The organism is Sporolactobacillus laevolacticus DSM 442 (assembly GCF_000497245.1).
Classification (GTDB): domain Bacteria; phylum Bacillota; class Bacilli; order Bacillales; family Sporolactobacillaceae; genus Sporolactobacillus; species Sporolactobacillus laevolacticus.
Genome location: NZ_AWTC01000013.1, coordinates 1 through 55,313, shown reverse-complemented (window position 1 = coordinate 55,313; position 55,313 = coordinate 1). Strand labels below are relative to the sequence as shown.

Below are 55,313 nucleotides of genomic sequence, written 5' to 3'. Positions count from 1 at the left end.
ATTGAATGAGAAGGCACTAATGGCCGGTATTGAAGCGATGGGCTTAGACTTGTTCGGTGATCCGGATTGCAAAATGCCAACGGTCACATGCGTCTCAGTTCCGGTTGGCGTGAATGCTGATGATGTACGTAATGTCCTATTGGATCAATTCGGTATCGAGATTGCCGGGTCTTTCGGCTCGTTGCAGGGGAAAATTTGGCGAATTGGCACGATGGGTTACGGCTGCCGGAAGGATAATGTGCTTGCTGTACTTGCTGGGCTAGAAGCCTCACTCATTCGTTGCGGTGTAACGGTTTGCCGCGGTGAAGCTTTGCAGGCGGCCATGGATGTCTATGATGAAGCTGCCGATTAATTAATGTAAAAATGTCGTGCTGATCTGCTTGTTATGTTCAAAAAAGGGGATGACGGCCATGACTTACGATTTGCTGATCAGAAACGGTAGCGTTGTATTGCCGGATGGCGTGAAAAAACTTGATCTTGGTATACAGAACGGAAAAATTTCTGCACTTGGTGAGTTGTTAAGTGAACAGGCAGAAAAAGTAATTGATGCTGACGACAGAATAATTTTTCCAGGCATGATTGATGTTCATGTGCATTTTGACGAACCGGGTCGTGAAAACTGGGAAGGCTTTGAAACAGGTTCGTCCATGCTTGCCGCAGGTGGGTGTACCGCTTTTTTCGATATGCCACTTAATGGGATTCCATCCACAGTAAACCGGCAGGCACTGGAAGAGAAAGTGAAATGCGGTGAGGCAAAATCACATATCGATTTCGGGCTCTGGGGAGGGCTTGTTCCTGAAAATCTAGATGATTTGGCTGGTTTGTCCGATGCGGGTGCCATTGGATTTAAGGCATTTCTTTCCCCATCCGGAAATCCATATTTTCATTCTGTAGACGATCTCACACTTCTTAAAGGAATGAGAAGAATAGCAAAGCTCGGTGCGGTTCTGGCACTGCATTCGGAAAGCGCGCCGATTGTCACATTCCTTCAAGCGGAAAAAGAAGCTAAAGGATTAACTGGGTTTGATGATTATGCTGAGTCGAGACCGGTACTGGCAGAGACGGAGGCGGTCTCACGCGCACTGATGTTTGCCGAACTGACCGGATGCCCGCTTCATTTTGTCCACATAAGCACTGTTGAAGCGGTTGATCTGATTCAAGCAGCCAAAAATAAAGGGCAAGATGTAACGCTTGAAACCTGCCCACATTATTTGCTCTATAGTCACGAAGATTTTCGCCGCCTTGGTGTAGTGGGGAAATGCGCGCCTCCGCTTCGTCCTGAATCTGAGCGTCATGCGCTCGTTGATCGGCTCATTCATCATCAGATTGATATGGTCTCCTCAGATCACTCTCCATGTGAGTGGGAAGACAAACAGAAAGATAATTTATTTGAAGCATGGGGCGGAATCAGTGGGGGACAGTTTTCACTGCTTAGCGCCATTGAGATTGCATTAGCACATAATATCCCGCTATCCCAAGTCGCTGATTGGACAGCGAAACGTCCTGCTGAGCGGTTCAGGATCGCTGCAGACAAAGGAGAAATCCGCGAGGGAGCGGATGCTGATCTTGCAATCGTCGCACTGAACATACCAGAGAAAGTGACCGTCGATCGATTGTATCAGAAGAATAAATTCAGCCTGTATGAAGGTCATGTTTTTCCATCAAGTATTCAGATGACGATCAATCGGGGTACGATTGTTTATTCGGCTGACAGACAAATAAACCATGAAGCCAAAGGAAGATGGATCCGTCCATCTATTTAACTGCCATATTGTTGCAAGAGCAGCAACGAACGATTTCCGTGCCGAAAGAGGTGCGGATTTTTTGCTATAAAGAAAGGTTATTCCATAGGCGGGGTCTGAAACGAATAACCGAGATGATGGATGGATACTAGATAATAGAAAATAGTGACCGGATGGAGATAGGACCAACTCACAAGTAGTCTATAAAAATCGATAAAAGATAGTACTGATTGTTAGAAAAAGTAACACATCGGAATAATGACTGTTCAGAATATTAGTTGATTTAGCACAAACATTTATCTCTTTTTGTCTATTTTGAATAATGACATACTTATAATCGCTCAGTAAAATTATAATTGTAATCATTTTTAACATAATGTGTTAAGAAACGAGCAAGTAGATAATTCAATTCATAGATGGAAGGGTGAGAATGGCCTCATAGATGAACAAGGGAACAGTTGGTGAGATCGTTGAATGGCACCTGTGAAGACCGTATACAAACAAATTTCTAATAATTCTGGATAATGGAAGGAGCAACACTATGGATTTAAATGAAGTGTTTAAGGGAACGATTAACGAGCCTAGCCATCGACTATATAATGAGGACTTGGCACCAGCTAAAGAAAGACGTTGGACGACGTACAGTTTACTTTCAATGTGGATGTCGGATGTTCACAGTATCGGGACTTATACATTTGCCGCAGGTTTATTTTTTCTTGGATTAACCGGCTGGGAAGTATTAGTGGCTGAAGTGATTGGTGCGATCGTTGTTATGTATCTGGCGAATCTAACGGGTTCTGCCGGAACGAAGCTGGGTGTGCCTTATCCGGTTCTTTCTCGTATTTCTTTCGGCGTATTCGGTGGAAACGTGCCTGCGCTGATTCGTGGATTTATCGCAATCTTCTGGTACGGAATCCAAACGTATCTTTCATCGGTTGCTGTTGTAGCAATTCTGCTTCTTATTTTTCCGGATATGAAGTCGATGATGGGCTACACGTTCCTCGGGCTTTCGCTTCCAGGATGGATTGGTTTCTTGTTTCTTTGGCTGCTTCAATTTATTGTCTTTAATTATGGAATGGAGTTTATCCGCAAATTTGATAACTTCTGCGGACCGGCTGTCTATATCATGATGCTTGTCCTAATTATTTGGATTGCTGTTAAGGCTGGCGGAAAAATAAATATTGGCGTTAGTCCGGTCAAGATTTCATCGGGACAGGCAATTGTTCAGTTCTTCAGCGCAATTTCACTTGTCATCGCTTATTTTTCAACCATCATTCTGAATGTCAGTGATTTCACTCGATTCTCGCCTTCGGTAAAGATCACGAAACGCGGCAACTTCTGGGGACTTCCCGTCAATTTTACGGCGTTCTCACTGGCATCTGTAGTCATTACGGCCGGAACAATTACTGTTTTTGGTAAAGCCATTACCGACCCGGTTCTGCTCATTCAACGTGTAAGTAACCCGTTCTTCTTGATTGTTGGCGCGATTGTCTTTATCATCGCAACAATGGGTGTCAATATTGTCGCAAATCTTGTATCACCTGCGTATGACTTTGCTAATGTCGCACCAAAACATATTAACTTCCGTCGCGGCGCGATGATTACATCAATTCTTTCAATTGTTGTGATGCCATGGCAAATCTATAGTAATCCGGTGGCCGTCAACTATTTTCTCGGTGGATTAGGTGCCTTCTTAGGACCAATCTTCGCAATCATCATCGTTGATTATTACTTGATTAAACGCGGAAAAATTGATGTACAAGCACTGTATCAAGAAAGCAAGAGCAAATACTGGTACCAGAAAGGCTATCACATGAAAGCTTTTATCGCCTTCATCATAGGCATTATCATCACGGTGCCGCTTGCGCTTGTCCCTGTATTTTCAGCAGTAGCAGCTTTCTCATGGCCGATCGGTGTAGCGATAACCGGTATTGTTTACGGAGTAATCGTACGTAGTGAAAGCTTAACTGCCGGAGTTGAAGTTTCCGGTGCGGAGTAAGAATCTAATTATCTAAGCTGTATATAAATAAGAAAAGATCACGAGAGAAGAACTGTTCTTTTGTGATCTTTTTTCTATTTCTACTTTTGAGAGCATTGAGAGAAGTAGTCCTTTAACTCTTTTTTCCTTTCCTCAGGCAATGTGTGCCAGCGAATACCTTGTACGGCGCCTTCCAAAGCACATAATTTAGAGAGACAGGCAGAAGGATCATTTCTTTTTATTTCTAAAAAAGCTTGTTTGCTGCCCATGTTTCGTAGTTGTTCAGCATTTCGAATGTTAATCTTATGCAATTCCTTAATCAGAATAGGCCCAATATTGGGCGAGCTTGATAACATGGTCATCAGGACCTTTCCTTCTTCCAAGCGGGCAATTTACTGAGCATGTATGCTGCTGATTCTTCAGCAACTTGGCGATCAAGTCCTTGAGTTTTGACAACGAATTCGGTCATAGACGTTAATTTTTCCTCATAGTTTTGCATGCTCCCGTCTGGTTTCGCGCAATATTTACAATAATTTTTGGTTGTGTCCCCTAGCGGATAATCTTCCGGACTTTTCATTGGCATGCCGCATGCAATGCATTTTTTCATTATTCATTAGCCTCCCGATCAAACAGATTAAGCGCCGGTTGCAGACACGAAGCGATCCCCTTAATTCCGGATACGGTTAATGTCATTAAAATGGCGTCTTTGACCTCATCACGTGTTGCACCCAGATTTTTTGCCATAACGGTATGAGCAGTCACAGCAGCTGTATCGCCTTGCGAAGCCTTCATTGAAATGTAAATAAGGTGCTTAACTTTTGCATCCAGTCCATTTGATGCAGCAACGGTTTGAATTAACCCGTTGAAAGCTTGTGCAGCTTCCGGTGCTTCTTTCATAAAAAAATCCATGGTATTCATGATTTGTCCACCTCCAGCAGTTTTAAGAAGTTTAAAATTAATTCGTCTTTATAAATGGCGAGGACCGATCCGTGCGGTGCAAACAGCCCGCAGTTTGTTAAATAATAATGAATGAGTCCGATCCATGTGTTGAAAATAAAAGAAATAGGCAGATCTTTCATTTGTTTTTCTTTTTTCAGCTGATTAAGTACCTGGTCAAAATGATGAGCAATGATCGACTGAATGCCGATCACCGTTTGCTGTGCTTCTTTCGGTAATTGAGGCATATCCATAATCAAATGTGAGTAGATCGATTCATGTATTTCAATTGCTGTCAGGTGCGTCCGAAGTACATCGGCCAAGGAATGGCTTTGTTTTGCTGATTCATGAATTCTCGTCGTAATATCAGTTCCCAAAACGTTAATGACGGCTAAGATTAATTTTTCTTGTGACTGAAAGTGGAGGAAGACAGTGCCGTGTGCAACACCTGCTTCTTTCGCAATCAATTGAGTCGACGACTGAACAAAGCCGTTGCTCGCGTAAATGTGCTCGGCGGCAGATAATATGGTTGCACGGGTTTGCTGTCTTTGCTGTTCACGTTTTTTCATTGAATGACTCCTAACTCACTGACTGTATAGTCATTATAAAATCTTTATTATCATTCTGCAATCTTTTTTATCGTTGATAAGTGTCATTGACAGCGCTTTATTAATATGGTTCAATCGCGATATGAAATGAAAAAACACGATCCGGTTGGTAGTCCGGATGTATCGTTAGTGATATCAGTAGCCTTCCCTCCTCGGGAAGGGCATTATTTTTACTATCTGTTGAATTTATCTTGGGAAAATGCTTTATTGCGGGGATTTATTGAACTTGCTTAGNCCCTCCTCGGGAAGGGCATTATTTTTACTATCTGTTGAATTTATCTTGGGAAAATGCTTTATTGCGGGGATTTATTGAACTTGCTTAGTAGTTATAAAAGAGTAATACTGACTGAAAAACTGACCGATTCATTTTTTGTCGTCATTTTCGTCCGTTTTTTCATCACTCTTGATGATGCTTTCGAATATTTCCGCTGGCAAGTCCTGATCTTTTTCTGTAACGTGTGCATAGATGTTTAATGTGGTTTTGATATCTTTGTGTCCAAGCCGTTTTTGGATCACTTTAATATTTACACCATTGCTTAAAAGATAGGTTGCCGACGTATGCCTTAGGTCATGGAAAGATATTTTCTTTATATTAGGATGACGATTTAAAAAGTCGTTCCACATTTTCGTAATTGTTTTTGGAAAGTAAGGACGTCCATCCGGATGACCAAACAGTAAAAAATACTTGTTTCCATTGTCATCATTGCATCCAACCCACTTATCACCAAATATACGGCGTTCTTCTTCACGCTGCACTGAATATTGCTTTAGTTCATCCATGAGAAGAGAAGGTAAGGTAACCACCCTGTTTGTCCACGTTTTAGTTGATTTAAGTCGTTTCCCTTTTTGATTGCTGTATTGCAAGGAATGGCGAATGCGTATTTCATTATTTTCGTAGTCAATATCATCGTCGATGTCTAAAGCTAAGATTTCACCACGACGGAGACCACCAATAAGTGCAAGTTTAATAATCAATTGATGATATACAGGTAATTCGTTAACTAATTCAAGAACCTGTGTAATTTCATTTTCATTGTAAACTTCTTTCTCACGCGGAACAATACGTGGCTTTTTAACAGCCATAGCTGGATTGTCACTAATGATTCCCCATTCTTTTGCTTTTCGGAATAGGCTTCGTATAATGCGGTGGCGCCGTTCTAGTGCGTATTGTCCTGGATCAAGCTTTCTTTCATGGTTGAAATATTCGACGATATGAATTGTTTTGATATCACCAATTCTTTTTTTATTGAAAAAAGGAATAATAGATGAATCAAGAATATAGAGATAAGTCTCATAAGTGCTTGGTTCAAGATCAGTCTGGCCATAGTTTTCTTTCCATTTTTCGGCATACTGAACAAATGGCATGCGTTCGTCATCAGAATATCTGCCATTGGTAAGTTCTGTTTCAAATGCCGAAAGCATTTTTTTAGCTACCGTTTTATTTTTTGCTTGGACAGTGCGAAACTTACGTATGCGGTTACCCATTGCATCATAACCTTGTTCTGCTCTAAGCTCGAATACACCTTTTCGTATTTCACGAACGCTACTCATATAGAGACCTCCTTAAACGAATGTATGTTCTTTTTTGATGTGAAAGAAAAGCCGCGTGAAGCGGCATCATTTATTTAACTTTTGCTGCATCATCTAATGCTCGCTGGTAAGAGTCATTACTAGAATCAATATATGGTTGCATCTTATCACTCAGGTCTTGACCATTTTCTAATGCTTTTTGCATAATTTTCGCTGCCTTAGCTCGGTTAAATGCAGCATCTGTTATATCCTCATAAAAAGCTTCTGTATTTTTATTAAGCTTGTAATCATTTGTTTCATCCATAAACGCGATAAAATTATAAGCATCAACTAGCTTAGATGCATCGGCGGACGAAATGTTGTTTCCTTGTTTTTTAGTGTTGTTAATGATCTCCTTGAATTGTGCAATAACAGCTTGAGAATCGCCTTTAAATTCTTCAATTAGTTTCTTTTTTTCGGTAGCACTCATCGTTTGTTTAGTTGCTTCTTTATGCTTTTTTATAGCGGAGTTGGTTTTTATAGCTGCTTGTTTAGTTTCGCTTGTTTTCACTTGATGCTTTGGTTTATCGTCTGACGTTGTATTTACGCCAACTATCATTAAGATAAGTCCAATGAAAAAAATACCTAATGTATATAGCGTCTTTTTATTAAATTGGCGTCTATCAATTTGCTTTCTTTTTATAAAATATATAACCAAACGTACAATAAGAGCGATGATCGCCCCAAACATTGCCAAAATGCCTAATAGTCCGATAAACATTCCCATTTATATCCTCCTCAAATAAATCTACTCATTTCCACCGGAATACCACACATCTTTAAATATTGGTCTTTAGTCATCCAATTTTCCATTTTATCGTAATAGGTTAATAGAAGTGTTGCGAATTTGTTTGCTTGGACTTCTATCCGACTGATTGATGTGAGAGTTGTCTTTCTCAAAAATGATGTGTTGCATTCCGGGTATTCAATAGCATGTCCTAATTCGTGTGCGCAGACAAAACGTTTTTCATGAAGGTTCATATCTGAGTTGAGGGTTATAAATTGGAATCTGCGTCTCATCATATAAAGGCCAAGAGTTTCACCTAGTGGCAACTCGGTAATAATAATTCCTTTTTGATTCGCGATACTGAATGGATCATTTGTTTTGTATATTTTAATTGTTTTATCAACATAACGAGACACAAAGTCCATGGCTGGTCACTCCTGATCACGATACTTCTTCGGAGTAAATTTTTTCTTTGCAAGTTGCTTTGCCATTCTCAAATTAGATTCTATGGCTTGTGCGACTAATCGTTTAGTCTCTTCATCCATAGGTTCGCCATCGAATGCTAAGGCACTATCACCATTTAACTCATTGACCAGATTTTCCATATCTTTAGCAATATCTTTTTCGTCTTTTTCGGTTAAATCATAATAGTGTTTTTTGTCGGTGCGACCAATTAAATAATCGACAGAAACATCATATAGATCGGCTAATTTCGATAAAGTGTCAGGATCAGGAACGCTTACCCCATTTTCATATCCACTTAGAGTTTTATTATTTATCCCTGTTCTCTCTTTTACCTGTGTTTGCTTTAGGTTACTGTAATCTCTTGCTTCTTTTAGTCGATCGGATAGAACGGACATTCGTTTCACCTCGTTTCTTAGATTATATCCCGATTCCTAAGATCAAAGAAAAAAATCTTAGAAACTTAGAATAATATATTGACATCTTAGAAAATAAGAATTATATTATGTACATGGAGTTCTTAATATCTAAGAATAAAGGTGGCGATAAAATGAAGATCAATAATCGGATTCGTCAGTATATCGAAAATAATGGCTTAAAGTTTGGGTTCGTTGCAGAACGATCATCTATTGATGATTCAAAGTTTTCAAGGATGATGACTGACCAACAAGCTATTAAAACTGATGAATATGAGAAAATATGCAAAGTTCTTGAAGTACCTACTTCATATTTTTTTGATGATCAGTTCTTAGAAACAAAGAATAAACAAGAACAGGAGGCTATATGATGCCAGACATGTTTTCAAATGGTACTCCGGAAGTAAATGAGTTCAGAAAAAAAATAGCCAGTTTCGGAAAGCAAATTGCTTCCGAACACGGAGACAAAGATTTTCCTGACTGGCTTAATTTCAAAGTTGGTATCTGTACGATTGAAGGAATTCCTTATGACTTAAACCGTGATTACTATCTTGGGCGGTTTTGTCCTAAATCCGGTTCAGTGGGTGGTTATGAATAAATATTTGCTGTCATCCATTTGGAATCTTCTTTATCAATGTTGAAAGCAGCCCAGTTAGAACCAACAGTAACAACGATCAAAGAGTCATCGGCATGTACAGTCTTTATTAAAAAATCTCTTACCTGCGATGATGACATGCTAGAGCTTTTGACTATCCAAACAGATTTTTGAATATGTCTATTTGGTCCAATAGATTCTATAGCTCTAAATAAGTCAGGATAATCAGCGTCATTTGAATCTAAATCATAGGTAACTAAATAACTAGCCAAAAAAATCGCCTCCCTTCTTGTGAATTTTGTCTCCCCAGACATTTCCATTCTAGCAGAGGTGAAAAGAAAAACTATTAAATTTTAAAGGAACGGAGTGGAAAAAATGAAAGAACTTGTGGTCCTCAAAAACAGTCAAGCAGTCACTACATCAACAATAGTCGCTGAGAGTTTTGAAAAACGGCATGACAATGTTCTGCGCGACATCCAAGATCTTAAAAAAGATGTCCTCAATTTTGAGGAGATCTTCCGTGAAGGTGTTGAACCTGATTCATACGGACGCTCACGCAAGGTGTTTTATATGAACCGTGATGGTTTCACACTCTTAGCCATGGGCTTCACCGGTCGTAAAGCTATTCAGTTCAAACTGAAATACATTTCTGCCTTTAACGAAATGGAAGCTAAGATTGCCGAGTTGAATCAGCCTTCTTACATGATCGATAACCCGATTACTCGCGCAGAAAAATGGATTACTGAGCGCAAGCAATATGAAGCACTTGAAACACAAGTAAAACAAAATGAACCATTTACTAAGTTTGGCAAGCAAGTGTCCAATTCGAACGGGGCCATTAATATTGGTGAATTTTGCAAGATTATTTACCAAAAGCACGGCATTTCGATGGGACGCAATAAAATGTTTGCTTGGCTGCGTGACAAAGGCTATTTAATCAAGTTCGGTCGTGAGAAAAACACACCGAAGCAAACTTATGTTGAGCAAGAGCTTTTCATTAGCGTTCCTACCATTGTTGCCCGTTCGGAAGGCGATGTTCAAAGAAGCACCACAATGATTACTGGAAAGGGACAGGTAAAAATAACACATCAACTCCTTTTAGAAAACAGCCAGATTGAAGGTGTATCCAATGCTTGATAAAGATCGGATGAACACAGTTGAATGTGCTGAATACATCGGTGTAAGTCGTACCACTATTTACACAATGGTAAGGCATAAAGAAATCCCATTTTGGCGAGCAAGAAATCAAATCATGTTCTCTAAAAAAGTAATTGATGATTGGAAATTAAAACAGCAACAAGACGTAATGACCGGTTCATAAAAAAGCCGGATCTACCAAATCCGGCAACAAAAAGGATAACCGATAACCTGTAGCCAAGTAATGCGATCTGACTACTATTCTATTAAACCATGAACCTATTGCATCAAAAAATAGGAATTTGATGAAAAAGAGGGTGATTAAATTGGCAGCTATTGAAAGTGAGGTTTGGCAACAAAAAGCCGAACGACAATTCATTGATTTCATTTACATGTTTTCTGATAAGACAGGCATGTCACTCAGAACGCTTGCAAAGTTGGTACATGTTGATCCTTCCTATTTTCCAAAGGTAAAAGCAGGAATCATTCATTATTCAAGCGATCTTGACTCCTCATTATCTCGTGTTCATTGGATGCTCAATCTAGCGATTTGGGAGCGAATATCCGGTGGTTTATTCATCAATCCGTTACGAATTGATCCTGATATGAGCCTTGAACCATCTTGCTTAAAAGAAAGTCTATCCGACAACTTGGAGGAGGCAACAAATGCATTGAAAAAACTACGTGCCTATCAGAAATATCCGGATCGTGATGCAGCATTGAAAACAATTTATGAATCTATGGATGTACTGATGGAAGGAAATGTGTTGATCGGTGTTCTTAGCGAAAAAATTGGTGTTAGCAGAAGTGAACTAATTGAAGGCTATAAAAAGCACAAAAGGGATGAGCATAGAAGATGAACACATTTACAGAGCAAGCGAAAGATCGTGTCGCAATGCTTGATTATGGAAAGTTAAAAACAGAACTTGATTGCATCGACATTCTTGATGCTCAAACTAGCTTAGATTTAGCACTCGGAAAGTTTGAAGATGCTATTGAACATGCGATCGAAAAGGTTGCTAGCCTACGTCGGATTAATCAATTAGCACTTAACAAAGATCTTTCAGATCGTGTGATGACAGCTAAACAATATTTATCAGTAATCAGCACGATCAATAAAGGTGATCATCCATGGAACTGACACTAACGAGGATTCTGATCACAGCAGCTTCAATAGTGGGACTAGCAGCATACGCGTTCATTGACGATTATCTTGCAAAAAGAAAATCCTCACGGCAATGAGGATCAGTCAAATCTCAAAAATTAGGATATGCCCTAATTGTAGCACACATGGGGTAGAGGGGGAAATAACATGGGAGAAATTTATTGTTACGTATCGAAAGACGATTCTGATTATGGCAAAGCAGTAATGAAACAGTTCGTACAAGATGCTAAATGGTCAAAAGTGATTGAATCATTATCGGTTCATATGAAAGACCATAGTATAGATCGTATCTATACCAAGACATATAACTTGGGTTTACCTGAATCAGTCATAAGCAAACTTAGCGAAGAAAATAAAAAGTTATTTAAGCAAGACGGATTTTTAAAGCAAAGAGGCCGTGTAGAAAAGGAATTACGAGATTTTTATTTTTCACTATTGGATAAGTGGAAGTTGAAAGATTATAAGACGCTCGGAGAAATAAGATTCTGCTTCAATATGTATCGGTTGCGAGGTCAACGTGCCGAAACATTCAGGGACTTTGAAGGACGCGTCTACTCGAGAACAGATTTTGATTATCCGGAAAGTGTTCGCAAAACGGAAGTTATACGCCTAAGCGAGATTGATTACGCAAAAACATACGCTCGTTTACTAGAAGAGCAGGAACAACGAAATAAGCAAACTATTTAAGCCGAAACACCGGTTCATCCGGTGTCCTAAAGGAGGAAAGAACATTGGATAAATACATGGGTGAAGGACTGTTAACAAGATACGGAAATCATGATGTGAAAGTTAAATTACAGTGGGGAAAGTACAAAGGTGAAGTAGTGACAAGTCTTGGAGGAAATTCAATAGGCGCTTCTGTTATTCAGACTATTGCTTCCATGCTTGAAGACGGCGACATGTCATTTAAGCGTACAGCAGTAAACGAAAAACATATCGAATTCGAGCAAGATGACGGTAAACAGTACGGATATCCTAAGCATTTCAATCTTTATGATGGCGACGATGTTTTAAAAATTGATGCACTAGATGGTGAATGCATTACTGGAATTGAAATTATTGACTTTCAAGAAGAAAAACATGTCTAATCCGAAACACCGGTTCATCCGGTGTCCTAAAGGAGGAAATAACATGGCAATTAAACTGAAAACCAAGGTTGATGGCGAGATACTTGCTGAACTAAATGAAGCAGAAAGTGATCCGGTTAAATTCAAAAATGTATTTCTCTTATACATCTCGATTAACAAATCCTATCCAGAACTCCATGTGGTGAAAGATTGGATTGGAGCTATTGAATCAGGTAATAAAATTAACAATCCATAAGCCGAAACACCGGTTTATCCGGTGTCTACCGTGAGTGGTGTCACGGTACCGATGATGGTAGCCACACGCCAATCCAATAGAAGGAGTGGATTAACCCCCTATATCTTCCTTGGTAGGCGTGTAAGCCAAATAAAAAATGAAAAGAGGTGAGCATTCTCCTTTCTTATCCTATTCAATTTACTTGTTGAGACAACTGTATATGATATGCGCGCGGTAGAGCTTACTCACTCATACCTAGCGCCGATGATGACAACTGGCGTATGCAGCGGTTGGTTTGCTGAAATAGTGAACTAACTGTTTCGTCCATGAAGTCTATGGGGTAGGTTGTCACATCAGCGGTGGGCATGAGGACACTAGGAAGGAGGATAGACAATGCCACTGCTAAGCCGATTTGCAGAGCCACAAGGTGCAAGCAAATACGATTTGACTGTCATGCTCGAAGAAAAACGGGCAGAGCGTGATTTGTTGCAGGACAAGCTGAACGAAATGGATGCAGTGATTGAGGAATGGCAAGACGAACTAGCACACATGTGAGAGGAGGGAAAGCAATGGAATCACAATTGTTACGCCGTTTGGCTTGTGAACTTAGAGATAAAGAAAACTGGATTAAGACGGCTCAGGAGAGCAAGGAAAAGGCAAAAAGCGATTATGAAAAAGCGTTGTGGGAAGGAACCATTATCGAAGCTGAATCGACGGTTCGATCGTACAAAAACATTTTGGATATTTATTCAGAAAATGAAAAGACCGCCGTGTGACGACGGCGGTCTTCAATCAGCAAGAAATTAATTTACAAGTCCATTTTACATGGACAAGGAGGTAATTTCAATGGCAATGAATGAACTTGAACAATCCTTTCAAATGAGCCAACAACCACAAGGTGCAGTTGCTCAGGCATCAAGTAGCCGTGAAATGGAAGAAGTCAAAGGACAAATATTCATGGCAAAGCAGTTTCCTAGAAACGTTTTCCAAGCACAAAACAGAATCATGGATGCATGCAAGCGGCCATCATTAGCGAAAACAGCAATATATCGTTATCCAAAAGGTGGGTCAATGGTTGAAGGACCGAGTATTAGAATGGCTGAAGTTATCGCGCAAAACTGGGGAAATATTGATTTTGGCGTTAAGGAATTAGATCAAGGACAGGAAGAATCAAAAGTTCTTGCCTATGCTTGGGACCTTGAAACAAATACACGGCAAACTAAATTGTTCACGATGTCCCATTCATATATGGCAAAAGGGAAGATTAAAAAGCTGACTGACGAGAGAGACATCTATGAGCATGTGGCAAATCTAGCTGCACGTCGGATGCGCGCCTGCATTCTCAGCATTATTCCCGGTGACATTGTGGAAGCGGCCATGAAGCAATGCTACGAGACATTGGCAGGGCAGTCAACAAAACCTCTTAAGGATCGCATTCAAGGGATGCTTAAAGCGTTCAAGGAAAACTATCAAGTCACACAGGACCAAATAGAAGAATACTTCGGTTATAACTGTGATGCGTTCACAGAAATTGATATCGCTAAAGCATTAAGCCTGTTCAACTCTATTAAAGACGGAATGATCAAGCCTTATGAAGTGTTTAGTCCTAAAGAAAAAGATGAAAAGAAAAATGATTCATCATCAGATGATCTAACAAAGGACTTTGAAGAAGCAGACAAGGAAGTGAAGAAGAATGCCAAGTCAAGCGGAAGCAAAGCAAAGAAAGATACTGAATCTGAACAGGGAGAATTACCATTCGATTGAAGCTGATCGTGACTATCTGTCAGTTTCTCAATTCAAACAGTTCATGACCTGTGAAGCGTCTGCAGTTGCCCACCTAAGCGGCGAATATGTCCGTCATGATACAAATGCCTTAACGGTTGGATCGTACGTTCACACGGCGTTTGAGGGCGCAGAAGCGCATCAGAAATTTATTGATGATAATAGTGAATCTATCTTCAAAAAACGTGGTAGTGGAAAGTATGCGGACTTTGAACAGGCTGACCAAATGATTGAAGCAATTAAACGTCAAAAGTTGGCAATGTTCGCCCTTGAAGGTGAATCTGAACAAATATTTTCAGTACATCTTTTCGGAGCTGATTGGAAGATTCGGACGGACGTTATCAATCATCAAACACACCGATTTGCGGATATCAAAACATGTGAGAACATTAATAAACGATTTTGGGATGACAAGTACGACGGATGGTGCTCCTTTGTCGAGCATTGGGGCTATGTGCTTCAAATGGCAGTATACAGACGCGCATTGAAAGAGATCACCGGTGATGAATATACGCCGTATATCGTCGCTGTTAGCAAGGAATCTCCGCCTAATGTGGCGGTCATCAACTTTGATCCGTCACGTTTTGAATTTGAATTGAAGTACGTTGAGAACCACATGGAACGAATTTTAAAACTCAAATCAGGTGAAGAAGAACCGATCGAGTGTGGAAAATGTGACTACTGCCGGCGTACAAAGACGATCACCAAAGTTATTGAAGTTGGGCAGCTGATCTACTGATGGAATATCACATTAGCATACCGGATAACTTTTGGAGTTTTCCAGATGAACGATTTAAAGAAGCTGTACGCAACTATATCGACCGAATGGAACCAGGCATGAAACCAATAAGAATACACCGTCCATATTGGATTGTGTGCGTGAGGGAGTGATCAATTTGTTATTTGAGATTGAAGAAGTTGTTCAAAGAACTTATAAAGCTACTGTTATTGCACCAAATGCTTTAGAAGCGCTTGAAAGATATAGAACTCGCTTTACTCCAAGGAATGACCAATATGTAAATGTTTCTAAGGTTGATGAAGATAGCAGCGTAAACATCAATCCACGCAAGGAGTGAAACCGATGGGGATACCGGTACCGAAGCCTAGTTTTAAGCGATATAAGCCAACACAGACACAGAGGTCAAATTTCAATAAAAAGACGCGAGAAAAAATATTCGAACGTGATGATCATTGCTGCGTGATCTGTGGTGAATGGTCAAACATCATCCACCATGTGAAGTTCCGTAGCCAAGGCGGACGCGGAGTAGTGACAAATGGGGCGACGCTATGCCAGACATGTCACTCAAGCGTACATCAACATCATAAATATGCTGTTAAGTTGCAACGGAAATTTGAAATGCGGTACGGACCGGATTATTTCCGGGATGAATGGGACGGCGATTGATATGAGTAGCGAAGATAAAGCCAAACTAAGCGGAAATATTGCTGACGAAGGTTACGGAATAATCTTCAAAAAGCCATTGAAGGATAAACGGCTATCAATCGAAGCTAAAGCCATTTATGCATTTATCTGTTCCTATACAGGAGCAGGCCTAACAGCATTCCCTGGTGTGCAATTAATGCTTGATTGCTTGGGTGTAAGTGAAAAACGGTTTTACAAGTATAGAAAACAGCTAATTGATCTTGGCTATATAACAGTTACTCACAGATATGACGGACAGAGAAATCAAAGCAATCTTTATACAGTAAATTTAAGCATTGACCATACGCAATTTGACACCAGTCATTCTGACACCAGTCAATTTGACAGTGGTCAACCTGACAGTGGTCAAAACGGGGGAACGAAAAGTAACAGTCTTTCATCATTAACATCTTTTAAAAGTAACACTGATACATCAAGTAGTAGTAGTAAACCCGACCCTTTCTATGATGATATTCAAAAGTACAAGCTAGTATCACAGTTTTATCAAGAGAATTACCATAACTTCCTGTCACCGATTAATGCACAGGCTCTTGATGAATTAGTGGATAAGTCCTCTAGTGATCTTGTGATTGCTGCTATGAAGGTGGCACTCAAAGAAGATAATAAACGGATTAGCTACGTGGAAGGAATTATCAACAAATGGTTAGATGCCGATGTAACAACGCTTGATGAAGCCCGAGAGTTTCAAAGAAAGTGGAAAGAAAAGAAAGGACTGAATGCCGGTGGCAAAGCGAGAACCAACATTTCAGACATTCGACGCTATTATGGCCGATCTCCAGAAAAAAGTAGCTATGAACAAATGCTCGCAGAATCAGCAGCAGCAAAAGCCGTCTGGAACTGAATATGATTGCCCAATTTGCAAAGATACTGGTGTTGTAAAGATCAAAGAAGGCGCAGAAATAAAGGGAAATAAAAAGCACAAAAATGGTGAATGGTGGTACACACCAATTTATGGCGATTGCCAATGTGTCACTCGCTCACGAATGGATAGGATTTTTAAAGAATCTATGATTCCAGACGAATTCAAAGAAGCGCAATTTACAAATTTTCGTCGGGAATTTCAATGGCAGCGTGATATGTACCAAAAGATCACTGATTATCTCAGATACTTTGAATCTATTAAAGACAGCAAGAATAACAGCTTCGGATTTATCGCAGTATTTGGTGAGCAGAATATCAGAAATTTGCAGACCATGGCTGATAAGGCGAAAGCAAAGGCAGAACATAACAACTTCGGAATTGGAAAAACACATCTACAGATTGCGGCAGCTAAATATTTGCTCAATAAAGGCAACAGTGTACTGGTTGTTTCTGACGCGGTATTGATGGATGAACTAACGCAAGCGAAGATGCTAAATGACAGCGGAGAACGGCTCAGACAGCTTCTAAATGGTGTAGAGCATGTAGATGTGCTTGTATGGGACGACATTGGTAAAGCGAAGCCATCGGAAGCCAAGGAAAGCCTTTATTACCAAATTGTTGATTATCGGTACCGGAGCCGAAAGCCAATCATTTTCTCTAGTAATGAGGATGAAGCAACACTTGCTGAACGGATCGGATTTGCAACAGCTGACCGATTAATCAAAGGCATGGCTCATCATCGATGCTACGCAATTGAGGGACCAAGTCAGAGGGGGAAAAGTAATTTTGATGTACCGGATTACCGGATGAAGAAAGGGTGAATGGGATGGAGAAAATACTTGACGCATGCTGTGGAAGTCGGATGTTTTGGTTCGACAAGCATAATCCAAAAGCCATTTACATGGACAACAGGAAATTGAAGGACAAGCTATGTGACGGCCGCACGTTAGAGGTTAATCCAGACGTGATTGGCGATTTTCGCAACATGCCTTTTGATGATGAATCTTTTTATCTAGTAGTCTTTGATCCACCACATTTAATTCATGCCGGTGAAGATTCGTGGTTGGCCAAAAAGTACGGAATCTTAAAAGATACTTGGCGTGAGGATATCAAACAAGGTTTTGATGAGTGTATGCGAGTGTTGAAGCCGAACGGAACCATGATTTTTAAGTGGAATGAGGAACAAATAAGGCTGACACAAATCATCAAGGCGATTGGCCATGAGCCATTATTCGGAAACAGACGAAGCAAAACACATTGGCTTGTGTTTATGAAAGATGTGATCCAATGAACCAAGCCCACTACCTAATGCCAGGAGTCATCCAAGTAACAGGTGGAGACGGACACATTGAGACGAAAGAAGAATTTGATCAGTGGTACAGATCGTTTATGAGGGAGATTGGAGTGAGCATAGATGGCCATGGCAGAACCATTCAACAATGCAACTGAATCGCGCCTTATTAAGCAGTGGATGCCGCGCAAGCGCGGAGAGACGTATATCGCGTGTGAATCAGTTGATTTCCAATGGAGCCATTCAGACGTCCGTACAGCGATTAAATTATGGGATGAAGGCAATTCACTATGGACGATGCAAAGATTGCTAGATCGTCCTCAGGATGACGTTTTAGCGCTGATATTTAGTCTTGCAAGGGAAGGGAAAATCAATCCAAGGAAACGAGGGATTTTCTATGGATAAAGGACTCACCATATTGGCATGGATGATCAGTATACCGGTTGTCGCATCGTCTCTGATGGTTTGTATTGGGTGGATAAAGGGATGTGCGAAGGAAGAATGGTTGAGAAGGGAGCAGAAGCGATGACTACTTTGGAGATCGATAAGAAATTGGCACGTTTTCTTCATCCTACATGGTATTTAACAACAGTCACCAACGGAAAAACTAAAAAAACATGGAAACAATTTGTTGATCCTAAAGAAAATGAATTAGTTGACTGGAACCCATCTGAAGATATGAGAAGCGCTTGGGAAGTTGCTGAACATATCGGACTTATACGGCTAGAAAGTTTTTTGGACGGAACTTGGCTTGCTACATGCGGGCCATATCGATCATGGGGTAAAACAGCCCCATTAGCAATTTGCCAAGCGGCAATAGAAGCCTTCGAAGGGAGCAAGAGCGATGAGTGAAGATATGTATGTGCTAAAACATAAAGTTACGCCTGTGCAACTTGTGCGTTTAAACGATCGTACAATGCAGGAATCACCGGAAGATTATCCAGATAGTTATTTGATTACTGTACTGAGCGAAGCGATCGAAAGTGATATTAAAATACCTTATGGCTTTGATCAAGTGCAAGATTGGATCGTCGCACTGAAAAGTGGCAAGAAGATCGTCAATCCGATGTCTCCGAGGGAAGAACTGGAACAATACTATGACCAATACTGCTCCGATACACCAGCAGGGCGAGAAGTGCGCGTAATCATTAAGGAAACTGTTGATATCATCGCAAAAGAGCATCCTGACGTTGCAGATTGGCTAGGTGATAATGATGCCTGATCGATTGGAAAAAATTAAGCAAATCATTCGTGAGCAGGGAGAATGTGCTGTTATTTCTTTACGCCGGGATGATGCGGTATGGCTTATCGGATTGATGGTTCAGTTGAGTGATGAAGTGGAACGACTGAGAGACGAAGTTGAAAAACATAAGAGCCACGAGAATGAGCTGATGGGTGTACTTGACCAAATTGACCAGAAAACATTTGATCTGGCACTTAAAAAATTCCATACCAAGGTTGGTGAAACACATGCCTGATCGCCTAGACTATATCAAACAAAAGCTAGAAGAACAAAAGAAAAGCCCTGCTGTGATTTTGAGACATTCAGATGGAGAGTGGGCAGTGAGTGAGATTGAACGGCTGAGAGCAGAGAATGATCGGCTTCATGAACTCATGTCCGAGATATGCAAAGCACAACTTAGATCATCATCTTCTTACGTTCTTGCGCGAGTCGAAGAAATAGCAAATGAATACAAAAGGGAGTTTAAACAATGAATCTAGCAAAACTATATGAAGCACAAGCCAAACTGGATGCGGACATTATCGAAAAGAAAGGTTTGCAGGGACGTAACCTGCTTCCGAACAAAATCCTTGCGCTGAATGTGGAATTGGGCGAACTTGCTCAAGAAGTACAAGGTGAGTGGAAGTATTGGAAAGAGCACACGACACGAGACGATAAGCGAGTGCTGGACGAATTTGTGGATTGCCTGCATTTCGCGCTGAGCATTGGATTGACTAATGAAAAAGTGAACATAGTAGAAAGCATTAGTATGACAGAGGTTGATGACGGAACAAATGATTCCTTCGTTGAAATTTTAAATGAAGTGTATTTTTCAGCAAACTTCTATGATAGTTCATTCACATATAGCCTACTCATGACTAATCTATTTGTTCTTGGCCATCGGATTGGATTCACCAATGACCAAATCGAAGCACAATATTTCAAAAAGAACGCTGTCAATTTCAAGCGTCAGGAGGCTGATTACTGATGCTTAAACCATTTTACGTGCGTGGACAACGAATTGACGGTGAACTCCTGATGCAGTGTGAGAAAAACGGATTAACGAAGAACAATATCGGAAACCGTGTGCTTGTGCAACACTGGACACTTGAAGAAGCAGTAAGTACACCAAAAGGCGTAAACAGACGACCGAAGAAGCGACCGTTTGAACGGAGTACGTTGTCGGTTAATGGTGAGGTGAAAAGTTATTTTCTGCCGTTAGAAACGGTATGGAAGCTGTATGGAAAACCAGGAGAAATAAAGTATCCTGAGCGCCTGTCTAAGGGGTGGGTGTGATGATTGAACTCACTATACCAGGAGACTATCACGGGCAAGGGCGACCACGAACGGTAACAAATAAGTTTACTCATAAAACATCTACCTATAACCCGAATGCCAAAGAGAAAAAAGACATGCAAAAACTGATTCGCTTTATGACGCACGAGAAGCCGTTTAGAGGGGCGATTAGCGTTAATCTTACAATCTATCGAAAGATGCAAAATAGCCTGAGCAAGAAGGAGAGAGAAGCCAAAGAGAAGGGAATTATCCGTCCAACGGTTAAACCAGATCTTGATAACAAAATAAAGCTGATTTTGGACGCGATGAATGGAATCGTTTGGGAAGATGACAATCAGATTGTGGAACTTAATGCCAAGGAATTTTATAGCGACGATCCACGAATAGAAGCCAAAATCTTTGAATTGGACGAGGTGATCCCATGAACGAAACGTGTAAGACATGTAAGTTTTGGCACTCTGATGATCAGTATTCGGGTATTTGTGAAAAAATAATGGATAAAGTTGAAGTTGAACTTGTAACTGGTTGGGACGGAGGATATGTAAAGCACTTCGAAACTGACAATGATTTTGGATGTGTCCTTTGGGAGAAAAAGCCATGAGCCGTAGAAAATGGACGCTCCTGTATCGAGTAGAGGACGGACAGAAGGTACATTTGTTTGAGCTGTTGCAGCGGCATGATCTCAATAGACGGTTACGCGATGGGTGGAAGGAAGTCAAGATGCACAGTTGACAGCTAATGCGAAGGAAGGGCAAAAAATGAGCTTACTGCAAGCGTTATTAGAAACGATTAATCAAGAGTGGTCTACTCAAGATACGGATTTATCCGGTGAAGTTTATAGTGTCCTATCAATAGTGTACATTCCTCCTGTTTTAGCAGAAGCAATTGAGAACGAGGGAAATAAAGTACCAACAGAATTTGATCCTAATACATTTAATTCTGTTGAAGATGGTAATTATTGCACCGTAGAAATAAGAATTTGCACTGGTCAAGAAACGTTGATTGATTTCTATTATGATTAATTCGCAGTTCGACACTACACCGAAGCAGGTGACACATGGACAACCTTAAAACAATGTCACGAGCAGAGTTATTTCAATGCACGGTGAATGCAATTAAACGGTCACAGGAAGCCGATACAGCGGATCAAGGTAAAAGGGAATGCAACGAGTGCCGCTATGAGTGGATAGCACGTGACGGGCATTTGAAAGGGTATTATGACGCGATGATGGAAGCGAGGAGGGATAAGGAGTGGAAATCAATAAACTTACGAAGATTGAATAATTCAAGGCATTGAAAAAAGGCGATGCTATTTTGGTTAAGTGGTGGGACAACTGGGTTACGCATCACCCAAGAACAAAGAAAATCATGTTCTATAACATCTACGAAAATAAAGCGCGCTGTGATGAAATAATATGCCGATTGCAAGGTAATCATTATTTCAATTACATGAGTTATCTCGAAGGAATAAGCGCAGCAGAAGAAGTTTATTTAGTAACAGAGTGATTAGCTTACAATGATGCATTAAAAAAAGTCGGTTATCCCGACTAGGCAATTCCATTCTACCATAATGGAGGGGATAACCGATATGCAAAGCCTACTCAAAGATATAGATACAGATAAAACGGTTGAAGCTGCAAAAGAAGCCCTAGAGAAATACCAATACTACCGATTGAGTGTCCCAAACGTCAGAGAGCCGAAGATAACGCCAGCATACTGCCTAGCGCCAGCGAGCAATACAAACGAATTCCACAGCGACACAGAGGATTGTGCAGTCTATAATGTTGATAGTCTGGTATATCGGGAGAAGTACATTGATCGTGTAAACACAGCGATTCAACGGTTGAAGGTAGAACATCAAAGGCTGATTCGTGAACGTTTCTTGTTAGAAGCTGATTCTAACTTGCAGGTAAGCATGAAGATGAACTACTCAGAGAGAAATTATTACCGTAAGCAGGAAAAAGCGCTAATTTGTCTAGCGTTCGCACTCCGAATAGAGGTATATGAAGAAGAATGGCAGACATTTGGCAGAAACATGGCATAAGGATGGCATAGATAGGAAAGATTATCCTGTTATGATGGTATTGTGAATAAGAACGGATGGACGCTTAGGCGTCCTTTTTATTTTTCGTAAAAGCAGGAACATTGTCCTATTTTGTGGAATAGATTGGTATTCTGCAGAATGGGGGATGTAAAAGATGAAAGTAAAAATATTCGGTGAAAGTACTTTACAAAAAATCGAGAAAAAAGCAAACGATTTTTTAGATGACAAAAAAGAGGAAAATATCATTAAAGTTCAATTCTTCTCTGACGCTGTTACAGAATCTATAGGAGGATTAGGGCAAAACGGAATGATTAGTCCTAGATATAATTTTTATGTGATGATTCAATATAGAGACTGAATTTTATGGTTAAGCACTCCTTCGGGGGTGTTTTTATTTTGCATAAAAGGGGTTGGGAATGATGTAAATGAGCTTAACAGAGAAACAGAAGCGATTTGCTGACAAATATATTGAGACCGGCAACGCAACTCAATCAGCGATTGATGCTGGTTATAGCAAACGAACAGCCCGCGCCATTGGCAGTGAGAACCTTACGAAACCTGACATCAAGGAATATATCGATGCAAGGTTAAAACTACTTGATGAACAGTCATTGGCGACTCAAAAAGAAGTCTTGCAAACATTGGCATCAATCTTGAGACGTGAGCAGCCAGATTATGCTTTAATTACAGTTAAAAAACCTGAGACAATCGAGGTCATGGGTGCCAAAGGTCCGTATGAAAAGATTGTGTATGCAGATCATGTTGAAAAAGTTCCAATCACTACAAAAGTATCTGATGTCACAAAGGCATCAGAATTGCTTCTGCGGATATTTAATGCTGGAAATACATCAGAGTTAACCAGTCAGCGTATCGAGCAAACAAAGGCAAATACGGAACTCACAAAGGCGCGTGCATCGCTCATAAAAGGCGTAAAAGCCGATACGTCGCTGCTTGATGCACTGGTTGACGCACTACATGGTGGTGGTACGAATGGGCAAGATTAAGTTTTCGGATAAACAGCTTAAAATTATCCGGGCCCCATTCGATCACACGCTAGAAGTTAACGAGGGTACACCAAGAAGCGGTAAAACAACTGCCGGGCACTTTCGATATGCTGAGTTCCTGACGATGACACCAGACGGTAATCACTTGGTCACTGCCTACAATCAAGAGCAAGCATTTCGCCTATTCATCGACGGTGACGGTACCGGACTGATGCACATTTTTAGCGGACTGTCAGAGATCCGGCATGATGAGCATGGTGATCATTTATTGGTGCATACACCAAATGGTGACAAACGTGTCTACTACAAAGGTGGAGCGAAGTCAAACAGCGTTGGGGCAATCACTGGTATGTCACTCGGGTCCGTGGTATTCTGCGAAATCAACCTGCTACACATGGACATGATTCAGGAGTGCTTTCGGCGTACATTCGCGGCAAAAATGCGCTATCATCTAGCAGACCTTAACCCACCGGCACCGAATGACCCAGTTATTTCTGATGTGTTTGATGTTCAGAACACACGCTGGACGCATTGGGATGTCAATGACAATCCGATTCTTACTGAAGAACGTAAACAGGAACTGCATGACACGCTGATTAAGAATCCGTATTTGTATCATCGAGACTGGTTAGGCGAGCGTGTGCTTCCTGAAGGTGTAATTTACGGTATGTTCGACATGCATGAGAATGTTAAGGAAACGCTCATTGGCGATCCAGTGGAAATGTTCTTTACTGGTGATGCTGGGCAAGGAGATGCGACAACCATCGCTTGCTGGATTGTGGCACAAGTACCGAATGAAAATGGCCGCGGCTTTATGACCTATTTGAACCGTGTGGCCAATTTTTACCACAGCGGAAATGAAACAGGCCAAGTCAAAGCCATGTCCACCTATGCGCGAGAAATTAAGGTGTTCGTAGACTGGTGCCATAAGACATTCAATCTATTTTATAACAACGTCTTTATCGATCCGGCGGCACGTTCGCTTCGTGAAGAACTGCGTTTAGTAGGCATCGAGACGTACAAAGCGGATAACAATGCACACGACATCAAGGGATCAGCAAAGGGCCTTGAGGTTGGCATTGAACGCATGCAGTCGCTCATTTCTGAGCGGCGTTTTTTATTGGTTAATCCACCAGATAGTAAGTACGACCACTACCATTTCATCAAAGAGATTGGTTTGTACGTCCGTGATGATAATGGCAAACCGGTGGACAAGAATAACCACGCAATGGACGAAGCACGCTATGCCTGCAACTATTTCTATCGACACTATGTCGGCATATAAGGAGGTGGTGCGATGTTCGCCAAGATTGGAGCGGCGATAAAGGGGGTGTTAGCACGCATGGGATTACTTGCAACAATCAACAACGTGACACAATTTGCAGCTGTTATTGAATCGCAATGGATGTACGATCGTATCCTTGATTGGCGATCGCTTTATCGTGGCTATCTCGGTAAATATGACGGCATACCGTATCATGAGACATCTTACATTGATGCAGTTGGTAAACGGCACCACAGAAAACGTGCGTCCCTTAAAATGCCGAAAAAGTCTGCTGAACGCATGGCATCACTCGTATTCAACGAGAAATGTCAGATAAATATTGGATCCATCAATGGTCAACCTGACGAAAATGGAGATATACATGCTACTCCGGAAATTAAACAGTTTTCGGCGAACGTAATGGATGTGTTGGATGACAACCATTTTCACAAGTTGTTCCAACGCTATTTGGAATACATGTTCGCAATGGGCGGAATGGTTGCCAAGCCATATGTTGACAATGGCAAGATTAAAATAAGTTGGGTGACAGCACAAAACTTCCTACCTGTAGGATCCAATAACGATGACATAACGGCTGGCGTATTCATGGATATGACGCGTAAAGGTGATAAGTACTACACACATCTAGAATGGCATACATGGGACGGCGACACCTACCACATACGCAATGAATTGTATCAGAGCATGAGTCCTGATGACTTGGGTGTTAAAGTGCCCTTGTCATTGCTCTATGAAAATATGGAAGATGACATTCCGATTCAAGGATTGACAAGGCCTTTATTTGTCTATTTCAAACCAAATATCGCCAACAACTTTGAAACATCATCACCACTAGGCATTAGCATTTTTGGCAATGCACTCGATACACTGAAAACTCTAGACATTGCATTTGATTCATATCAGCGTGAGTTCTCACTTGGTAAGCGTCGTATCATCGTTCCGGCATCAGCGATCAGAGCCATATATGATCCAAAAACAGGAGAGGTTCATCGCTATTTTGACACGGATGACGAGGTTTATCAGGCTGTTGCTACTGGCGACATGGAAGCTGATCAAATAAAGGACATGGCCGTTGCCTTACGAGTTGATGACCACGTCAAAGCAATTAACTCATTACTAGACTTACTGTCTATGCAGCAAGGATTTAGTCCAGGAACGTTTACTTTTGATGGTCAGCAAGTAAAAACAGCAACAGAAGTAGTTAGCGAAAATTCGGAGACATTTCGGACAAAGAACAGTCATGAAACGCTTATTGAACAAGGAATTAAGGATTTAATTGACTGTATTGCACAACTTGCTGACCTGTACGATATTTTCACCAATCCGGGTGATGATAACTATGAAGTGACGGTCGATTTTGATGACAGCATTGCCGAGGATCGAACACAGAACGCCAATTTTTATATCACACTTGTTGCCGCCGAGTTGATGCCGAAGGTTGAAGCGATTCAGCGTATCTTTGACATTACAGAAGATCAAGCAAACGAGTGGATGAGCAAGATAAAAGCAGAATCAGCACAGCAACAGCCACCGATTATGAGTGCAATCATGGGCAAGGCAGAATACGGAATAGAAAATGCAGATGCACAATCGAGGTGATCATATGAAAAATTTTCTTGATTATAAGGCTGAAAAAGAAGGCATTATTACACCAAAATCGGTCATAGAGAACCTTATCAAAGCCATAAATGAAGGCCTTGTTGAAAACGTCGTATTTTGTGTGAAAACGGAAGATGGTGAAATAAAATATGGATACTCAGAGCAAGATCAATTACAAGCGTTAGGGCTATTCGAAGCAGGAAAGACTCTATTGTTAAGTGATATGGACTGTTACTGATGCTCACGCCTTTCCAACTAAACCAACTGTCTCAACCGATCGTTAGCATCTATTCACAACTGGAAAATGATATTCTAAAAGCCATTGCTGAACGTCTGAAAACAGATAAGGATATCACAAAAGATAATATCCTTAAATGGCAGTTTGAGAAGTTGCAAGCGCTCGGCGATCTGAATAAGGATGTCATCAAGCTTATTTCCGCGATGTCTGGTGTGGCTGAACAGGAAATCAATGCATTAATCGAAAACAGCGGTACACAAAGCATTCAGGACATGGAAAAATATTTGAAGAAGCTATCTGATGATGGAAAGATCAAGCCAGCGCCACCAGTTAACGAAGATCCACGTATCTTTTCAACATTGCTGAACTTTCAGAGACAAGCGCGACAAAATATCAATCTTGTTAACTCGTCAATCTTGCAAAATAGTAAACAGGTATACAGAGACATCATTTCTAAGGCTGTTGCTAGTGTCATGACGGGCTTTAAAACCCATCAGCAAGCATTAGCTGATTCGTCTGCTGAATGGGCTGATAAGGGCATACCGGCGCTTGTAGATAAAGCCGGTCATCATTGGTCAATCGAAGGTTACATTCCGCTTGTGACACGCACAATAAGCAATAATGTAGCGAACCAAGCACAGTGGTCTCGGATGGACAGTTATGACTTGGATTTAATCGAGGTCAGCAGTCATCTTGGCGCACGTCCGTTGTGTGCGCCATATCAAGGGCATATTTATAGTCGAAACGGAAACAGTAGCAAGTATCCATCGCTTGCAAGTACAAGCTATGGTAAGGCTGCTGGGCTGTTTGGATGCAATTGCCGACATATCAGCTATCCCTATATACCTGGCGTTACCAAGATGACCTATCATCCTTATCCGGAAAAAGAAAATGCTGCAGTATATGCACAATCACAGCAGCAACGCTATTTAGAACGTCAGGTTCGTAAGTCAAAAACAAAGCTTGACATGATGAAGGCTCTGGATAATGAAAAAGGGATCGCTAAGGCAAATACGGATGTTAGAAACAATCAAGCACAACTACGCGAGTTTATTAAACAGACAGGGCGAACACGCAGATATGAGCGTGAGCAAATCATGCACAAGCCTGATGCTGAATTGCTGAAACAACATCAAAATGATGTGACAAAGAAGCAACAGCAGATACGTGACAAGATTAAGTCAGGTGCAATTTCGACACAGATTAATCCCGAAAAACAAGCACGGCACATGGTTGGTGATCCGGCTTATGAAGCATATAAGAAAAAGCTTTCTGCGAAGGGTACTTACGGACCAAGCTACTTAACGATTAACGATGAAGAAGTTCAGCAATTGATTAATAAACATGCCGGAACAGGCAAATTAATGGTTGATGATCATCTTAATTTTAAGAATCAAGAGATAATCGTACAAAATGGCAAGCAAATAGGCTATTATGTAGATAAGGACGGCAATGAGCACGCTACCGGCAATTTTGAAATTCGCTATTCTAAAACAGGCGTGCATGTTTTTCCAACGAAGGTGATCAAAGATGAATCTAAGTGAGATAAAACCTTATATTGATAAACGTGTGCGTCTAACAACCACTAGTGGTAGCGTATTGGTCGGAGATCTGGTCAATTACGTACCAGAGCTTGACGATGATGACAATCTCATTGAGAGCATTAACTTAATCCCTGACGATAGTGATAAGTTGAATTATGGATACAACTTTAATCTAAACGAAATTAAAAAGCTTGAATTAATCTAAGACCTTCGGGTCTTTTTATTTTGCCCTGAGCATGGCGTTAAACGGCTTATTTTTTATGCCCAAAGGAGGATTCACATGCCCAAACCGTATAAATTGAACCTTCAGTATTTCGCGGAAGGTGATCCAGCAGATCCACAGCCAGCACAGGGAGGAGGTGATCCACAACCATCTAATTCAAACAAAGGAGGTGCAGACCCAACACCACAGCCATCAGCTGATGATATTCGATCATCCATTCTTAAAGAATTGGGTGTTGAGAGCCTAGACTCGGCGAAGCAAAGCCTTGCAGATTTTAAAAAATTTCAAGACAGCCAGAAAACTGAATCACAACGCCTGCAAGATGAAACTGCTGAACTGAAAAAGCAACTTGAGGCATCAAAATCTGCGCAAACCATTTCTGATGCGAAGATTGCCGCACTTGGCAAAGGTGTACGTGCTGATGCTGTTGATGATGTCATCAAAATGGTTCAAGGAGCCGAGGATATCGGCGCAGCGATTGACAGTGTTCTTCAAAAGTATCCGATTTTTGGAGCACAACAGACGCCACCGGCTGAACCTGGACATCCAAGATTCGTCGGTCAGCAACAATATGACGGTGACAAAACGCCGGATTCATTGAAACAGCAATTTTTGAAAGCATTTGGTATTCAACAAAATTAACTTAAGGAAGTGGTCATGCAATGGCAGTATTAAATTATGCTGAAATATTCAATCAGCAACTTTTTCAGGCATTCTTTAAACCACAGATGTTCAGTGCACTGTGGAATAGCCCGGCAAACTCACAAATTAAATTTATCAATGCAAAAACCGTGCAGATTCCACACATCGACACGCAGGGTGCAACAGATGTCAACCGTGATACGATCACAGGGTTTGCACGTAATGTGGACAACAGTTTTGAAACAAAGTCGCTCACACACGATCGTGAATTTTCAACGCTTATTGATCCGATGGACGTTGATGAAACGAATCTCGCTGTCGCAATCGCCAACATTCAGCAGGTTTACAACACGGAACACAAGGTTCCAGAACTCGATGACTATATGATCTCGAAGCTATACGCGGAAAAAATCGCTAAAGACGGTTCCGGAAGCATTGACAATACGGCAATCACAACTTCAAACGCATTGAGCGTCTTTGATGCGATGATGCTGAAAATGGATGATTCAGAATATCCAGACGCAGGACGTCAGCTGTATGTAACGCCGCAGATGAATAAGACACTGAAAGAGTCACAAGAGTTGCAGAGGTATTTAAATGTGACGCAGAATCCAGGTAATGTTAACCGGGCAGTACATTCGCTTGATGATGTTGATATCATTGTTGTACCTTCGAACCGCATGAAGACACTGTACAATTTCACGAATGGTGCTGCTACTGATCCGACCGCTGGACAGATCAATATGCTACTCGTGCATCCAGCTTGCGTGCTTTCTCCAATGAAATATGAATTTGTGAACATGGAAGAACCGAGCGCACATACGAAAGGCAAATACCTGTACTACGAACGGTTCTACTGCGATGTATTCTTGTTTGATCGTCGTTCTGGCGCTGTTCAATTCAACGTCACACCGGCTGCATAAGGAGGGATTGACCAATGGCGACATTGATTTTCAAAAAAAATAACAGAGTGATTAATGCCCCGGATACTTCCGAGGTTTTTTATTTGAATGAAGGCTATGACGAGGTGAAGCTATCCGAAGATGGAAAAAGCTATGAACTTGTCAAAGCTGGAAAACGGAAAACAGTTCCCTATGCCGAATTTGCGAAGGTACAAGATGAACTGTCTAAGTTGAAAGCTGACATTTCAGCATCTGATGAAAAAAAGCAAGAGGAAAGTCCGGACGGCAAGCAAGATGACAAGTCAGCAAAGAAGTGATGAGTTATGCCAACACCGCAATGGATAACGGCTGATTTTTACAATGGCACATACGGCGGAACACCTATTCAAGATGACAAGTTCAATGCGATTGCTTGTGCTGCTGAGCGCACCGTGGATCAGATCACACAATTTAAGCTATCTCAAAAAGATTTTTCGACATGGCCAACATTCATACAGAATAAAATCTTGATGGCGATCAGTGCACAAATGGAGTACTTTTATGAAATTGGTGCACATTCCGAGGCTGGCATGCAGACCGTACAGTCAGCTTCAATCGGTGGTTTCCATTACCAGATGCCAACAAGTGACCAGTCCACGCGGACACAGTTACAATCTGATGTCGCACGGCAATACCTTGAACCAACCGGATTGATGTATGCCGGACTAGAAATTCGTGATCGCACATGGACCGGACGCTACGGTTATGGATGGAATTATGACTAAGGCGGTGATGTGATGCTAATTCAACCAATACCGCCTATATTGTTACCGAACATGGTTCAATATGTGGCTTACACTGGATCCGAACGCTATGACGACACTTGGGATGACACTAATCCGGTCACAATCGTGCATGTTCGGGTTGATGATTCGTCACAGATTAAATTCAGCAATAAAGCAGAGACAACAGACTTCACATCGATGCTCTATATCGACACTAAGACATCAAATGAAGTCATTTCCGGTGTCGAGCGAGACTTGTCGATTGTTCCAAAGCAGAAGGATCACATTGTATTTAACGACCTGACTTATCAAATTGATAAGGTCATAGTTTTGCAGACGGACCGTGGCGTACATCACTATGAATGCCAATTGAACAGGGTGTGATCAGATGGTAGTAAAAGTACATGTCAACCTTGGGGATATTGCCGGTAAGGTAAACAGAGCAAATAAGTTCGCTCAATATGCTCTAGATGAACAAGTCCTTGGTGATAGCAATAAGTATGTCCCTTATCGCGAAGGCGATCTTATGAAATCGTCAATTATTCAGTCAAGTCCTGGATATAGTCAAATTGTATGGGATACTGAGTATGCTCGTAGGATGTATTATCATCCAGAATATAATTTTGATCAGACTACTCATCCACAGGCAGGCGGACTTTGGTTTGAAAGAGCAAAAGCAGACCGTGGAGATAAATGGGTAAGTGTCGCACGGGATGGGGTGAATCAATATCTAAATGAGCACAGAACTTGATTTCCAAGACCGGATGATTGACGCATTGGAAGCAAACTGCGGATTGTTCGCACCTATTAGTGTGCCGATCATCCCGGTATCCGCTGATGGCACGCCGTCAAACGGCATAGCATTCATGCTGACGCCAATAGGACAAGCTGTATGCGGTATGGATGGTAAATGGGATAAAACATATGCCTTTCAAATTACCGTTCGTCACACAAGCCAATTGACTGCTATAAACACACTTCAATCTATCTGCAGATATGTAGACGGATTAAGTGATGATGATATTAAGAGCCAAAATGGCTCTTTTTATTTTATCAACGGTCAAGTAGCAAGCGTACCTAACTTCCTGTTGAAGGATGATCACGGATATGTCTATGTTGCAAGCTATCAAATTGAATTACTACTAAATGAATAAGGAGTGATAGAATGTTCCCTTTGAACTATAAAAACAAATTTGAAATTGACACGTTGGGCCACACAGACCCCACACAAGTCGCGGAAGCCAACTGGGCACGACTAGCGGCCGGTATCAACACATTTACACCAGCTGCCGGTGACACGACTGACAACACGCCGTATTTGGACGGAAACGGATTCTCAAATACGGATGTAACCGGAAAGAACTATTCAATCGCTTTCTCCGGTAACCGTTTGGAAGGTGACGCTGCGCAGGATTATGTCGCGAGCAAAGACTTTGCTGTTGGTGATGCGGTAAAAACATTGCTGCGTTGGACTCGACCAGATGGCACCGTCATTATTGGTTGCGTAACGCTGAATGCGATTGTCGTTTCCGGCGGTGCTGCAAACGCGAAGGAAACATTCAGCTTCACATCGAACTTCAATGGAGCTCCGACTGTTACTTCTGGATTAGCTGCGCCGACAGGTCTTGCAGGTACAGTAACGGGAACTAGCATTGCACTCACATGGAATGCTGTTTCAGGTGCTACATCTTACAAAGTTTACCGTAATGGTGTTTTGGCAGCATCACCTGTTACAAACGCTTATACAGACACCGGCCTTGCAGTATCAACGTCATACAGTTATCAGGTATCTGCTGTTGATGAAAATGGCGAAGAATCTGTACTTTCTGCACCTGTATCTAAGACAACTGCTGCATCATAATTTTTGGGGGCTTCGGCCCCCTTCATACATAACCCGAAAGGAGAGATTTTAATTGATTAATATTGACATAGAACAAAATAGGCAAATTGAAACGGTAAGATTTGGCGGTGAAGAATTCAAAATTGACTTTTCTGATGCAAAGCAAAAGCAGTACACTGCTGCTTATGAAAAAATGCGGAGAAAAATAACAGTTGGTCAAAAAGAATACACAGAACTTGAAGAAAAAGACGAGACAACAGGTGATGAACTTGCTCAAAAGGCTGTTCAAATGCTTGAAATCGTCAAGAATGGTAATATTGAATTCCTTGATTTGCTTTTTGGTAAAGGAGCTGGCCAACGTATCTATGCAAAATGTGGTCGTTCTACGGATTATCTATCAGACAAGGTTGAGGAACTGGCAACGGCACTATCAGCCAAACGCAACAGCGAGCATGAAAATAAGCTAAATGCCATCAAGCACAAATATGTGAAACACTGATGTCTCATGTTGAGCCTGAAGCAGAAGCTTGATGACACGATAACAATAGACGGGGTCGCCTACAATCTGGATTTAAGCTTTGACAACGTCTTGCGCTGGTATGATCTGATGAATGACAAATCAATAGACGATATAGGAAAAGTTGAAATAGCATTTGACATGTTTGTCGTCGATTGCGAAACGGACATTAAAATAAAGCTTTATACGGTCCAACGTATCATCGATGAATATGTTGTAGGCAAGCAGGAGCCCAATGACGGTTCAGCAAAACCCCCCGATCAGAAACAATATTATAGCTTTGACAAAGACGCAGAGTTTATCTTTGCGTCTTTTTTGCAAGAATATGGGATCGATCTTCTGGACCAACAGGGCATTATGCGATGGGAAAAGTTTGTTGCATTGCTTAATGGCATGCGTGATAAAACGAAATTTAGACAGATCATCGGTATCCGAGCGGCAGAATTGCCAACAGGAAATGATGAATACTCAGTAAAAGAGCGCGAAAGATTACAGGAACTCAAGCAAATCTATGCGCTTGATAAGAATCAATCTGTTGAGGAACAAGATGCAGCGATGGACGGCATGTTCAAATCGCTTGTAAATATGGCAAAGAAGGGAGGGTAACAAATGAGTGATGGTCAGGTCGTTATTGATGTCCAGCTAGGCGATAAGTCAAAAATCCAGTCGGATGCCAAGGTTATTAACGAAATACTGAAGGTACTTGGCATCAGTGCTGGTGATCAGATGGACAAAAACTTTACTAAGAACGCTAAGTCCGTTGATAATCAAGCAAAGCAGACATCAGATAAGGTGAAAAGTGCCTTTAAGGAACCTGTCGTTCAAAAAATAAGCACAAAAGATGAAGCGACAGGAACGGTTAAGCAAATAGCAGATAAAATGCTTACCATATCTAAGCAAACAGCCGATAAAATTTCAAATGATTTTAAGGGGGCGTTTGAAGACGGACCGGGTATTTGGCGTACTCAACAGGGAGAATTAATAAGTCTTTCTAATGCTGCGAAGCATTATGGTGTTAGCGTTTCCGATCTGAAAACAATATTTAAACAGTCATCTTCTTCGGCTGAGGACAATGCATCTAAAATGGGAAAATTAAGATCTGCATTAAGCCGAGTAAATGATACAACGGAAAAGACAAAACATGCATGGTTAAGCATGAAAGATGTTATTGCTGGTACTATGATTGGAATGGCTGCTGTCAAAGCCTTCGATGTGGTTAAGGATAAGGTCAAGGAACTAATCGGATTAGGCGCAGAATATAACAAAGAACAACAGGTCATGCTTGCGAGTTGGACGACACTGGCCGGATCTGCTACTAAAGGTCAACAAATGGTCGATATGATCAACAAGCTTACGGTTAAAACTGGACAAGCAACGAATACAACTGACGAACTGGCTCAAGCTTTTTACCACCTGCATTCTAACGCCAAAGAAGCCGAGTTAATGACGCATGCGATGGAAAACATGGGCGATACCGTTCACCTATCTGGTGCACAACTTACCAATGTCACGAATGACATGGTTCACGGACTAGCGACAGGTAAAATGACGCTTGAAATGCTGAACCAAGTCGAATCATATTTCCCGATGCTATCCGAAAAAATGGCGGAGCACTTCGCCGGGAATAAGAAACTAATTGCCGAACAGTTCAAAAGTATGCTCGACTCAGGCGAGATAACCAAAAAGAAATATAAAAATTTGATGCTCGAAATTAAGGGCGCAGGAAGTCCGACAGCAGATGCATCAAAAGCTATCTTTCGTCAGATGGTTGGTGCCGGAGGAATATCGGCACAAGAATTCATTCAGCAATTTGAAAAGCTAGGCAATAAGACATACGGCATGGCTGCCGACAACATGATGAAAACCATGTGGGGAATGGAACGTATAGTCAAAGCGCGTGTTCCTGCTTTGATGGGTGACTTTGAAAAACCGTTCATGAACACAAAGTCTGGATTATTTGGCGCAATTTCGAAGTGGATGAATAGCAAGGAATCAGACAAAGAGTTCAGGCGTATGGGTGAAGCTGCAGAAGAGGGAACCAATACAATCATCAAGGCATTTGGTAAAGTGTTTGGTTCAAAGAGCGTAGCTTCGAGTATGCGGACGTTTACAGATGATGCAACAAAAGGAATAAAGTCATTTAGTAATTATATCGCTAGTCATGCCAAAGATATTGCACATTTCTTTGGAGAGGTTAAAGAAACGGGAATTGCATCTTTTAAATTGCTAGGTGATGTTTTCAAGATTACAGCAACACTTTTAAAGCCACTTGTGAAATTAATTGCCAGCGATCCAAAGGATTTCGCGGCCTTTGCTTTAGGAATTATGACTGTAATTAAGGCTATGAAACTATGGGGAATAATCAGTGCAGCACTCAATTTAAGCCTTGAAGCGACACCGATTGGATGGATTATTACAGGGATAGGACTATTGGTGATTGCGGTATCAGAACTGGTTATCCATTGGAAATCCGTTAAAAAGTTTTTCGGGGGTTTAGGAGATTGGTTTAAAGACAAATGGGGCGAGGTTAGCAAAAACACATCCCAATTTGTAAGTGGAATGAAAAAACATTGGGACAGCATGGCGGATTCCATAGCAAATAAAAATTCGTGGCTCAACAAGCATACAAACGGTGTATTTTCAGACCTGTTCTCAGGCGTTAAAAAGACCATGAAAAGCGGCTATAACGTTCTACAGGACTATACGGACACATGGGGAGATATTATTCATGGCCGCTGGTCTAAAGTCGGTGGAGATATTAAAAAGTTGTCCGGCGATTCGATGAAAACAGCAAAGAATTATTTCAATACCGGATACAAGGTACTGAATGATTTAACCGGTGGATGGCTAAATAAAACTGTCAAATGGTTTGAACAATTACCAGGAAAAATTGGAAAGGCACTTCATAATGGTTGGAAAAATGTTGAAAAAGGAGCCGTTGACATTGGAAATGGAATGGTCAGCGGAATCGGTAAAGGCGTAAATGGCGTTATAAAAGGCATTGATTGGGTACTCGAAAAAGTAGATGCCCCAACAATCAAACCATGGAAAGTGCCGAAGTTTGCGACTGGTGGTAAAGCGTTCGGGTTGTCAATCGTTGGTGAAGCAGGCAAGAACGAATTAATTCGTCACTCTGATGGTCAGGTAGAAATGTCTCCAAACACGGCAACGCTCTATAATTTCACCGACCCTGTTGATATTTTAGGCGGCGATGCCACAGAAGCATTGCTTGGGTCTATGCCCAAAATGTTTGCAAAAGGGACATGGATCGGTAGTGCAATGGATTTCGTTAAGGGTGGATGGAACTCGATTGCTAAGGGTGCTGAAGGATTTTGGAACGAGGTTACACATCCAGCCAAATTGTTGAATACGGCCATTGCTAAATTTACTAATTTGTCTGGATTGTCACCGAATATTGCTAAGATGGCTGAAGGAACAGTAAAAACAGTTGCTTCGGATGCTGTTAATTGGGTTAAAAAGCAACTTATGGGTAGCGCTGATAATCCATCTGGATCAAAAATAGATCGATGGAAACCAGTTATAGAGCGCGCGGCTGGTATGTCAGGAATCAAGTTAGATGGATCCGGAATGTCAGCGATCATTAATAGAATCAAAAAGGAATCTGGCGGAGATCCAACCGTCTTGCAGAAGGTACAAGACGTGAATAGCCGTGCTGGTCATCCGGCAATTGGACTTCTGCAATACATTCCTTCTACATTCTCCCACTGGGAACGTAAAGGGCATACAAACATACGCAGTGGACTTGATCAACTGCTCGCTATGTTCAACGATTCCCACTGGTTGAGTGACATCAACATGCCAGGAGGATGGGGCCCAACCGGTGCGAAGCGATATGCAAAGGGAACCACATCATTAACAAACTTCTTCCCTAAATATGCGAATGGTACGGCCGCTATTCAGAAAGCACGGTTCAATTATTCAATGGGTCATATTGGCACGTCTACCTATATCAAGGAACTTGAAAGCATTGAAAAGAGATATAAGCTAACTGCTGCACAACATCGCTCAGTTCTGCTTAGTATTCATGCTGCTGAAAAGAAAATGTCTAGTGAAAGAGAATCAGCATCGAAAAAGGCGGAGTCATCAGCTAAAAAGCGTGAGAATGAAGCGAAACGTCGCCAACACGAACGAGAAACGGCTGCTAAAAAAAGAGAAACAGCAAGACAAAAATCTTATCGAAACCAGATTGAGAACATTGAAACGAAATATAAGACAGGTAAGATCAGCCGTTCGAAATATGTCGCTGACCTTAAAGAGATTGAAAAACATCATAAGCTCAACAGTGATCTTGTGCGAAAGATTAACACTGATATTTCAAACTCTCAAAAACAATTTACAACGGCACAAAATACGCTTAATAAGGACATTGCTAGTGCGGCAACAACTTATGCGAACAAAGTCAAGTCCATTAATATAGACCTGACCAACAAAATAAAGTCGATTAATTCAGACCTTCAGAACAATATCAAGACGCTGCAAGACCAGTACAATAGTGACTTGTCGAGCAAGCAGAGCGATATATACGGAGGTATTTTTGATAATAATTCTGGATCAGTGACTTATAAGCAAGACCTAACACATCAAATGCAAGAATCGCTTCATGATTTACAAGCATACCAGTCCGATATGGCTAGTTTAAGTGATAAGTTGCCATCGAGCATGATGGATGAACTTAAAGCAGCTGGCATAGGGGCAGAAAGTCAGATACATGCCATAACGACAATGTCAGATGCTGAGTTACGCACATACGTGGATATGTGGAATCAGCGTCATCAAATTTCGAACGATGAAGCAGCAAAAGAATTACAAATCGAAAAAGACTCCACGGATGCACAGATTGCAGCAGCACAAGCATCTGCTCAAGCTGAGATTGATGCAGCGAAGAAATCAGCAGATAAACAGCTTCAGGACGCTAAAAATACGTTTGTGGCTAAACTCAAATCGCTTAAGAGTGTAAAAAAAGCCGGAATGTCTCTTGGAAAAAATACGGTTACGGGCATTATTTCAGGTCTGAAAGGCCAAGAAGGGGCACTCAATGATGAACTGAATAAAATAGCCAAGTCGATGACGAATGTCATTAAGAAAACACTGAAAATCCATTCACCTTCTCAAGTTATGCGCGATGAAGTTGGTGCGAATGTTGGTGCCGGATTGGTGCAAGGCATTGATCAGTCCCACGACAGCGTGGCTGCGGCCGCACAGCGAATGGCTAAAGCAGCCGTACCGAGTGGCATTATGGATCGTATTAGCAACTTTGTTTCGTCGGCCGCGCAAATGATGCCGGCTATTAACATTCCTACTGTCTCAATGGCAGGAGGTCCGGCTATATATCAAGGGACGACTACAACACAAACAAATAATCGTCCAGTCCAATTAACTGTTGTTACGCAATATGATGGCAAAGAAGTTGCACGTACAACTCAGATGCCAATTGACATCATGAATCAGCAGCGTATCAATATGCGCCAATTTATGCAAGGGAGGAATAACTGATGCCACTTGTGACACGATTAGATGGTACACAGTATGACTTGAAACCTCTCGGCATATGGGCACAAGATTTCATTGTCTCAGCACCAAATTATCGACATGTGACGGCACAAGTAACCGGAGCTAACGGATTAGTTGTTCAAGAAACAACGTTTGGCGAGCGGACAATCACCATGCCAGTACGTATACGTCCTGCAAGTTTCGCGGCTTATACTAGCCTTCGCAATCAAGTGTTTTCAATTTTTCGCAGTGACGAAGAATTTTATATATCAGATATGAGGGATCCGAGCAAGCGATGGCTTGTCAAATGTACATCTTTTTCCGATCTTGCTCAGAAGGGCCCTTATGGTGATACGACAATTGTGTTTACTTGTTACCGGGGATTTGCAGAGGATGTTAATCCTGTTCTCATAATAGAGACAGGAAGTCCGTTCATCGTCACCAATAATGGCAATATACCCATTGATCCGACTGACTCAAGCCAGCCGGATTTTTTAATTACAGTAAAAGGACCGTCAAACAATCTAACAATCAACAATATTACAACCGGCGAATCTTTTCAGTACAATACGTCAATGAATTCAGATGATATTTTGACCATCAAAAACGTCCAACTGCTCAAAAATGGCGTCAGTGATTACGGAAACTGTAACGGTCAATCGATCAGTTTAGCAAAAGGACAAAATACTTTTTCTATTTCCGGTTATGGAAGCCCCTTTGAAATTGATTTTCAATTTACGCAATTATTTTTAGGAGGTAGTGTTTAATGCTAACACCTCTTTATATTCGATCACCGGTTGGTGCAAGGGAAAGATTAACTGATTATATAGTTGAGCGAGATGTACGAACAGACGGGACTAAACAGCTGACAGTAACGGTCTATCTCACACAAAAAAATCAACATGCGTTTAGTCTATTACAGAATCAATGTGTATTCGGTTATCTTGATGAAGAATACGTGATTAAGCAGGTCACAAAAAACCTTCCCAATCAGATACAATGCACGGCGATCAGTAAATTTTTCGAAGATCTGGACAGCAACTTCATATATACAACTACATCAGGTGATCTTTCCATACAGCAGATGCTCGATTATTGTCTAGCTGGAACAGGTTATTCTCATTCTGTTGACACGAACGGAATTGCAGCAACTTTTGCAGCAAATAGCTTCGGAAATAGTGATTCGCTTTCCTTGTTTCAGCAAGTAATGACCGACTTTGGAACTGAATTCGCGGTGAATGGAAATCAAATAATCATTGCACAGCAAATTGCCCGAAAAACAGACAATCAGTTTAGATACAAAATGAATCTTGTGAGTCCAACGAATACGATTGATACATCGTCTTTGCGGACGTATATCCGTGCTTTCGGTCATCAATACGAAGATGGAACGTACGCCGCTCAGATTGAGTATACAAGCCCACTAGCATCTGTATATGGGATCAAGGCTGCGAATCCAGTGACGGATGACAATTGTTTTGATAATGACACACTGATGAATCAAGCAAAAGCAGCCTTAAATGATTCCATTCCAATTAGCTTGTCATTTAACTACACACAAGTTAAGAAAATGGGCATCCAAGATATCCAGCTTGGCGATTATTGCTTCGTGAAAATCGATCCTTGGGGTATTAACGCATCTATTCGCGTAGTCGAGATCAAAGATTATGCTGATCCTAATACTCCCCCTGTTTATACACTTGGAAATGTATTAACACGTGGAACGGATTCAATTATCTTTGCGAATAAAACTGCCAATACCGCGGTCATTATTGCGAGATCAGCAAATTCTAAAGCTGATGCAGCCTACGCTTCTGCCGACGGTAAAAGTACAATTTATCGAGGACAAGATCAACCTATCGATCCGAAGGTTGGAGATAGTTGGTATGTTACGGATAACGATAACGATACAATCGCTATTAAGTCATGGAATGGTTTGTCGTGGGTTACAGACATTGATATAAATGGCGTGGATCAATCAGTTGCTCAAGCACAGCAAGATGCGACAAATGCCGTTAATCAGGCAAATGCGGCAATTAGCCAGGCTGGTAATGCGATTACACAGGCACAGCAAGCGATCAATACAGCGAACTCAGCACAGAGCGCAGCAGACGACGCGAATCAGAGCGTTGTTACACTGACTCAAACCGTTAATGGTTTGTCGACGCAAGTATCTAATAAAGTTGATACATCAACCTACAACAGTTACACGGCGCAGACAGCTAATACAATTGCAACTCTGTTGACAAAAACAGATGCCGCAAATACTTACGCGACACAGACGGCATTAACGGCGACGAGTAGCAGCTTAACAAGTAGCATAACTGCTGTACAAAATAATCTTAACAATTTGCAGATTGGTGGCCAGAACCTTGCGTCAAAGTCTACGGATTTTTCGACCGCAAATGGATGGGCATCTTTTTTATTCGGAGGATCCACGGGGAGTATCACAGCGACTAAAAACACTGATACGTTTAATGGTCAACCAACTTATCATATTACGGCATCTGGAACAGGAACTGACAAGGGAATATCTAAAAAATTCGTATTAGAAACGAGCCGTACGTACACGGTATCACTTTATTACCGTATAGCCTCAAGCCAACCAAGCTACGGAGCAGCAAACGGTATTCCGTTCTTGACTAATTACGCGGCAAATACTGGTCTTAGTGGCTTCTCGTCGTTCGTAAAAGATGGAAACTGGCATCGCGCAACTTTGACGGTTATAACAACAGATGGCGGGATAGGCATTCGCATAACAATGGGCGGATTTACTGACATTGACATAGCCCTCATTCAGATACAAGAAGGGAATAAAGCCACTGATTGGTTGCTAGCACCAGCTGACACAGCAACTCAATCGCAGATTACACAGCTTGCGAACGACATCAATCTGCGCGTCAGCAAAGACGACGTAATCAATCAGATCAATGTCAGTACTGAATCTATCCTGATCGCTGGCAATAAAGTTCATATCACCGGACAGACGACGATCGATAACGCAGTAATTACTGATGCCATGATTGAGAGTGTCAGCGCGACAAAATTAAACGTGGCACAGTTGTCTGCGATAGCAGCTGATTTAGGGAACGTGACAGCAGGTAATATAACTGGTGTAAATATAACTGGTACAACAATTACAGGGTCACAGATTAACGGCGAGAGTATTACAAGCGGAATAATTAGTTCAGACCGAATCGCAGCTAATAGTGTGACAGCGCAACAAATTATGGTCGGGGATTTTACGAATCTGTGTATTAACCCAAATTTTCAAGATGCTAGTGGTATGGAGAACGGCTATGGTTGGTGGGGAGGCTATGCATATACAAGTACTGGTGATGGAGGAAGTCCTACAAAATATTATGGTTGTTTTCAAGGAAGAGACAGCCATTGTGGTAGCTATTTCGCAGTAACCCCGGGAGAGAAGTTCTATTGCTCATTCTTTAGTTGGTGTAGCGGAGCAAAGAACGGCAACTTCAACCTTGGGTTGCATTGTGATGATGGCAACGGCGGAAATGTCCAATGGATAGTAGGAACTAATAATTGGGATGGTACGCATAGAAGTAACGAAGGTATATTGACAATCCCTAGTGGGTGTTATCGTGCTTGGGTATGGGTACAAATCGATCAATTCGATAATTTTCCTCAATGGTGGGCTACAAATGTTGTGGTTAGACGTGCAATGAGAGGTAATTTAATCGTTGACGGAACCATTCAAGGTGTTAACATTGTCGGTTCTAGCTTCTACCAGAACGCTAATGGTTACGAGACGTGGCTTGATGGCAATGGATTTCATCAGCATACGAACCAATGGGATGCTTGGATACACAGTGGCTATGTAGATTTAACCGATATTTATGGTAACTGGAGTCATTTACAACCGTTTGATGGCATTAGGATTCATGGCGAGGATGGAAACGAATCCCATATGAGTCCCACTGTAGTAGAAACAAGCGGAACTATGTATTCACAACATGGTTTCGTAAATACATCACGTGTAGAATTAAAAACCGATATAACTGCACTTGATGATAACATCGGTCTTTCCCTTATCAATTCACTTGATGTCTACAAATTCAAGTACAAAAGTCAAATAGAGTCTGGTCAAATTAAGGAAATATATGGTGCGATCATAGGCGAAGGCTATAATCTACCAGATGAATTTATTGATTATAACCGGCAAGGAGTTAATCTTTATTCTTCAATATTTATCGCAATCAAATCAATCCAGGAACTCACTAAATTACACCAACAAGACGTCTTGAAAATAGCAGAACTTGAATCACGAATCTCATTACTCGAAGGAGCTGCAGCATAATGGAAATAAAAATCGAAAATCAAAAACTAGCACTGGCTATTAATCTTTTATACTCACTATCTCTTAAAGGTCAACAGTCTCGGCATCGGACAAAGTTTATTAAATTGCTCCAGGAAAAGCTTGCTGATTTCTTAGATGGTGAAAAGGAGATGCGAAAGGAGGAATGCAACCTCGATGAAAAAGGAGATCCGAAAACTTATGAGAAAAATGGACAAGAGTTGCTTGATGTAAAAGACCTGGAACATTTTACGAAAGCGAAGAAAGAACTTTATGAGGAACTACGTGTAATTGATGGCGGCGACAATCAAGTTATGCTGCAGACAGTGAAAAAGGTGCTTGATGATTGTGATAAGGAGCTGTCGGGACAGGAAGCCGATATTTACGACTATCTGTGTGAAGTATTTGAAAAAGCAGAATCGAAGAAAGACAGCGCCAAATAAGGCGCTTTTTTAATACAAAATTTTAGGAGGAATCACTCATGAACTATCAATTCACAAGTCTCAATCCGGTTTACGATGCATCAAGAAATATCACAGGTTTTTTATTGGCTTTTAACGGACGCAATGACAGCACCGGGGAGTTTTTAAACGGTAGCGTAAAGATCACTATAGAACAGTTTACGGCAGCAGGTGGCAATGTGGATCAGATCAATGCACTAATTGCGCCTGCGGTTCAAACGTTAGTAGGAAGTGCACAAGCATAATAGGCGGTGATGACATGATAGATACGGTAGAGCGATTAGAAGATCATGAAAAAAGAATCCACCGATTGGAGGACGGTCAGGACGACATCCGTCAGCGTATGGATAAATTGTCGGATGAGGTAAAGCGCGGAAATATCAGCAATGACGAGTCAAACAAGTATTTACGTGAGCAAAACACAGAAGTAATCCGAATGCTCGGGGGAATTCAACAGAAAAAGCAGGAAGCTCACATTGTGACATGGCAATCCGCTGGTAAAATTGCAGTCACCGTTGGGGCGATTGTCAGTTTAGCAACGCTTATTATCAATCTAGCCCTTCATTAAGCGTCCAAATGGGCGCTTTTTTCATACATAGAAATGAAAGGAGGCGAAATATAATGGGGAAATATCATAGAAGGAAGCGAGCAACTTTGAAAAAAATAATAGATGGACTTATTGCAGAAGCACTGACAATCGCGTTGGTGCTCTCTTTTGTTGCGCCAGTACATGCCGCGCCAAAAGTAGACTTTATCGACGTATCTCATCACAATGCTCAGGGTGGTCTTCCGCTCAGTTTTTACCAGACGATTAAGGTATCCGGTGTAAACGGTGTTGTCGTTAAGGTTTCAGATGGGACAAGCTACATTGATCCTGCAGCAAGCGTCAACGTAGCCAATGCGAAAGCGTCAGGTATGGCTGTAAGCGCGTATCATTTCGCTCGTTTTACTTCTGTTTCAGAAGCGAAAACGGAAGCTGATTGGTTCGATAAACAGCTTAAATATGTCGGATTTGACAAGCTTAAAGACGGAATTGTTGTGGTCGACGTAGAATTGCCAACAGCGAGCAAAGCAACGCTTACAGACGCAACAAACGCATTTACAAGTGAAATGCATCAATTAGGATATCCGACTGTTGATCTTTATTCCGGATCCGGATTCTATAGCAGTCATTTAGATGCAGATAAACTATCAATCTCGCAACCTTGGCTAGCGCGTTACAACGGTGGAAAGACAGAACCAGTATGGCGCAACGGCAAAGGGGCATGGCAGTGGTCATCTGGCTATCACTTTAATGGCATTGGTGGAAGTTTTGATGTGTCTCAAGACTTTGCCGGTAAGTATGCAAGTCGGTATGTAGCGCCGAACGCTACAGCTCCAAAAAAGGTTAAGAAGATCGGCAGTGTAAGTCTAGTTAACTGGCTCAAACAGCACAAAAAGGCTTGGAGTTATTCAGAACGTTCAACATTAGCCAAGTCTTACGGCATTACTAACTATAGCGGAACGGCAGCGCAGAACATCGCTCTGTTGGTGAAACTAAAAAGTGGTGTTAAACCTGCCAAGAATCCAAAAGCAGTTAAGAAAGCGGTCAAAAAGGTAAAGGCGCACACCTACACCGTTAAGCGCGGTAACACGCTGTGGGGTATTACACGCGCACATAAAACGACTATTACACACGTCAAAATGCTGAATCATCTACGCTCTGACCTTATTCGTCCTGGACAAAAACTTAAATACTGAAAGGGTGTTTTGAATGGAAAAATTAATTGAAGATGTACTTATCAATCTATTGCAGTTACTTGGTGCTGGCGTACTATCGCTAGTTGGCTATTATGTCTATCATTCTGCAACGTACAAGCGGATTGAAAAGCTTGTTTTGGCTGTCGAAAAGAAATCTCCAGTATTGGACAAGTTGATTGAAGCGATTAAAAGCGACGCTGAAAAGTTGCTCGCTAGTCCGGAAGCTAAAGATGCAACAGCACAGGCTATTGTCAACGTATTAGAAAAACATGGGATCAAGGATATTACAATCGCTGATGTACAGAAAGAAATCAATACACTTGAATCAAATGGCCAAGAAGTAATTAAAGATGTTCAGAAATAACATAATGCTTTACCACCCGGCTTGTCCGGGTATACATAATTGGGAGCCCACAAATGTGCGGGCTCCCTTTTTTATTTATGCAGATATTCCTTTTTGTACATGATGAGCATTGTTTTAGAAGATATTGTGTTAAAAGTAGAAACTGACCAACTGACTGACTTATTAGTTGATAATAAAGATAAACAGTTTGTATTAATTAATCAAGACGGCTTAATTGTTAGCACTAATCGTAATTAATTTCTGATCGTCACAAATAGTCAATATTGTCAGCATTACCCTCCTCGGGANATCAAGACGGCTTAATTGTTAGCACTAATCGTAATTAATTTCTGATCGTCACAAATAGTCAATATTGTCAGCATTACCCTCCTCGGGATGTCCGTCATTTCATGCAACAGCAGAGGAGGAATTTTGATGAAGTTAACGGTTTATTTTGATGGACAGTATTGGATTGGTGTCATTGAATCTGAGAAAGAAAGGCAGCCGCTAATTGTGCGTTACCTGTTTGGTTCTGAGCCGAGCAATCAGGAAATACTGTCATTTGTGCAAAAGGACTTGATGCGATTACTTGAACGGACGTTGCCGTTAAATCGTCTCGAAAGACCTATCCGAATGAGAAAACGTATGAATGCCAAAAGATTGAGACGTATTGCTGAAAAAGAGTTGCGGAGCGCGGGGATCGGGACAAAGGCGCAAAGGGCTTTAAAAGAAGTAGTTGAACAACGAAAGGTAGCAGTTCATCAACAGAAAAAAGCTGATAAAGAGGCTTTGCAGGAACGCCGCTATCAGTTAAGAAGAGAGAAATCTCGGCAGAAGCATCGAGGAAAGGCTTGATCCGTATGCCGATTCTAAGCGCTGTCTATTTTTGCAAAAAAGAATGGTATAATAGTAGCGCATTCAAGGAGAACGGGGGAAGAGTTCAGTTATGGATACAACACCGCTTTTTTTAGAGCCTGCGCTTCATGATAAAATTTGGGGCGGCACACGATTGCGCGATCAATTTGGCTACAATATACCCAGCGAGACAACCGGAGAATGCTGGGGCATTTCAGCACATCCAAATGGTCCGGCAGTAATCAAAAACGGACCGTTCGCAGGAAAAACGTTGGCAGATGCCTGGGCATCACATCGGGAACTGTTCGATAACTATGCAGGGGACGATTTTCCCTTGCTCACGAAAATTCTCGATGCTCGGACTGATTTGTCTGTTCAGGTACATCCCGACGATACATACGCGCAAGCAAAAGAACATGTGCCGTTCGGAAAAACGGAATGCTGGTATATCATCGATTGCGATGAGGATTCGGAAATTGTTTACGGGCATACCGCACAATCTCAAGAAGATTTCCAAAAAGCGGTTGAAGAGAAAAAATGGGACAGCCTCCTGCGCCGCGTCAAAGTAAAGCCAGGCGACTTTTTCTATGTTCCAAGCGGCACCATCCATGCTATTTGCGGCGGTTGCCTGATCCTCGAAACGCAGCAGAGCTCGGACACGACCTACCGCGTCTATGATTACGACCGACCGGGTTCTGACGGGAAACCACGCGACCTCCATATCCAGCAATCCATCGAAGTCGCAAACTATCCGCATATTGATCCTGATCTTACGTATCATGTTCATCAGGAAGCGGAAGCCAAATTCACCGAATTGCTGCGGGAAAGCCTGTTTACCGTCTCACATTGGGAGGTTCGCGGGAAGACGGAGCCGATTCACAAGAATTGGCCATTTTTGCTGATGAGTGTTCTTGACGGAGAAGGAACGCTTCAGATTGGCGACGCAAGCTATGACCTGAAAAAAGGCGATCATCTTGTGGTGCCGGCTTCAGTCGAGACACTGCAAATCTTCGGAACTGCGGATCTGATTGTCTCCAATCCTGTCTAAATGAGTTCAAAACGCAGAAAACCTGCCATCATGGTGATTGGCGCTCCTTTTCATTGTGTGAATCAGAAAGAAACAGGATCAGGCACCAGAAAATCAAAAAGCAAATCGCGGCGCAGACAAAAGACAGGCCTCATCGCGAGCTGCGATCAAAATACCGCACGTGTACTATTTCTACATGGATACGGTGATGAAATCAGCAAAGAGGACATGCCAATCCTAGAAAAGGTGATTACACGATGCGGCGCTGTTTTGCTGCTGCAGAATGTGGTTGTCGGTGTCGTAGAGCAAACAGCAATCCTCGCGAGAAAGCATGGGGTAAAGGTAATGATTGATCCTGAGCCAATGCTTGAATTAACCGAGAAAATTAGACGTGTCGCAGAGTTGATCACGTCGAAATCACTTAATTCCCGGAAAAGGTATACCTCCAGCAAAAAATGGAGAAAAAGACGAAGCAGCTAAAAAATTGCCATAAAGAAACCGTAGTGAGTAGATGATCACTACGGTTTTTCATTTATTCATTTTCTGAACGATTATTTCTTTTTCAGAAAATCATAGATTGTTGCAAAATCATATTCCCCTTTGCCTTGTTGCTGACAGAGACCATAGAACGCTTTGACTAAGTTTGATAGAGGCAACGCGAATCCGTGTGCATAAGCCTCTTCAGACGCAAGCTCCATATCTTTATAGATACTGTTGATTTTGAAGTCCGCGTTTTCGAAGTCTTCGTTCATGATTTTCTTCTCTTTGAAGTGAAGGATCGGCGCCGCAGTAGGTCCGGCAAAGAGGGACTTAATGATGCCTTCCTTGTCCAGACCGAGGCTCTCCCCGAAGGCCACTGCTTCAGAAAAAGCAGCTACACTCTGACCGAGCATTAAATTGTTGACCAGTTTCATCGATGTTCCCGTACCGTTCGGGCCTTTGTGATGGATCTCTTTGCCCATGATGTCAAGTAAAGGTCGGGCTTCTTCCAGAGCATCAGCCTCACCTCCGACAAAGAAGATCAGCTCTCCCTTTTCAGCAGGTGCCGTGGAGCCGGCCACCGGCGCATCAAGGAAACGAACATTTTTTTCTTTCGCAGCATCAGCTAACTTTACTGATTGTGAAGGGCTGATCGTGCTGCTGTCCACCCATAGTGCGCCGGGTTTCAAGCCGTTCAAAAGCCCATTTTCCGCAAAAGCGACTGCGTCGATAGCTTGAGGATTAGCAAGCATTGTGAAAACGATGTCTGCCTGTTTTCCAACTTCTTGCGGTGAATCCGCCCACACTGCTCCTTTTTCAATCAGCGGCTCAGCTTTTGATTTTGTGCGGTTATAGACTACCAATTCGTGTCCCGCTTCAAGCAGTCTTCCCGCCATTCGGCTGCCCATAATGCCTATTCCGATAAATCCAATCATCTGTCGTCTCTCCTTAATCGAAGCTCATCCTTCGTCTACGGATTGGCTTCGCCAAGTTTTCTTTTCTGCTAGGATTATTTCCATTGTCAGCATAGCACAACGCTCTGAAAATACACATCAAATTGACTCATGCCCTTTTTGTTGCTACACCAGGGATCATGTTATAATGGAAGGCATGGAATGTTTGAATACGGAGGTTTTATTTTGATTGACATCATTGCAACTGCAGAATCGTACGCGCAGGCAGAGTCGCTCCTTAATGCAGGGGTGGACACGCTCTATGTTGGCGGTCATCCATTTGGGCTGCGCCTCCCGCAAGCACTCAGCCTAGAAGAAATTAATAGGATTATCTGCCTTGCCCATAGCTATGGGAAAAAGGTGACCGTTGCTTGCAACGCGCTGATGCATAATGAACAGATCGGACAATTGACCCCTTATCTGTCCCAACTGGCTGAGATTGGTGCTGATGCCGTCACAATCGGTGATCCGGGCGCTATTTTTGTGTTGAAGGAACTTGGCCTGCCATTGTCTTTTATTTATGATGCAGGAACACTTGTTACCTCTGCTGAACAGGTTGCCTTTTGGGTCGGACAGGGTGCATCGGGTGCAGTTGCCGCTCGTGAGCTGACATTAACAGAATTGATTGCCATGCAGCAATTACTGGATCAGCCGATTGAAGTACAGGTTTATGGACCGACCTGTATTCATCAATCCGGGCGACCGCTGCTGACTAATTATTACAACTATACCGGAAATCCTGGGCAAGTCGATAAACCGGACGGCCTATACCTTCGTGACCCGAAAAATCCGGACAGCCAGTATCCGATTTTTGAAGATCAAGACGGTACTCATATTTTTTCAACAGAAGATTTGTCGCTGGTGGGCCAGTTAAAAATAATGCATGATCAAGGTTTGAATACATGGAAACTAGATGGTGTGCTGCTTCGTGGGGAGCGTTTTGTTCAGATTGTCGCGCTTTTTGATGAAGCAAGACACGCGATTGAATCGGGAGCATTCGTCCCTGAGAGCTTCTGCAACCGGCTAGCTAAACTGCAGCCTGCGTCAAGGCCTCTCGGTACCGGATTCTATTTGAAAAATCCCGAAGATGTTCACTGAAAATTTGATTCGATTAGCCTTACGAAGGAGAACGCTGATGAAAAAGATAGAAAACAAGCCTGAGGTTCTTGCTCCGGCAGGTAATTTAGAAAAATTGAAAATGGCGATCCGATATGGTGCAGACGCTGTCTATATTGGCGGGCAGGCGTTCGGACTGCGTTCGCGCGCCGGCAATTTTTCTTATGAAGAGATGACGGAAGGCGTGGAATTTGCTCATGTTCGAGGAGCAAAGGTGTTTGTGGCAGCAAATATGGTCACACATGAAGGTGATGCTAAAGGGGCGGGGGAATTTTTCAAAACGCTGCAATCGATAGGTGTGGATGCGGTTATCATTTCCGATCCTGCTCTTATTGTTGTTTGTTTTAACGCTGCACCCGGACTGCCTATTCACTTGTCCACACAGGCATCGGCGACAAACTACAAAACGCTTGAATTCTGGAAAAGCATTGGTTTGGAACGGGTGGTTTTGGCCAGAGAAGTAGGTATTGAAGAAATACGTGAGATGCGCCGTCACACGGACATCGAAATCGAGGCGTTTGTTCATGGCGCGATGTGCATCGCTTATTCGGGACGTTGCACACTTTCCAATCATATGGTTAACCGTGATGCGAACCGTGGCGGGTGTGCGCAGTCCTGCCGCTGGAAATATGACCTGTTCGAGATGGACGGAGGAGCGCTGACAAGCCTGCTACGCGATGATGAACCATTTTCAATGAGCGCAGTTGATTTGTCAATGCTACATCATTTACCGGATATGATTGACGCCGGTGTGAACAGCCTGAAGATTGAAGGACGTATGAAATCAATTCATTATGTGTCGACCGTTGCCAATGTATATCGCAACGCTGTTGATGCGTATTGCAACGATCCGGAGCATTTTACCTTTGATCCGGCTTGGGATGAAGAAATCTGGAAGGTGGCCCAACGTGACCTTTCGACCGGTTTTTATTATGGCGTACCAACTGAAAAAGAACAGCTTTTCGGCAAACCGCGCAAGATTCCGAAATACACATTTGCCGCTCAAGTTCTAAGCTATGATTCGGAAACGCATATCGCCACACTTGAGCAGCGAAACAATTTTGGTGTAGGTGAAGAAGTGGAATTCTACGGACCGGGCTTTGCCCATTTCAAGCAGACGGTTCGCGATTTATGGAATGAAGACGGCGAACCAATTGATCGCGCACCGAATCCGATGATGACTGTGACCATGACCGTAGATGCGCCGGTTGAACCGTATTTCCTAATGAGAAAAAAATAAGAACGATAGGATCAGAGACCTCCTTCCGCAATGATGTGGAAAGAGGTCTTTTTTTTAATAAGCATAAAGTTTTGAATGGGCTCAGGGTTTATATCAGCAGTGTAGTAATGCTTTGAAAAAGTTTTGATTCAAACACGGTAGTGCGAGACTCCTGCGGGACTGGTATTGTTGATGCGAGCCAGGGGAGACCCCGCAGACAGTTGATTGACCGAGGAGGCTCCCGGATCACCCGCGGAAAGGGAGCAACTGGAGTGTGATCGAGCATGGATTCACGTTCAAAAGCTAGTTCTCGGGCTTTGGTTTCTGATGAGAAACCAGGTGCACGGATGTTCATTAATTTTACAGCGGAATTTTGTTTTTTATTATGATCTGGAAAGTGAAAGAATAAACCTTAAATTTCTTATTGACAAAAATGTTTCCCTGAAGCAAAATAATAATACAGACGAAACAAAAGGGGTTGGATGAAATGGAGGAATCAATAAACGTCAATCGGCGAATGCGCAGCAAACAGCATGTTGTGCATTATTCAAACGGGCCGAGTTTGGAAGAAATTAATAATACAGTTGCCTTGCCAAAGAAAGCAGGCTTTTGGAAAATGCTTGCCGCCTACAGCGGTCCGGGTGCTCTTGTTGCGGTAGGGTATATGGATCCGGGAAACTGGATTACTTCGATTCAGGGCGGCGCACAATATGCCTACACACTTTTGTCAGTGATTCTGATTTCAAATCTGATAGCGATGCTCCTGCAAAGCATGTCGGCAAAATTAGGGATTGTCACCGGCATGGATCTTGCGCAAGCCACGCGCGAAGCTACGAATAAGCCCGTGTCATTTGTTTTATGGATCCTCACCGAACTGGCGATTATGGCAACCGATATTGCGGAAGTCATCGGCGGCGCTGTGGCACTTGAACTTTTATTTAAGATTCCTCTTCTCGTCGGTGTATTGATTACAACTCTGGATGTACTGCTGCTGCTTACTTTGACAAAGGTCGGCTTCAGAAAGATTGAAGCGATTGTTGTGACACTCATTGCGACGATTCTTGTTGTTTTCCTTTATGAAGTGATTCTATCCAATCCGTCCGTCGGGCAGATTCTCGGGGGCTATGTGCCTAGCCCGGCGATTGCGACAGACAAAGGCGCACTTCTTATTGCTCTTGGTATTGTAGGAGCGACAGTTATGCCCCACAATCTGTATCTGCATTCTTCGATTGTTCAGGCACGCCGGTTTGAACGCAATGATAAAGGAAAGAAACAAGCCATCCGCTTCGCAACGATTGATTCGAACATCAGTTTATCGGTCGCCTTTGTCATTAACAGCTTGCTGCTTGTGCTCGGTGCTGCGATGTTCTATGGCCATGCGAGCAATCTGGGACGTTTCACCGATCTGTATAACGCACTCGGTAATTCACAAATTGTCGGCGCAATCGCAAGTCCTGTATTAAGCACATTGTTCGCCGTCGCACTGCTTGCCTCGGGGCAAAACTCGACAATCACTGGAACGCTGTCCGGACAGATTGTTATGGAAGGCTTTATCCACTTGAAGATGCCAATGTGGCTGCGCCGCATGATCACTCGGCTGATCGCGGTTATTCCGGTTGTAATCTGCGTCATTCTTTACGGCGGCAAAGAAGATGCTGTTGAACATCTGCTCCTGTACACCCAGGTATTCTTAAGTATTCAGCTCCCATTCGCCATTATTCCTTTGACCATATTTACCAGCAGCAAGAAGATGATGGGCAAATTTGCCAACCCTGTCTGGGTGAAATATCTTTCTTGGGTGATTGCCATTGTCCTGACTTGCCTGAACGTTTTCCTGATCTACGGCACATTTTTCGGGTGACAAACAAGACAATACCCAGCAATAGAAATAGAAGAAAAATAGAAACGCAGCTCATAAATTGGGCTGCGTTTTTTACGAATAGAAAAAATATAATAAAACACATGAAATTAGTGTGATTAATCATTGACTTCTGATTTTCGTCATCCTACGATTAATTTACAGATAGATTTGGTTACATCGAATCGAGTTATGGAGGGAGAAAAATAAATGGCGGATTACGCAGACAAAGATTTTTTGACACGCTGTATTCATGTGGGCAACGACATCGACAAGGAGACGGGTGCGATTCGTAGGCCGATCACAATGGCGAACAGTTACCGATTGCCGGATGACGCGTCGACACTCAATTGGAGTGATCCGAACAATTTGATCTACACACGTACAACCTCGGCGAATCAGATCTACCTTCAGGAGCGGCTCGCTTCACTTGAAGGCGGGGAAGATTGCGTTGTGCTGGCAACCGGTGTTGCCGCTCTTGCCGGTGTATTTTTCAGTTTTATTGATCAGAACGCGCATGTCATCTGCACGGATGTGTCCTACATAGCGGTTTACCGGCTGCTTCATGAATATTTTCCTGATAAATACGGTGTCGAGGTCTCACTCGTTGACACTTCTGATCCGGAAGAAGTGCGCAAAGCGATTCGTCCAAATACAAAACTGATTCATCTGGAAACACCGGGCAATCCGACGACAAGAGTCAGTGATATTGCCGAAATTTCGAAAATAGCGAAAAAGGCAGGAGCGTTGTTGACCGTTGACAGTACGTTTGCTTCGCCGTTTATCCAGCGACCGTTGGAACTCGGTGCCGATCTGGTTATTCACAGCTTGACCAAGTACATTAACGGTCACGGTGATGCGATGGGTGGGGCGGTCATTGGCCGTACGGAGTTGATCGATAAGATTAAGCGAGAAGCGATGGTCAATATCGGTGGTGCAATCAGTCCCTTCAATGCCTGGCTGATCACACGCGGCATCGTTACGCTGCCGCTGCGTATGAAACAGCATAGCGAGACCGCACAAAAAGTTGCGGAGTTTCTAGAATCCTATCCGGGGGTCACCTTTGTCGCTTATCCCGGACTCGAAAGCCACACGCAACACGCAATCGCCAAAAAGCAAATGCACGGCTTATACTCCGGTGTGCTTTCGTTTGGAATCGATGGCGATGTCGCGCGCCATAACGACTTCGTCAATTCGCTGGAACTGATCATCTCCGCCGTCTCCATCGGCCACGATGAAAGCCTGATCGTTTATACCGGGCCGGATGATGAACGCATCCATTACTATCCCGAAGAATTCCGCAAACACGGCTTTCTCAGATTCAGTGTCGGCCTCGAAAGCGCAAAAGACATAATTGAAGATTTGAAGCAGGCGTTTGAGAAAGTTGGGTTGTGAGGCGGGGGATACTTCGAAAATAGCCGATAGTTTTCCCGGCTCACCTATTGAATATTAGGTGGGTTATGAATGAGCAAATAATATCAACCCATAAAGAAAAAGATGTCAAAAACTCATTTTATGAATTTTAGAAAAGAAAAGACATTATAAAATTTTGAGGGGAAGTGCTTGTTCAAAAGCTTAAGCGGTCGAGACATCTGCGGATCATTCCAGTTGATTACAGGTCGAGGGAGACTTTGTGAGGCAAACGTATGTCTGAGGAGGCTTCTGATTGTCCGTGGACGCACTAGTTGATGCGAGTCCCCTAAGTGACATGAAGCTCGGATTAACAGTTAATACTCAAGCTTAAATTTAAAAATCTGGTGCCATTTTCCAGGTTTTTTTTATCGTGCAGAAACTACATTTGGATAATCATGCAACGGTGGTAAGTCATCAATGATTGATTTCGTGCTCCCGAAGATGGCAATTCTAGCAGGTTATTGTTTGTATGTAAAAGACATCAAAATACTTGTTTACGCTCATGATCCCATCAGAATAAAAACAGGTATGAAAACGTTTTATTTTAATGATAGTAAAAAAGTCCGGGTGGTTCTTGTCGAAAGTTGTCATCAAATCTTTGTCATGCGGGATTTTTCGGGGTTTTTCAGGAGGAAAGTCCGTGTTCGGGAGTCTACTGAATTTTATATAATACGTGAAAGAAAGAAACCACTCATAAAAATTTCATCTTAAGCACCTCAGAAGAAAGTCATATCCTTTTTCATCTCATTTACCTAAATTTCAGTTGAAAAACGTTGCAAAACTTAAATGAATAAAACCTAGAAGGTGATTCATTTGATGAATCAGTTTGAATTATACAGTGCGGATCATGGACGAATTGATGTAGCGGAAGAGGATTCTGTCCGAAA

76 protein-coding genes, 1 other RNA gene and 1 pseudogene (1 of these 78 running past the window's edge) are annotated in these 55,313 nt (G+C 42.1%); 68 read left to right on the top strand and 10 right to left on the bottom strand.

Going from position 1 to position 55,313, the window contains the following annotated elements:
• From P343_RS31310 to P343_RS31300, 3 genes are all read left to right on the top strand, one after another.
• A protein-coding gene (locus P343_RS31310) for a pyridoxal-phosphate-dependent aminotransferase family protein (RefSeq protein WP_023510824.1) crosses the window boundary here: on the top strand, positions 1-352 show its 3' end. It extends 893 nt beyond the left edge of the window; the window shows 352 of its 1,245 coding nt (coding positions 894-1,245); its start codon lies beyond the left edge, outside the window; it ends in the stop codon at positions 350-352.
• Positions 353-410: 58 nt separating this feature from the next.
• Positions 411-1,763: an allantoinase gene (locus P343_RS31305; protein WP_023510823.1), complete on the top strand. Its 1,353-nt coding sequence runs from the start codon at positions 411-413 to the stop codon at positions 1,761-1,763.
• A gap of 520 nt (positions 1,764-2,283) precedes the next feature.
• Complete coding sequence (locus P343_RS31300; protein ID WP_023510822.1) at positions 2,284-3,741, top strand: NCS1 family nucleobase:cation symporter-1; 1,458 nt, start codon at positions 2,284-2,286, stop codon at positions 3,739-3,741.
• An 80-nt stretch (positions 3,742-3,821) separates the two neighbouring features.
• Here the strand turns inward: P343_RS31300 and P343_RS31295 are convergent, their stop codons facing one another.
• From P343_RS31295 to P343_RS31260, 8 genes are all read right to left on the bottom strand, one after another.
• A complete protein-coding gene (locus tag P343_RS31295; RefSeq protein ID WP_023510821.1) occupies positions 3,822-4,082 on the bottom strand; it encodes a TfoX/Sxy family protein in 261 nt (86 codons plus the stop codon).
• Positions 4,082-4,327 carry a zinc ribbon domain-containing protein gene (locus P343_RS31290; RefSeq protein ID WP_023510820.1) on the bottom strand — a complete coding sequence of 82 codons (246 nt, stop codon included), beginning with the start codon at positions 4,325-4,327 and terminating at the stop codon, positions 4,082-4,084. Before P343_RS31290 ends, P343_RS31295 begins: the two co-directional genes overlap by 1 nt.
• Positions 4,327-4,638, bottom strand: coding sequence for a carboxymuconolactone decarboxylase family protein (locus P343_RS31285; RefSeq protein ID WP_023510819.1), 312 nt, complete (start codon positions 4,636-4,638; stop codon positions 4,327-4,329). The genes P343_RS31290 and P343_RS31285 overlap by 1 nt, the downstream gene beginning before the upstream one ends.
• Positions 4,635-5,225 (bottom strand): TetR/AcrR family transcriptional regulator, encoded by a 591-nt coding sequence (locus tag P343_RS31280; protein ID WP_023510818.1) that lies wholly within the window; start codon positions 5,223-5,225, stop codon positions 4,635-4,637. Before P343_RS31280 ends, P343_RS31285 begins: the two co-directional genes overlap by 4 nt.
• 402 nt (positions 5,226-5,627) lie before the next feature.
• A complete protein-coding gene (locus P343_RS31275; RefSeq protein WP_023510817.1) occupies positions 5,628-6,815 on the bottom strand; it encodes a tyrosine-type recombinase/integrase in 1,188 nt (395 codons plus the stop codon).
• A gap of 70 nt (positions 6,816-6,885) precedes the next feature.
• Positions 6,886-7,560, bottom strand: a complete 675-nt coding sequence (locus tag P343_RS31270) for a DUF4190 domain-containing protein (RefSeq protein ID WP_023510816.1) — start codon at positions 7,558-7,560, stop codon at positions 6,886-6,888.
• A gap of 11 nt (positions 7,561-7,571) precedes the next feature.
• The gene (locus tag P343_RS31265) at positions 7,572-7,985 is read right to left on the bottom strand and encodes an ImmA/IrrE family metallo-endopeptidase (protein ID WP_023510815.1); all 414 of its coding nucleotides are present in this window, start codon (positions 7,983-7,985) and stop codon (positions 7,572-7,574) included.
• Between the two features lie 6 nt (positions 7,986-7,991).
• Positions 7,992-8,420, bottom strand: coding sequence for a helix-turn-helix domain-containing protein (locus tag P343_RS31260; protein ID WP_023510814.1), 429 nt, complete (start codon positions 8,418-8,420; stop codon positions 7,992-7,994).
• 152 nt (positions 8,421-8,572) lie between these two features.
• On the opposite strand from P343_RS31260, the gene P343_RS31255 reads away from it, so the two are divergent.
• Together P343_RS31255 and P343_RS31250 are read left to right on the top strand one after the other, a co-directional pair.
• Positions 8,573-8,809, top strand: coding sequence for a helix-turn-helix domain-containing protein (locus P343_RS31255; RefSeq protein ID WP_023510813.1), 237 nt, complete (start codon positions 8,573-8,575; stop codon positions 8,807-8,809).
• Positions 8,809-9,036 (top strand): hypothetical protein, encoded by a 228-nt coding sequence (locus tag P343_RS31250; protein WP_023510812.1) that lies wholly within the window; start codon positions 8,809-8,811, stop codon positions 9,034-9,036. Before P343_RS31255 ends, P343_RS31250 begins: the two co-directional genes overlap by 1 nt.
• On the opposite strand, the gene P343_RS31245 is transcribed toward P343_RS31250, so the two are convergent.
• Complete coding sequence (locus P343_RS31245; RefSeq protein ID WP_023510811.1) at positions 9,027-9,305, bottom strand: SinR family protein; 279 nt, start codon at positions 9,303-9,305, stop codon at positions 9,027-9,029. The two genes, P343_RS31250 and P343_RS31245, sit on opposite strands and share 10 nt — an antisense overlap.
• Positions 9,306-9,408: 103 nt before the next feature.
• Here P343_RS31245 and P343_RS36795 point away from each other — a divergent pair, with 103 nt between their 5' ends.
• The 59 genes and pseudogenes from P343_RS36795 to P343_RS30995 all read left to right on the top strand — a co-directional run bounded on the left by P343_RS36795 (position 9,409) and on the right by P343_RS30995 (position 47,867).
• Positions 9,409-10,170 (top strand): phage regulatory protein/antirepressor Ant, encoded by a 762-nt coding sequence (locus P343_RS36795; RefSeq protein ID WP_023510810.1) that lies wholly within the window; start codon positions 9,409-9,411, stop codon positions 10,168-10,170.
• Positions 10,163-10,354 (top strand): helix-turn-helix domain-containing protein, encoded by a 192-nt coding sequence (locus P343_RS31235; protein WP_023510809.1) that lies wholly within the window; start codon positions 10,163-10,165, stop codon positions 10,352-10,354. The genes P343_RS36795 and P343_RS31235 overlap by 8 nt, the downstream gene beginning before the upstream one ends.
• A gap of 142 nt (positions 10,355-10,496) precedes the next feature.
• Positions 10,497-11,030 (top strand): hypothetical protein, encoded by a 534-nt coding sequence (locus P343_RS31230; RefSeq protein ID WP_023510808.1) that lies wholly within the window; start codon positions 10,497-10,499, stop codon positions 11,028-11,030.
• The gene (locus tag P343_RS31225; RefSeq protein ID WP_023510807.1) at positions 11,027-11,311 is read left to right on the top strand and encodes a hypothetical protein; all 285 of its coding nucleotides are present in this window, start codon (positions 11,027-11,029) and stop codon (positions 11,309-11,311) included. Before P343_RS31230 ends, P343_RS31225 begins: the two co-directional genes overlap by 4 nt.
• 171 nt (positions 11,312-11,482) lie before the next feature.
• Positions 11,483-12,022: a hypothetical protein gene (locus P343_RS31220; protein ID WP_023510805.1), complete on the top strand. Its 540-nt coding sequence runs from the start codon at positions 11,483-11,485 to the stop codon at positions 12,020-12,022.
• Between the two features lie 44 nt (positions 12,023-12,066).
• Positions 12,067-12,423 carry a DUF5406 family protein gene (locus tag P343_RS31215; RefSeq protein WP_023510804.1) on the top strand — a complete coding sequence of 119 codons (357 nt, stop codon included), beginning with the start codon at positions 12,067-12,069 and terminating at the stop codon, positions 12,421-12,423.
• A gap of 43 nt (positions 12,424-12,466) precedes the next feature.
• Positions 12,467-12,658, top strand: coding sequence for a hypothetical protein (locus P343_RS31210; protein ID WP_023510803.1), 192 nt, complete (start codon positions 12,467-12,469; stop codon positions 12,656-12,658).
• An RNA gene (locus P343_RS36790) (hammerhead ribozyme type II) lies at positions 12,658-12,725 on the top strand. Before P343_RS31210 ends, P343_RS36790 begins: the two co-directional genes overlap by 1 nt.
• A 305-nt stretch (positions 12,726-13,030) precedes the next feature.
• Positions 13,031-13,192 (top strand): hypothetical protein, encoded by a 162-nt coding sequence (locus P343_RS37215; RefSeq protein ID WP_023510802.1) that lies wholly within the window; start codon positions 13,031-13,033, stop codon positions 13,190-13,192.
• Between the two features lie 14 nt (positions 13,193-13,206).
• Positions 13,207-13,413, top strand: coding sequence for a hypothetical protein (locus P343_RS31205; RefSeq protein ID WP_023510801.1), 207 nt, complete (start codon positions 13,207-13,209; stop codon positions 13,411-13,413).
• A 70-nt stretch (positions 13,414-13,483) separates the two neighbouring features.
• Positions 13,484-14,401, top strand: coding sequence for a hypothetical protein (locus P343_RS31200; RefSeq protein ID WP_023510800.1), 918 nt, complete (start codon positions 13,484-13,486; stop codon positions 14,399-14,401).
• Positions 14,331-15,158, top strand: coding sequence for a PD-(D/E)XK nuclease-like domain-containing protein (locus tag P343_RS31195; RefSeq protein ID WP_023510799.1), 828 nt, complete (start codon positions 14,331-14,333; stop codon positions 15,156-15,158). Before P343_RS31200 ends, P343_RS31195 begins: the two co-directional genes overlap by 71 nt.
• A complete protein-coding gene (locus P343_RS37210; RefSeq protein WP_168371036.1) occupies positions 15,158-15,310 on the top strand; it encodes a hypothetical protein in 153 nt (50 codons plus the stop codon). The genes P343_RS31195 and P343_RS37210 overlap by 1 nt, the downstream gene beginning before the upstream one ends.
• A gap of 5 nt (positions 15,311-15,315) precedes the next feature.
• Positions 15,316-15,495, top strand: a complete 180-nt coding sequence (locus P343_RS31190; protein WP_023510798.1) for a hypothetical protein — start codon at positions 15,316-15,318, stop codon at positions 15,493-15,495.
• Positions 15,496-15,500: 5 nt separating this feature from the next.
• Positions 15,501-15,680: pseudogene (locus P343_RS37815) on the top strand (HNH endonuclease); the annotation flags it as partial.
• 13 nt (positions 15,681-15,693) lie between these two features.
• Positions 15,694-16,704 carry a DnaD domain protein gene (locus P343_RS36455; RefSeq protein WP_023510797.1) on the top strand — a complete coding sequence of 337 codons (1,011 nt, stop codon included), beginning with the start codon at positions 15,694-15,696 and terminating at the stop codon, positions 16,702-16,704.
• Positions 16,655-17,545, top strand: coding sequence for an ATP-binding protein (locus P343_RS31180; RefSeq protein ID WP_023510796.1), 891 nt, complete (start codon positions 16,655-16,657; stop codon positions 17,543-17,545). The genes P343_RS36455 and P343_RS31180 overlap by 50 nt, the downstream gene beginning before the upstream one ends.
• 5 nt (positions 17,546-17,550) lie before the next feature.
• Positions 17,551-18,015, top strand: coding sequence for a class I SAM-dependent methyltransferase (locus P343_RS31175; RefSeq protein ID WP_023510795.1), 465 nt, complete (start codon positions 17,551-17,553; stop codon positions 18,013-18,015).
• The gene (locus tag P343_RS37205; RefSeq protein WP_168371034.1) at positions 18,012-18,173 is read left to right on the top strand and encodes a hypothetical protein; all 162 of its coding nucleotides are present in this window, start codon (positions 18,012-18,014) and stop codon (positions 18,171-18,173) included. The genes P343_RS31175 and P343_RS37205 overlap by 4 nt, the downstream gene beginning before the upstream one ends.
• A complete protein-coding gene (locus P343_RS31170) occupies positions 18,139-18,420 on the top strand; it encodes a hypothetical protein (RefSeq protein ID WP_023510794.1) in 282 nt (93 codons plus the stop codon). Before P343_RS37205 ends, P343_RS31170 begins: the two co-directional genes overlap by 35 nt.
• An 81-nt stretch (positions 18,421-18,501) precedes the next feature.
• The gene (locus P343_RS31165) at positions 18,502-18,867 is read left to right on the top strand and encodes a BC1872 family protein (protein ID WP_152525299.1); all 366 of its coding nucleotides are present in this window, start codon (positions 18,502-18,504) and stop codon (positions 18,865-18,867) included.
• On the top strand, positions 18,860-19,237 hold the full coding sequence (locus P343_RS31160) for a hypothetical protein (RefSeq protein WP_023510791.1): 378 nt from the start codon (positions 18,860-18,862) through the stop codon (positions 19,235-19,237). The genes P343_RS31165 and P343_RS31160 overlap by 8 nt, the downstream gene beginning before the upstream one ends.
• Positions 19,230-19,493: a hypothetical protein gene (locus P343_RS31155; protein ID WP_023510790.1), complete on the top strand. Its 264-nt coding sequence runs from the start codon at positions 19,230-19,232 to the stop codon at positions 19,491-19,493. The genes P343_RS31160 and P343_RS31155 overlap by 8 nt, the downstream gene beginning before the upstream one ends.
• Entirely contained in the window at positions 19,486-19,731 is a 246-nt protein-coding gene (locus P343_RS31150; protein ID WP_023510789.1) for a hypothetical protein, read from the top strand. Before P343_RS31155 ends, P343_RS31150 begins: the two co-directional genes overlap by 8 nt.
• On the top strand, positions 19,728-20,225 hold the full coding sequence (locus P343_RS31145) for a dUTP diphosphatase (protein ID WP_023510788.1): 498 nt from the start codon (positions 19,728-19,730) through the stop codon (positions 20,223-20,225). Before P343_RS31150 ends, P343_RS31145 begins: the two co-directional genes overlap by 4 nt.
• Positions 20,225-20,533, top strand: a complete 309-nt coding sequence (locus P343_RS31140) for a hypothetical protein (RefSeq protein WP_023510787.1) — start codon at positions 20,225-20,227, stop codon at positions 20,531-20,533. Before P343_RS31145 ends, P343_RS31140 begins: the two co-directional genes overlap by 1 nt.
• On the top strand, positions 20,533-20,958 hold the full coding sequence (locus tag P343_RS31135) for a RusA family crossover junction endodeoxyribonuclease (protein WP_023510786.1): 426 nt from the start codon (positions 20,533-20,535) through the stop codon (positions 20,956-20,958). Before P343_RS31140 ends, P343_RS31135 begins: the two co-directional genes overlap by 1 nt.
• A 172-nt stretch (positions 20,959-21,130) precedes the next feature.
• Complete coding sequence (locus tag P343_RS37630) at positions 21,131-21,265, top strand: hypothetical protein (RefSeq protein WP_269077913.1); 135 nt, start codon at positions 21,131-21,133, stop codon at positions 21,263-21,265.
• A gap of 26 nt (positions 21,266-21,291) precedes the next feature.
• On the top strand, positions 21,292-21,555 hold the full coding sequence (locus P343_RS31125; RefSeq protein ID WP_031264080.1) for a hypothetical protein: 264 nt from the start codon (positions 21,292-21,294) through the stop codon (positions 21,553-21,555).
• Positions 21,556-21,590: 35 nt separating this feature from the next.
• Entirely contained in the window at positions 21,591-21,830 is a 240-nt protein-coding gene (locus P343_RS31120) for a hypothetical protein (protein ID WP_023510782.1), read from the top strand.
• Positions 21,831-22,121: 291 nt separating this feature from the next.
• On the top strand, positions 22,122-22,577 hold the full coding sequence (locus P343_RS31115; RefSeq protein ID WP_023510781.1) for an ArpU family phage packaging/lysis transcriptional regulator: 456 nt from the start codon (positions 22,122-22,124) through the stop codon (positions 22,575-22,577).
• Between the two features lie 154 nt (positions 22,578-22,731).
• Positions 22,732-22,935 carry a hypothetical protein gene (locus P343_RS31110; protein ID WP_023510780.1) on the top strand — a complete coding sequence of 68 codons (204 nt, stop codon included), beginning with the start codon at positions 22,732-22,734 and terminating at the stop codon, positions 22,933-22,935.
• A gap of 67 nt (positions 22,936-23,002) precedes the next feature.
• The gene (locus tag P343_RS0118985) at positions 23,003-23,581 is read left to right on the top strand and encodes a terminase small subunit (protein WP_031264079.1); all 579 of its coding nucleotides are present in this window, start codon (positions 23,003-23,005) and stop codon (positions 23,579-23,581) included.
• The gene (locus P343_RS31105; RefSeq protein WP_023510779.1) at positions 23,568-24,866 is read left to right on the top strand and encodes a PBSX family phage terminase large subunit; all 1,299 of its coding nucleotides are present in this window, start codon (positions 23,568-23,570) and stop codon (positions 24,864-24,866) included. The genes P343_RS0118985 and P343_RS31105 overlap by 14 nt, the downstream gene beginning before the upstream one ends.
• A gap of 12 nt (positions 24,867-24,878) precedes the next feature.
• Positions 24,879-26,465: a phage portal protein gene (locus P343_RS31100; protein WP_023510778.1), complete on the top strand. Its 1,587-nt coding sequence runs from the start codon at positions 24,879-24,881 to the stop codon at positions 26,463-26,465.
• Between the two features lie 4 nt (positions 26,466-26,469).
• A complete protein-coding gene (locus tag P343_RS31095) occupies positions 26,470-26,703 on the top strand; it encodes a hypothetical protein (RefSeq protein ID WP_023510777.1) in 234 nt (77 codons plus the stop codon).
• Complete coding sequence (locus P343_RS0118980) at positions 26,703-28,247, top strand: phage minor capsid protein (RefSeq protein WP_023510776.1); 1,545 nt, start codon at positions 26,703-26,705, stop codon at positions 28,245-28,247. Before P343_RS31095 ends, P343_RS0118980 begins: the two co-directional genes overlap by 1 nt.
• Entirely contained in the window at positions 28,234-28,452 is a 219-nt protein-coding gene (locus P343_RS31090) for a hypothetical protein (RefSeq protein ID WP_023510775.1), read from the top strand. Before P343_RS0118980 ends, P343_RS31090 begins: the two co-directional genes overlap by 14 nt.
• A 75-nt stretch (positions 28,453-28,527) precedes the next feature.
• Positions 28,528-29,112 (top strand): hypothetical protein, encoded by a 585-nt coding sequence (locus P343_RS31085; protein WP_023510774.1) that lies wholly within the window; start codon positions 28,528-28,530, stop codon positions 29,110-29,112.
• A 20-nt stretch (positions 29,113-29,132) separates the two neighbouring features.
• Positions 29,133-30,035 carry a hypothetical protein gene (locus tag P343_RS31080; protein WP_023510773.1) on the top strand — a complete coding sequence of 301 codons (903 nt, stop codon included), beginning with the start codon at positions 29,133-29,135 and terminating at the stop codon, positions 30,033-30,035.
• A 14-nt stretch (positions 30,036-30,049) separates the two neighbouring features.
• Positions 30,050-30,331: a hypothetical protein gene (locus P343_RS31075; RefSeq protein WP_023510772.1), complete on the top strand. Its 282-nt coding sequence runs from the start codon at positions 30,050-30,052 to the stop codon at positions 30,329-30,331.
• Positions 30,332-30,337: 6 nt separating this feature from the next.
• Positions 30,338-30,778 carry a head-tail connector protein gene (locus P343_RS31070; protein ID WP_023510771.1) on the top strand — a complete coding sequence of 147 codons (441 nt, stop codon included), beginning with the start codon at positions 30,338-30,340 and terminating at the stop codon, positions 30,776-30,778.
• A 12-nt stretch (positions 30,779-30,790) separates the two neighbouring features.
• Positions 30,791-31,162 (top strand): putative minor capsid protein, encoded by a 372-nt coding sequence (locus P343_RS31065; RefSeq protein WP_023510770.1) that lies wholly within the window; start codon positions 30,791-30,793, stop codon positions 31,160-31,162.
• Positions 31,163-31,166: 4 nt separating this feature from the next.
• Positions 31,167-31,529 (top strand): minor capsid protein, encoded by a 363-nt coding sequence (locus P343_RS31060; protein ID WP_023510769.1) that lies wholly within the window; start codon positions 31,167-31,169, stop codon positions 31,527-31,529.
• Complete coding sequence (locus P343_RS31055; protein ID WP_023510768.1) at positions 31,513-31,932, top strand: phage tail terminator protein; 420 nt, start codon at positions 31,513-31,515, stop codon at positions 31,930-31,932. The genes P343_RS31060 and P343_RS31055 overlap by 17 nt, the downstream gene beginning before the upstream one ends.
• Before the next feature lie 11 nt (positions 31,933-31,943).
• Positions 31,944-32,639, top strand: a complete 696-nt coding sequence (locus P343_RS37335) for a phage tail tube protein (protein WP_023510767.1) — start codon at positions 31,944-31,946, stop codon at positions 32,637-32,639.
• 52 nt (positions 32,640-32,691) lie between these two features.
• Complete coding sequence (locus P343_RS31050) at positions 32,692-33,117, top strand: hypothetical protein (RefSeq protein ID WP_023510766.1); 426 nt, start codon at positions 32,692-32,694, stop codon at positions 33,115-33,117.
• Between the two features lie 9 nt (positions 33,118-33,126).
• Positions 33,127-33,741 carry a Gp15 family bacteriophage protein gene (locus P343_RS31045; protein WP_168371033.1) on the top strand — a complete coding sequence of 205 codons (615 nt, stop codon included), beginning with the start codon at positions 33,127-33,129 and terminating at the stop codon, positions 33,739-33,741.
• Between the two features lie 3 nt (positions 33,742-33,744).
• Positions 33,745-38,649 (top strand): tape measure protein, encoded by a 4,905-nt coding sequence (locus P343_RS31040; protein WP_023510764.1) that lies wholly within the window; start codon positions 33,745-33,747, stop codon positions 38,647-38,649.
• The gene (locus tag P343_RS31035) at positions 38,649-39,413 is read left to right on the top strand and encodes a phage tail domain-containing protein (RefSeq protein ID WP_023510763.1); all 765 of its coding nucleotides are present in this window, start codon (positions 38,649-38,651) and stop codon (positions 39,411-39,413) included. Before P343_RS31040 ends, P343_RS31035 begins: the two co-directional genes overlap by 1 nt.
• A complete protein-coding gene (locus tag P343_RS36450; protein ID WP_023510762.1) occupies positions 39,413-42,964 on the top strand; it encodes a phage tail protein in 3,552 nt (1,183 codons plus the stop codon). The genes P343_RS31035 and P343_RS36450 overlap by 1 nt, the downstream gene beginning before the upstream one ends.
• On the top strand, positions 42,964-43,404 hold the full coding sequence (locus P343_RS31030; RefSeq protein ID WP_023510761.1) for a hypothetical protein: 441 nt from the start codon (positions 42,964-42,966) through the stop codon (positions 43,402-43,404). Before P343_RS36450 ends, P343_RS31030 begins: the two co-directional genes overlap by 1 nt.
• Before the next feature lie 38 nt (positions 43,405-43,442).
• Positions 43,443-43,667 carry a hypothetical protein gene (locus P343_RS31025; protein ID WP_023510760.1) on the top strand — a complete coding sequence of 75 codons (225 nt, stop codon included), beginning with the start codon at positions 43,443-43,445 and terminating at the stop codon, positions 43,665-43,667.
• A gap of 14 nt (positions 43,668-43,681) precedes the next feature.
• Complete coding sequence (locus P343_RS31020) at positions 43,682-43,990, top strand: hypothetical protein (protein WP_023510759.1); 309 nt, start codon at positions 43,682-43,684, stop codon at positions 43,988-43,990.
• 53 nt (positions 43,991-44,043) lie between these two features.
• On the top strand, positions 44,044-45,162 hold the full coding sequence (locus tag P343_RS31015; protein ID WP_023510758.1) for a GH25 family lysozyme: 1,119 nt from the start codon (positions 44,044-44,046) through the stop codon (positions 45,160-45,162).
• Positions 45,163-45,175: 13 nt separating this feature from the next.
• Positions 45,176-45,526, top strand: coding sequence for a hypothetical protein (locus tag P343_RS31010; RefSeq protein WP_023510757.1), 351 nt, complete (start codon positions 45,176-45,178; stop codon positions 45,524-45,526).
• Between the two features lie 414 nt (positions 45,527-45,940).
• Positions 45,941-46,360, top strand: a complete 420-nt coding sequence (locus tag P343_RS31005) for a YjdF family protein (protein ID WP_023510756.1) — start codon at positions 45,941-45,943, stop codon at positions 46,358-46,360.
• A gap of 91 nt (positions 46,361-46,451) precedes the next feature.
• On the top strand, positions 46,452-47,408 hold the full coding sequence (manA, locus tag P343_RS31000) for a mannose-6-phosphate isomerase, class I (RefSeq protein WP_023510755.1): 957 nt from the start codon (positions 46,452-46,454) through the stop codon (positions 47,406-47,408).
• A 57-nt stretch (positions 47,409-47,465) separates the two neighbouring features.
• Positions 47,466-47,867: a hypothetical protein gene (locus P343_RS30995; RefSeq protein ID WP_152525298.1), complete on the top strand. Its 402-nt coding sequence runs from the start codon at positions 47,466-47,468 to the stop codon at positions 47,865-47,867.
• Between the two features lie 71 nt (positions 47,868-47,938).
• On the opposite strand, the gene P343_RS30990 is transcribed toward P343_RS30995, so the two are convergent.
• Entirely contained in the window at positions 47,939-48,802 is an 864-nt protein-coding gene (locus tag P343_RS30990; RefSeq protein ID WP_023510753.1) for an NAD(P)-dependent oxidoreductase, read from the bottom strand.
• Between the two features lie 207 nt (positions 48,803-49,009).
• Between P343_RS30990 and P343_RS30985 the strand changes: the two genes are divergently transcribed.
• From P343_RS30985 to P343_RS30965, 4 genes are all read left to right on the top strand, one after another.
• Complete coding sequence (locus P343_RS30985) at positions 49,010-49,918, top strand: peptidase U32 family protein (RefSeq protein WP_031264073.1); 909 nt, start codon at positions 49,010-49,012, stop codon at positions 49,916-49,918.
• Positions 49,919-49,955: 37 nt separating this feature from the next.
• The gene (locus tag P343_RS30980) at positions 49,956-51,176 is read left to right on the top strand and encodes a peptidase U32 family protein (RefSeq protein ID WP_023510751.1); all 1,221 of its coding nucleotides are present in this window, start codon (positions 49,956-49,958) and stop codon (positions 51,174-51,176) included.
• 496 nt (positions 51,177-51,672) lie between these two features.
• Positions 51,673-53,016 carry an Nramp family divalent metal transporter gene (locus P343_RS30970; protein WP_031264072.1) on the top strand — a complete coding sequence of 448 codons (1,344 nt, stop codon included), beginning with the start codon at positions 51,673-51,675 and terminating at the stop codon, positions 53,014-53,016.
• A 207-nt stretch (positions 53,017-53,223) separates the two neighbouring features.
• A complete protein-coding gene (locus tag P343_RS30965) occupies positions 53,224-54,408 on the top strand; it encodes a trans-sulfuration enzyme family protein (protein ID WP_023510748.1) in 1,185 nt (394 codons plus the stop codon).
• Positions 54,409-55,313: the final 905 nt, after the last annotated feature.

Coding starts and splice junctions, on each gene's coding strand:
- P343_RS31165 (WP_152525299.1), top strand. CDS start 18,502: ATGTGCGAAGGAAGAATGGTTGAGAAGGGAGCAGAAGCGATGACTACT.
- P343_RS36450 (WP_023510762.1), top strand. CDS start 39,413: ATGCTAACACCTCTTTATATTCGATCACCGGTTGGTGCAAGGGAAAGA.
- P343_RS31170 (WP_023510794.1), top strand. CDS start 18,139: ATGGCCATGGCAGAACCATTCAACAATGCAACTGAATCGCGCCTTATT.
- P343_RS37205 (WP_168371034.1), top strand. CDS start 18,012: ATGAACCAAGCCCACTACCTAATGCCAGGAGTCATCCAAGTAACAGGT.
- P343_RS31260 (WP_023510814.1), bottom strand. CDS start 8,420: ATGTCCGTTCTATCCGATCGACTAAAAGAAGCAAGAGATTACAGTAAC.
- manA (WP_023510755.1), top strand. CDS start 46,452: ATGGATACAACACCGCTTTTTTTAGAGCCTGCGCTTCATGATAAAATT.
- P343_RS31195 (WP_023510799.1), top strand. CDS start 14,331: ATGCCAAGTCAAGCGGAAGCAAAGCAAAGAAAGATACTGAATCTGAAC.
- P343_RS31160 (WP_023510791.1), top strand. CDS start 18,860: ATGAGTGAAGATATGTATGTGCTAAAACATAAAGTTACGCCTGTGCAA.
- P343_RS31070 (WP_023510771.1), top strand. CDS start 30,338: ATGCCAACACCGCAATGGATAACGGCTGATTTTTACAATGGCACATAC.
- P343_RS31155 (WP_023510790.1), top strand. CDS start 19,230: ATGCCTGATCGATTGGAAAAAATTAAGCAAATCATTCGTGAGCAGGGA.
- P343_RS31145 (WP_023510788.1), top strand. CDS start 19,728: ATGAATCTAGCAAAACTATATGAAGCACAAGCCAAACTGGATGCGGAC.
- P343_RS31220 (WP_023510805.1), top strand. CDS start 11,483: ATGGGAGAAATTTATTGTTACGTATCGAAAGACGATTCTGATTATGGC.
- P343_RS37630 (WP_269077913.1), top strand. CDS start 21,131: ATGAGCCGTAGAAAATGGACGCTCCTGTATCGAGTAGAGGACGGACAG.
- P343_RS31205 (WP_023510801.1), top strand. CDS start 13,207: ATGGAATCACAATTGTTACGCCGTTTGGCTTGTGAACTTAGAGATAAA.
- P343_RS31175 (WP_023510795.1), top strand. CDS start 17,551: ATGGAGAAAATACTTGACGCATGCTGTGGAAGTCGGATGTTTTGGTTC.
- P343_RS31290 (WP_023510820.1), bottom strand. CDS start 4,327: ATGAAAAAATGCATTGCATGCGGCATGCCAATGAAAAGTCCGGAAGAT.
- P343_RS31115 (WP_023510781.1), top strand. CDS start 22,122: ATGCAAAGCCTACTCAAAGATATAGATACAGATAAAACGGTTGAAGCT.
- P343_RS37335 (WP_023510767.1), top strand. CDS start 31,944: ATGTTCCCTTTGAACTATAAAAACAAATTTGAAATTGACACGTTGGGC.
- P343_RS31090 (WP_023510775.1), top strand. CDS start 28,234: ATGAATCTAAGTGAGATAAAACCTTATATTGATAAACGTGTGCGTCTA.
- P343_RS31295 (WP_023510821.1), bottom strand. CDS start 4,082: ATGACCATGTTATCAAGCTCGCCCAATATTGGGCCTATTCTGATTAAG.
- P343_RS31225 (WP_023510807.1), top strand. CDS start 11,027: ATGAACACATTTACAGAGCAAGCGAAAGATCGTGTCGCAATGCTTGAT.
- P343_RS31095 (WP_023510777.1), top strand. CDS start 26,470: ATGAAAAATTTTCTTGATTATAAGGCTGAAAAAGAAGGCATTATTACA.
- P343_RS31265 (WP_023510815.1), bottom strand. CDS start 7,985: ATGGACTTTGTGTCTCGTTATGTTGATAAAACAATTAAAATATACAAA.
- P343_RS37215 (WP_023510802.1), top strand. CDS start 13,031: ATGCCACTGCTAAGCCGATTTGCAGAGCCACAAGGTGCAAGCAAATAC.
- P343_RS37210 (WP_168371036.1), top strand. CDS start 15,158: ATGGAATATCACATTAGCATACCGGATAACTTTTGGAGTTTTCCAGAT.
- P343_RS31105 (WP_023510779.1), top strand. CDS start 23,568: ATGGGCAAGATTAAGTTTTCGGATAAACAGCTTAAAATTATCCGGGCC.
- P343_RS31200 (WP_023510800.1), top strand. CDS start 13,484: ATGGCAATGAATGAACTTGAACAATCCTTTCAAATGAGCCAACAACCA.
- P343_RS31005 (WP_023510756.1), top strand. CDS start 45,941: ATGAAGTTAACGGTTTATTTTGATGGACAGTATTGGATTGGTGTCATT.
- P343_RS31210 (WP_023510803.1), top strand. CDS start 12,467: ATGGCAATTAAACTGAAAACCAAGGTTGATGGCGAGATACTTGCTGAA.
- P343_RS31100 (WP_023510778.1), top strand. CDS start 24,879: ATGTTCGCCAAGATTGGAGCGGCGATAAAGGGGGTGTTAGCACGCATG.
- P343_RS30990 (WP_023510753.1), bottom strand. CDS start 48,802: ATGATTGGATTTATCGGAATAGGCATTATGGGCAGCCGAATGGCGGGA.
- P343_RS31075 (WP_023510772.1), top strand. CDS start 30,050: ATGGCGACATTGATTTTCAAAAAAAATAACAGAGTGATTAATGCCCCG.
- P343_RS31035 (WP_023510763.1), top strand. CDS start 38,649: ATGCCACTTGTGACACGATTAGATGGTACACAGTATGACTTGAAACCT.
- P343_RS31040 (WP_023510764.1), top strand. CDS start 33,745: ATGAGTGATGGTCAGGTCGTTATTGATGTCCAGCTAGGCGATAAGTCA.
- P343_RS31255 (WP_023510813.1), top strand. CDS start 8,573: ATGAAGATCAATAATCGGATTCGTCAGTATATCGAAAATAATGGCTTA.
- P343_RS31275 (WP_023510817.1), bottom strand. CDS start 6,815: ATGAGTAGCGTTCGTGAAATACGAAAAGGTGTATTCGAGCTTAGAGCA.
- P343_RS31285 (WP_023510819.1), bottom strand. CDS start 4,638: ATGAATACCATGGATTTTTTTATGAAAGAAGCACCGGAAGCTGCACAA.
- P343_RS31235 (WP_023510809.1), top strand. CDS start 10,163: ATGCTTGATAAAGATCGGATGAACACAGTTGAATGTGCTGAATACATC.
- P343_RS31080 (WP_023510773.1), top strand. CDS start 29,133: ATGGCAGTATTAAATTATGCTGAAATATTCAATCAGCAACTTTTTCAG.
- P343_RS31110 (WP_023510780.1), top strand. CDS start 22,732: ATGAAAGTAAAAATATTCGGTGAAAGTACTTTACAAAAAATCGAGAAA.
- P343_RS31065 (WP_023510770.1), top strand. CDS start 30,791: ATGCTAATTCAACCAATACCGCCTATATTGTTACCGAACATGGTTCAA.
- P343_RS31125 (WP_031264080.1), top strand. CDS start 21,292: ATGAGCTTACTGCAAGCGTTATTAGAAACGATTAATCAAGAGTGGTCT.
- P343_RS31250 (WP_023510812.1), top strand. CDS start 8,809: ATGCCAGACATGTTTTCAAATGGTACTCCGGAAGTAAATGAGTTCAGA.
- P343_RS31300 (WP_023510822.1), top strand. CDS start 2,284: ATGGATTTAAATGAAGTGTTTAAGGGAACGATTAACGAGCCTAGCCAT.
- P343_RS31025 (WP_023510760.1), top strand. CDS start 43,443: ATGAACTATCAATTCACAAGTCTCAATCCGGTTTACGATGCATCAAGA.
- P343_RS30965 (WP_023510748.1), top strand. CDS start 53,224: ATGGCGGATTACGCAGACAAAGATTTTTTGACACGCTGTATTCATGTG.
- P343_RS36455 (WP_023510797.1), top strand. CDS start 15,694: ATGGGGCGACGCTATGCCAGACATGTCACTCAAGCGTACATCAACATC.
- P343_RS31120 (WP_023510782.1), top strand. CDS start 21,591: ATGGACAACCTTAAAACAATGTCACGAGCAGAGTTATTTCAATGCACG.
- P343_RS31015 (WP_023510758.1), top strand. CDS start 44,044: ATGGGGAAATATCATAGAAGGAAGCGAGCAACTTTGAAAAAAATAATA.
- P343_RS31135 (WP_023510786.1), top strand. CDS start 20,533: ATGATTGAACTCACTATACCAGGAGACTATCACGGGCAAGGGCGACCA.
- P343_RS0118980 (WP_023510776.1), top strand. CDS start 26,703: ATGCTCACGCCTTTCCAACTAAACCAACTGTCTCAACCGATCGTTAGC.
- P343_RS31020 (WP_023510759.1), top strand. CDS start 43,682: ATGATAGATACGGTAGAGCGATTAGAAGATCATGAAAAAAGAATCCAC.
- P343_RS31270 (WP_023510816.1), bottom strand. CDS start 7,560: ATGGGAATGTTTATCGGACTATTAGGCATTTTGGCAATGTTTGGGGCG.
- P343_RS30980 (WP_023510751.1), top strand. CDS start 49,956: ATGAAAAAGATAGAAAACAAGCCTGAGGTTCTTGCTCCGGCAGGTAAT.
- P343_RS30970 (WP_031264072.1), top strand. CDS start 51,673: ATGCGCAGCAAACAGCATGTTGTGCATTATTCAAACGGGCCGAGTTTG.
- P343_RS31140 (WP_023510787.1), top strand. CDS start 20,225: ATGCTTAAACCATTTTACGTGCGTGGACAACGAATTGACGGTGAACTC.
- P343_RS31305 (WP_023510823.1), top strand. CDS start 411: ATGACTTACGATTTGCTGATCAGAAACGGTAGCGTTGTATTGCCGGAT.
- P343_RS31055 (WP_023510768.1), top strand. CDS start 31,513: ATGAGCACAGAACTTGATTTCCAAGACCGGATGATTGACGCATTGGAA.
- P343_RS31150 (WP_023510789.1), top strand. CDS start 19,486: ATGCCTGATCGCCTAGACTATATCAAACAAAAGCTAGAAGAACAAAAG.
- P343_RS31030 (WP_023510761.1), top strand. CDS start 42,964: ATGGAAATAAAAATCGAAAATCAAAAACTAGCACTGGCTATTAATCTT.
- P343_RS31085 (WP_023510774.1), top strand. CDS start 28,528: ATGCCCAAACCGTATAAATTGAACCTTCAGTATTTCGCGGAAGGTGAT.
- P343_RS0118985 (WP_031264079.1), top strand. CDS start 23,003: ATGAGCTTAACAGAGAAACAGAAGCGATTTGCTGACAAATATATTGAG.
- P343_RS31180 (WP_023510796.1), top strand. CDS start 16,655: ATGAACAAATGCTCGCAGAATCAGCAGCAGCAAAAGCCGTCTGGAACT.
- P343_RS36795 (WP_023510810.1), top strand. CDS start 9,409: ATGAAAGAACTTGTGGTCCTCAAAAACAGTCAAGCAGTCACTACATCA.
- P343_RS31060 (WP_023510769.1), top strand. CDS start 31,167: ATGGTAGTAAAAGTACATGTCAACCTTGGGGATATTGCCGGTAAGGTA.
- P343_RS31280 (WP_023510818.1), bottom strand. CDS start 5,225: ATGAAAAAACGTGAACAGCAAAGACAGCAAACCCGTGCAACCATATTA.
- P343_RS31010 (WP_023510757.1), top strand. CDS start 45,176: ATGGAAAAATTAATTGAAGATGTACTTATCAATCTATTGCAGTTACTT.